Genomic DNA, 57671 nt, shown 5'->3' with positions numbered 1-57671 from the left:
TTCCCCAGCAAGCCGACCCCTGCAGATTGAGCCGGGGCGTCACTCCAGCGTCGATCAGGTTATGGCGCCTCCTGAACCCGATACGCCTTCATGAACAACGCCACCACTTCCCGCACATGCTGTTCGCCGGTCTGCTCATCGGGAGTCTCGCCCGCGCCGATGAGTAGCCGGAAGTTGCAGACGCCTTTGATCAAACTCAAAAAATGCCCGGCGGCGCTGGCCGGCGAGTCAAAGTGCAGGCCGTGTGTGCCGTTCAGTTTGGTCAGAAACCGCTCCATCTCTTGCAGGATGCGCTGTGGGCCCGCCTCGAAAAACACCTGCGACAGCGAAGACCCTTGCGTCCCCAGGGTGATCATCAGCCGGTGTAGATCAATCGACTCGGGGCTGTTGATCAGCGTCTGAAACCCTCTGGCAATACCCAGCAATACTTTCTCGACAGGCGCATCCATTGGCACGTCGACGAACAGCTCGGGCACTTGCTCTTCGCAGCGGGCGACTACCGCGCAGGAAAATAACGTGTCTTTGTCGGTGAAGTGACTGTAAACGGTGAGCTTGGAGACCCCGGCTTCAGCCGCAACGGCGTCCATGCTGGTATTGGCGTAGCCGTGACGCACAAACAGGTTTTTGGCGGCGTCAAGAATCGCCTGGCGCTTGGCCAGATCCTTGGGCCGGCCGGGCCCACTGGGGGATGTGGAGTCGTTCATGGAGTCTTTAGGCATCTTGATCTATTAGTGGACTGTTCAGTTCGGTAATTTTAAATATACTCGCCAGTACAATTATTCCAAGCTCTCTGCCCAAGGTGCCTCACCATGCTGCGCGATGCCCTGTTTCTTGCTCGGCTCTTTGCCCTGCCGGTCTGTTTGATCGCGGCGCTGTCCGGTTGCGGGCCGCAAGCACCGGCTGCCACCACGGTGCGGCCTGCCATGGTGGTGCAACCGCTGCCATCTGCCCAGTCCATGGACAGCTACCCCGGCGAAGTTCGCGCCCGCCTCGAACCCGAGCTCGCCTTTCGCATTCCCGGCAAGGTCAGCAAACGCCTGGTCGAGGAAGGCGAGCGGGTCAAGCTCAATCAGCCGCTGGCCGAGCTCGACGCGCAGGATGTGCGCCTGCAACAGGATGCCATCCGGGCGCAGGTGGCGGCAGCCGACACCAATCTGCAGACGGTCCGCTCCGAGCGTGACCGCTACAAGACGCTGATGGACCGCCAGATGGTGAGCAAGTCTCTATACGACAACGCCGAGAATCTTTACCGCGCCGCAGACGCCCGTCTTAGACAGCTCAAGGCGGAATTGACCGTCGCCGATAATCAGACCGGCTACGCGGTGCTTCGCGCACCTCAAGAGGGTGTGATTGCCAGAAGGCTGGTGGAGGTCGGGCAAGTGGTGGCGGCCGGGCAGACGGTCTTTACCCTTGCCGCCGATGGCGAACGGGAAGTCTCGATCAGTCTGCCGGAGCAGAACTACGGCCGTTTCAAGATTGGCGATCCGGTGTCCGTCGAGCTGTGGACCCAGCGCGAGCAGCGCTTCCCCGGCCGCATCCGCGAGCTGTCTCCGGCCGCTGATCCGCGTTCGCGCACCTTCGCCGCACGCATAGCGTTTGCCGGCGGGAAGGTACCGGCTGAGCTGGGCCAGAGCGCTCGGGTGTACATCCAGTCCGAACACGCCGCACCGTTGTCTGTGCCGCTGTCGGCGCTCACCGCGGAAAACGGCGCGACCTACGTCTGGCGCTTGCAGAACGACTCCACGCTTAAACGCACGCCGGTGCAGGTCGGTGCGTACGGGCAGGAATCGGTGCCGGTGCTCAGTGGCCTGCAGGCCAGCGACTGGGTGGTCGCGGCCGGCGTACACGTGCTCCACGAAGGCGAACAGGTGCGACCGGTCGATCGCAGCAACCGGGCGGTCAGACTGGCGGCAAAGGAGTAGCAAGGGATGCGGTTCAATCTTTCCGAATGGGCCCTGCGAAACCGGCAGATGGTCCTGTACCTGATGATATTGCTGGCCGTCGTTGGCGCGCTCTCCTATACCAAGCTTGGCCAGAGTGAAGACCCGCCATTCACCTTCAAGGCCATGGTCATCCGCACCCTTTGGCCTGGCGCCAGCGCGCAGGAAGTGTCTCGGCAGGTCACCGACCGGATCGAGAAGAAGCTCATGGAAACCGGGGATTACGAGCGCATTGTCTCGTTTTCGCGTCCCGGTGAATCCCAGGTCACCTTCATCGCTCGGGACTCACTGGTGTCGGCCCGGCTACCGGAGCTGTGGTACCAGATCCGTAAAAAGATCGGCGACATACGGCAGAACCTTCCGGCCGGCGTACAGGGCCCGTTTTTCAACGACGAGTTCGGCACCACCTTTGGCAATCTGTACGCGCTGACGGGCGAAGGCTTCGACTACGCCGTGCTCAAGGACTATGCCGACCGCATTCAGATCCAGCTTCAACGCATCAAGGACGTGGGCAAGGTCGAGCTGTTGGGGCTGCAGGACGAGAAGATCTGGATCGAGCTGTCGAACGTCAAGCTCGCCACCCTGGGGCTGCCGATGCAGTCGGTGCAGCAGGCGCTGGAAGCACAGAATGCCGTGGTCGCAGCGAGCTTTTTCGAGACGCCAAGCGAGCGCGTTCAGCTGCGTGTCACCGGGCGCTTTGAGACCGTCGATGAAATCCGCGATTTCCCCATTCGCGTGGGCGACCGCACGTTCCGTATCAGCGATCTGGCGGATGTTCGGCGCGGCTTCAACGACCCGCCTGCACCGCAAATGCGCTTTATGGGGCAGGACGCCATTGGGCTTGCTGTCGCCATGAAAGACGGCGGCGACATCCTTGTGCTGGGGCGCGCGCTGGAGGCTCAGTTTGCGCGCCTGCAAGATAACCTCCCCGCCGGGATGCAACTGCGCAAGGTGTCCGATCAGCCCGCGGCGGTGAAGACCAGTGTCGGCGAGTTCGTTCAGGTGCTCGCCGAAGCCCTAGGCATCGTGCTGCTGGTGAGCTTCTTCTCCCTCGGCGTGCGCACCGGCATGGTGGTGGCATTGGCGATCCCGCTGGTGCTGGCGATGACTTTCGCCTGTATGTACTACCTGGGCATCGGTTTGCACAAGATCTCTCTCGGCGCGCTGGTGCTGGCGTTGGGCTTGCTGGTGGACGACGCGATCATTGCCGTGGAAATGATGGCGATCAAGATGGAGCAGGGGTATGACCGGTTGAAGGCCGCCAGCTTTGCCTGGACCAGCACGGCCTTCCCGATGCTGACCGGCACGCTGATCACCGCCGCAGGCTTCTTGCCCATCGCCACCGCGCAATCGAGTACCGGCGAATACACCCGGTCGATCTTCCAGGTGGTGACCATCGCGTTGATCGCATCGTGGATTGCCGCCGTCGTGTTTGTGCCGTATCTGGGCGCCCGGCTGTTGCCGGATCTGGCAAAAATTCACGCGGCCAGGCATGGCTCCGGAGCCAGCGCGCCCGATCCCTATGCCACGCCGTTCTACCGACGCGTGCGCGGTTTGGTGGGGTGGTGCGTGCGTCGCCGCAAAACGGTAATCGTACTGACGATCGCGTTGTTTGCGTTGTCGATTTTCATGTTTCGTTTCGTGCCCCAGCAGTTCTTCCCGGCATCCGGTCGGCTGGAACTGATGGTCGACCTGAAACTCGCCGAAGGCGCGTCGCTGAGCAGCACTGCCGAGCAGGTCAAGCGGCTGGAAGCAATGCTCAGGGAGCATGAGGGTGTGGAAAATTATGTCGCTTACGTTGGCACCGGATCGCCGCGCTTTTACCTGCCGCTGGACCAGCAGTTGCCAGCTGCAAGTTTCGCCCAGTTCGTTGTGCTGGCGAAGACCATCGAGGAGCGTGAGGCGCTGCGCACCTGGCTGATCCAGACGCTGGATGAGCACTTTCCAACGCTGCGGCCGCGAGTAACGCGTCTGGAAAACGGACCGCCCGTGGGCTACCCCGTGCAGTTTCGCGTGACAGGCGAGCACATCGACGAGGTGCGAGCGCTGGCGCGTAAAGTGGCGGCGAAGGTGCGAGAGAACCCTCATGTGGTCAACGTTCACCTGGATTGGGAAGAGCCCAGCAAAGTCGTGCATCTCAATGTGGATCAGGACCGGGCCAGGGCGCTGGGTATCACGACGGGTGACGTGTCGCGCTTTTTGCAGAGCCAGCTGACCGGCTCGAGCGTGAGTCAGTACCGTGAGGACGACGAGCTGATCGAAATCCTGGTCCGCGGCACAGAGCAGGAGCGCCATGAGTTGGGGAGTCTTGCCAGTCTTTCGGTGCCGACCAGCAACGGCGGCAGCGTTGCTCTGTCCCAGGTCGCGACCTTGGAGTACGGCTTCGAGGAGGGCATCATCTGGCACCGTAACCGCTTGCCCAACGTGACGGTGCGCGCCGATATCTATGGCAAAGAGCAACCGGCGACGCTGGTGAAACAAATTTCGCCGACGCTGGACGATGTGCGCGCTCAGTTGCCTGACGGCTATTTGCTGGAGGTCGGAGGCACGGTGGAGGATTCGGCGCGCGGGCAGAATTCGGTGAATGCCGGGGTGCCGCTGTTTATCGTGGTCGTGCTGACATTGCTGATGGTTCAGCTGCGCAGTTTCTCACGCACCTTCATGGTGTTTCTCACAGCGCCGCTGGGGCTGATCGGCGTGACGCTGTTCCTGCTGCTGTTTAACCAGCCGTTCGGCTTTGTCGCCATGCTGGGCACCATCGCGCTGTCGGGGATGATCATGCGCAACTCGGTGATACTCGTTGACCAGATCGAGCAGGACATTGCATCTGGAGTGGGGCGCTGGCAAGCAATCATCGAGGCCACGGTTCGGCGCTTCCGCCCGATCGTGCTCACCGCGCTGGCGGCCGTGCTGGCCATGATTCCGTTGTCACGCAGTGTATTCTTCGGGCCGATGGCAGTCGCCATCATGGGCGGTCTGATCGTCGCCACGGCGCTGACGTTGTTGTTCCTGCCGGCACTGTATGCGGCCTGGTTCAGGGTGAAGAAGGATGAGGGATTGCCCTGAACCAGATGGCGCCTGCGCTCTGAATCAACTGTGGGGGTGAGCTTGCTCGCAGATGGGCAGGTACATTCGCTGACTATCCAGTGAGTGAAACGCCGTCTTCGTGAGCAAGCTCACTCCCACATGGACCGTGTCAGGTGCCGGATCACTCGGCACGGTGGACGGAACCGTTCCCGTTAAACGGTCAAACTCGGTGGCCGCCTCGCACCTCGGCGCCTGTCACAACGCGCCAAATGCCTTTTTCGCCAGTCCGGTGGCAGCCGCTGCCGGGTTGGCGCGAATGGTTTCTTCCTGTTTGGCGATCATTTCAAACAGCCCGTTCAGTGCCTTCTCCGTCACATAGCCTTCGATATTCGCGCTTTTCGTGTCCAGCACACCCAGGGTTGCGGCTTGGCCGGCGAACGCGTTGTATTTCTGCGCCAGTCCCACTTTGTCAGTGGCCTGTTTCACAATCGGCAAGAACTTGGCGCGAATCTGTTCGCGGCTGGATTTGCTCAGGTATTCGGTGGCCGAGTCCTTGCCGCCGCTTAGAATCCCTTTGGCGTCTGCCACGCTCATCTTCTTGACGGCGTCGACCAGCAGCGTCTGTGCCTGAGGCATCGCGGCTTCTGCCGCCTGGTTCATGCTGGTTTCCAACTGGTCAACCTGTGCGCCCATGCCGAACTGTTTCATCTTCTTGGCGACTTTGCCGAGGCTGCCGGGGAGTTCGATGCGTACGTCTTTGTTGTTATTGAAGCCTCCTGGCGCGCCCAGTTGCTTGACGGCGACTTGCGCGCCTTGGGTGAGGGCATCCTTCAGGCCGCCGGTGGCGTCCGATTGGGACAGGTCACCGAGCGACAACGCGAAGGCACTGGCCGACAACAGCAGGCCGGCGCAGACGCCAGTAAACGAGAGGGAGCGACGCAACATGGGTAATGTCCTTTTCAACGGTCTGTGAGTCGGCACGATCAATGCGCCGGGCTCAAACGAATTTTGACGGGGGGCTTTTCGTCCAGCGTCAGGTCCACGGTGTAGCGCTCGGTGCTGATCAGCAGCAGCTTGCCGTCCACTTCAATGCGCGCACTGACGGCGTAAGTATGCCCCGGCTGGACCTGCTTCTGATCGTAGGTCAAATGGAACGGCAGCGGCACCTGACCCTTGATCGGGCCGCTCTGGCTGGCGAGGACCTGTGCGGGTGCATCGGCCAGGCTGACGTCTTGCAGGGACACTTTCAGCGTGGCCGCAGGAGGCAGCGCCATGCGCTGGAGATAGAAGACTTCGCCATCTACCGTCCCCGGTACGTTGTCCGGCACATGAGCACAGGCGGCCAGTGCGGTGGTCATTAACGCGAGCAGAATGCCTTTCATGTGATGCTCCTTTTCAACCAAAAAACCGAATGGCTCGGAGAGCGAGATTACTGTAGATGCCGGGTTGCTGGCGAATGCGGTGGGTCAGGCACACTTGTGGGGGCTGACACCCCCGGTTCGCCAGCAAGCCGGCTCCTACAGTTTGGTGCGTTCGCCTGTTATTTCGGGTTGTTGAGGGGATTGCTGCGGCTGCCCGTGATTTCGGTTTGTTGCGGGCATTGCTGCGTTTGACCGTGATTTTGGGTTGATGCGGGGATTGCCGCGTTTGCCCGTCATTTTGGGTTGATGCGGGGATTGCCGCGTTTGCCCGAGATTTCGGGTTGTTGCGGGGATTGCTGCGTTTGACCGTGATTTTGGGTTGTTGCGGGGATTGCCGCGTTTGCCCGTGATTTCGGTGATTACGGAGATTACTGTAGGAGCCGGCTTGCTGGCGAATGCGGTGGGTCAGACACCTCAATGGTGACTGACACGACCAGGTTCGCCAACAATCCGGTTCCTACAGGGGCATTCGCTCATGCAATCGGGGCGGGGCCGACGACGTCATCGTTGCGATGCAGCGCGACCTGGCGGATCGACAGCCTGATTTCCGCCGGCAGTACACGCTTGGCTGCGCCTTCTGCCAGATCGCCCAACATGTCGTGATAACTCAATTTGCCGGCCTCGTCGGTGCGCAGCACGCCCTGGTCCAGTAGCGTCTGAATGAAATGCCGGAACAGGCTTTTGTCGAAGAACTCCGGCGCATTCAAACCGTGAAGGATCGATAAGCGCTGTGCCATCGTCGTACACAGCTCCTCGAGTCCTTCGGCCGTCAACGTGTGCTGGCCGCTGTTGAGCAGCAGGGAAATCGCCATGTAGAAGCGCTGGAGTGTCTGAGCAATGGCCCTCGACAGCAGCGTCAGCAGCACGAAATGCCGCGAGCTGGGTGCTGGGCGCAGGTACACGCCTTTCTCGACACGCAACAGCCCTTGCTCGACGAACGCCGTCAGCCACTGATCGATAACCTCATCCAGCTCGTCGAGTGACCAGCGGATGAACAACTCCGATTGCAGGTACGGATAAAGCGCCCGTGTGAAGCGCAGAATCTGTTCACGGCTCATGCGCGACGAGCTCTGAAAGAAGCACGCCAGTAGCGACGGCAGCGCGAAGATGTGCAGCACATTGTTGCGGTAATAGGTCATCAGGACGGCATTCTGCTCGTCCAGGTACAGAATCTTGCCCAGCGCATCGCTGAGTTCCGAGAGCAGATCCATCCCCTTGACGTGCTCTATCAGCGCCCGGCCATCGCCGTCGGGCAGCGTTGTGTGGGGCGAGTAGGGCACGGAGCGCAATAGAGTCAGGTACAAGTCCAGCACGCGCGCCAGGGCTTGATCATCCAGCGCATGTTTGGCGGTTGACAACAATGCCAGCGCCACCAGATTGACCGGATTGATTGCCGCTGCTTCGTTCAAGTGTCGGGCCACCCGCTCGCCGAGGCGGTGCGTGGTCTCGTTGAGCCAGGCCGGTTTGAACAATGGCGCCAGCGACTGGGTGCGCCAGTCGGGCTGCTCGTGGTCGAGAAATTCCGTCAGCTTGATCGGCTCGCCGAAGTTGACCGAGACCTGGCCAAAGCGTTGTTTCAGTGCGCCGATGACTTTGAAGATGTCGAAGATCGACTCTTTCTTCTTCGCTGCACCGCGCAATTCGCCGAGGTAGGTCCGGCCTTCAAGCACGCGCTCATAACCGATGTACACCGGCACAAAGACAATGGGCATGCGCGAGTTGCGCAAGAAGCTGCGCAGGGTGATGGCGAGCATGCCGGTTTTTGGTTGCAGCATGCGCCCAGTGCGCGAGCGCCCGCCCTCGACGAAGTACTCGACCGGGAAGCCTTTGGTAAACAGAGTGTGCAGGTACTCGTTGAACACCGCGGTATAGAGCGGATTGCCCTTGAACGTGCGACGCATGAAAAAGGCGCCGCCGCGTCGCAGCAAGCTGCCGATCACCGGCATGTTGAGGTTGATCCCGGCAGCGATGTGCGGCGGGGTCAGGCCGTTGCGAAACAGCAGATACGACAGCAGCAGATAGTCGATATGACTGCGATGGCAAGGGACGTAGATAATCTCATTGCCTTGGGCGACGTTCTGCACGCCTTCGAGATGACTGACTTTGATGCCGTCGTAGATTTTGTTCCAGAACCAGCTCAGCACCACTTCCAGAAAACGGATGGCAGTGTAGGTGTAGTCCGAGGCGATCTCGTTGCCATAGTGCAGGGCTTTGTCGCGCGCCTTGGCTTCGGTGATCTTCTCCCGCGCGGCCTCGTCCAGAATGGCTTGCCTGACCAGCGGGTCGGCAACCAGGCCTTTCACCAGATGGCGACGGTGGGAAAGGTCCGGCCCGATCACTGAGGTCTTCAGGTTGCGAAAGTGAACGCGCAGCAGGCGTTGAGCCATGCGCACAGTGCGCTCGTAACCTTTGTTCTCGTCGACCAGTTCACGCACATGAACCGGCGCCGAGAACTGCACCCGCGTTTTGCGGCCCAGGATCAGAATGGTCACGAGGCGACGCAGGCGTCCGGTCACCGCCCAGCTGTCGGCGAACAGCAACTTCCACGGGCTGTCTTCCTTGTCCGGAGACTGACCCCAGAACACGCTGACCGGAATGATTTGCGCATCTTCCGTGGCGTTATGAGTCACCGCGCCGACCAGACGTTCAAGGGTTGGGGGCGCGCCGCGCTTGTCGTGCCGGCCCAGCCAGTCCGGCGCGGGCGTCAGATAAAAGAACGCCGCCGGTTCTATCAGGTTGCCCACCGCCACGGACAGCACCGGGCGCGGCAGGCCAGCCTTGCGGCACTCCGTGTCGAGGACCGGCAGATCACTCATCGAGGGGTTTTGCAGCGCGTAGAAAACCGGACGGCTGCGGTCAAGATTAAGGGTGAAGGACGACTGATTGATCGTCTCGGAGCGCACCCACAGATAAAGCAGGCGGCGCACGGTGCCGAACACAAGACGGCGAAACGGGGAACGGGTCATAGAATTCTGCTGAGAGGGGCAATGCCCGCGAGGCCGCCAGTTTGCCGTATCTGACAAACGTGGGCAAAGAGGCGGGGCCGGACAGCCCCGCGGCCCGATACGTTACGACGTGCGCCAGGTAATTTCTTCTTCACCGTCGTCACTGATGCGGATCCACTGGTCGGCCTCCGCGTCGTTTTCTTCCTCGACCCAAGTGCCCGGGGCGCAGCGGACTTCAACGTGCAGGGCGGCGAAAGCGGCGCGGCCGCAGGCGACGTCGTCGTCCCACGGCGTCTTGTCGCTGTCCAGGCACAGGCTGTTCCATTTGCCCACGGCTTTGGGAATCCAGGTCACGGGCACGTCGCCCGCCTGGCATTTCCAGGTCTGGCCTTTCTGCGTCCATTCGGTGCAGGGGCCAATCGCTTGAGTCAGCCAGGCGGTGATTGCCTTGTGGTCGACGTCAGCGTCTTTCAGGTAAATCTCGATATCGGGTTGGCGCATGGATGCCTCGTGGTTGTTCTGGAAATCCACTCGCGGATTCAGTCGGTTCAGTTACTGCAAACGGTCAATGGAGCACGAAATAATCGTAGCGCATGGACACCGTCACCTCGAAGGGTTCTACCTGCTCGATGACCTTTGCCCGGCGCTCGGCACTGGCGCGCCAGCCGTGCGGGGTCATCGCCAGCAGGTTGGCGCGCGCCTGGCCATCGACCAGTTTCAACGTGAAGCGCAGGGTTTCGCTGTGCTGCAGGCTCATGCCTTCGGGCACCAGAGCGAGGTGTTTGTCGTCGCTGTAATCACGCACTTCGTCGTACAGACGTTGGCGCAGTTCCATCAGGTGGTCGTTGGTCGGGCCCACACGCATCAAGCCGCCCCCCGGCGACAGCAGGCGCCTGGCCTCGGCCCAGTCCAGGGGGCTAAAGACGCTGGCGATGAACTGCATGCTGGCATCCGGCAACGGCACGCGCGCCATGCTGGCGATCAACCAGGTGATAGCCGGATCGCGCTTGCAGGCGCGCTTCACGGCTTCACGGGAAATGTCCAGCGCATAACCGTCAGCCTCGGGCAGGGCTTGAGCGATTTGTGCGGTGTAATAACCCTCGCCGCAACCGATGTCGACCCAGTGCGCCGGCGCGCGCTCGGCTGCGAGTTCAGCCAGGCGTTTCGCCACTGGCGCATAGTGCCCGGCATTGAGGAAGTCGCGGCGGGCCTCGACCATCGCCTGATTATCCCCAGGGTCGCGGCTGTTTTTGTGTTGCACGGGCAACAGGTTCAGGTAGCCCTGACGGGCACGGTCGAAGCGGTGCCCGGCCGGGCACACGACACCGTTATCCGCTGAATCGAGCGGGGCGGAGCAGATCGGACAGGTCAGCATCAGGCGAGCAACTTGACCAGGGTCTGGTAGTAGATTTCAGTCAGCACGTCGAGGTCGCTGGCAAGGATACGCTCGTTGACCTGATGGATCGTCGCGTTGACCGGGCCCAGCTCGACCACTTGGGTGCCCAGGGTTGCGATAAAGCGACCGTCGGAAGTGCCGCCACTGGTCGACGCGCGGGTGTCGCGACCGGTGACGTGTTTGATGCTCGCCGACACCGCGTCCAGTAGCGCACCCGGTTCGGTGAGGAATGGCAGGCCGGACAGCGCCCACTCCACGTGCCAGTCCAGTTCGTGCCTGTCGAGGATGGCGGCCACGCGTTGTTTCAGCCCCTCAACGGTGGACTCGGTGGAGAAACGGAAATTGAACACCGCCACCAGATCCCCCGGGATCACATTGGTGGCGCCGGTGCCGGAATTCAGATTGGAAATCTGGAAGCTGGTCGGCGGGAAGAAATCATTGCCGTGGTCCCAGTGCTCGGCGGCCAGCTCGGCCAGCGCAGGCGCGGCCAGGTGAATCGGGTTTTTTGCCAGGTGCGGGTAGGCGACATGGCCCTGGATGCCTTTGACGGTGAGCGTCGCACCCAGCGAGCCGCGACGGCCATTTTTGACCACGTCGCCGACCAGTGTGGTGCTCGAAGGCTCGCCAACGATGCACCAGTCCAGTCGTTCCTGGCGCGCCGCCAGACGCTCGACCACGGCCTTGGTGCCGTGATGGGCCGGCCCTTCTTCGTCGCTGGTGATCAGGTAGGCGACCTTGCCCTTGTGGTTCGGATGGTCGGCCACAAAACGCTCGGTGGCCACGATCATCGACGCCAGACTGCCTTTCATGTCGGCGGCGCCGCGGCCGCACAGCATGCCGTCCTGGTCGATCAGCGCACTGAAAGGGTCGTTTTGCCAGGCCTGAACCGGGCCGGTCGGTACTACATCCGTGTGGCCGGCGAAGCACAGCACCGGACCGTCCTGCGTGCCGTGGGTCGCCCAGAAGTTGTCGACATCCTGGATGCGCATCGGCTCCAGCGCAAAACCGGCAGCGCTCAGGCGTTTCATCATCACAGCCTGGCAGTCGGCATCCAGTGGCGTAACGGATGGGCGACGGATCAGGTCGCAGGCGAGTTGCAGCGTGGGCGAGAGGTCGGCTGGGGCTGTCATGAGGGGTCCGCAGGTATTGAGTTGATCACCTGCAGGCATGCGTTTGCCCGCGAATACGAGGCGCGTCAGCTCAGGTCTTGCTGACACGCTCGCTGCAATCACGGACACCTGCGGGCCTACAGGCAGGGCGATAAACGGCAGATATCTTAAAGCAAAACGGCGACCCTAAGGCCGCCGTTTAGTACAGCGCTCAATTGTTTCAGGCAGTAGCGGGTTCTTCCGCCGATTTCGGTTTTGGCAGCGAGGACAGGAACGCCATGATCAATGCCGCCAGATATGGCAGCGACTGCACTAACAGCATCGTTACCCAAAAGCGCATGTCGTTGCTCGGTAAACCCTGAACCAGGCAGATGCCCAGCGCAGCGCCCCACAGCAGCAGCATGATGAACAGCTCCTCGCGGGCCTCGGAAATCGCCACCAGCAAGCCATGGCTGTCGGCGTTTTTCGGGGTGCGGAAGAACGGGATGCTGGTGGTGAAGAAGCCGTACAGCACCGCTTTGGCGATGGTGTGCGACAGCGCCAGCCCCGCGAGCGCGGCGTAGAACGCATCGGTGAGGTTAACGCCCACGGCGCGACGGTACAGAAAGATGATCTTGCCGACCTTGAAGAAGAACAGCGCCAGTGGCGGGATTGCAAAGATCAGCAGCGGCGGGTCGACCCGGTTGGGCACGATGATCATCGCCGACGACCAGAGCAGTGCGCCCACCGTAAAGAAGATATTCATGCCGTCGGCGACCCACGGCAGCCAGCCCGCGAGGAAGTGATAGCGTTGGCCGCGGGTCAGCTCGGTGTCTTTGCCCCGCAGCAGGCTGGCCGCATGACGCTTGATGATCTGGATCGCGCCATACGCCCAGCGGAAACGCTGCTTCTTGAAGTCGATGAACGTGTCGGGCATCAGCCCCTTGCCGAAGCTGTGGTGCGCATAGGCTGCCGAATAGCCCTTCTCGAACACGCGCAAGCCCAGCTCGGCGTCCTCGCAAATGCACCAGTCCGCCCAGCCGAGTTCTTCCAGCACGGAGCGACGGGTCATCGTCATGGTGCCGTGCTGAATGATCGCGTCGCGGTCGTTGCGTGTGACCATGCCGATGTAAAAGAAGCCTTTGTATTCCGAATAGCACAGCTTCTTGAACGCGCTTTCATGCTGATCACGGTAGTCCTGGGGCGACTGCACCACGGCGATCTTCGGGTCGGCGAAGTGCGGAACCATGTGCTTGAGCCAGTTGCGGTCGACGCAGTAGTCCGAGTCGATCACGGCGATGACTTCAGCATCCGCTGCCGTGTGCGGGATCAGGTAATTCAGCGCGCCGCCCTTGAAACCAGCCAGCGGTGCGACGTGGAAGAACTTGAAACGCGGGCCCAGCATCTCGCAATGGGCCTTGACCGGCTCCCACACGGCCGGGTCCTTGGTGTTGTTGTCGATCAACAGCACCTCGAAGTCCGGGTAGTCCAGCGCAGCCAGCGCGTTGAGGGTCTGTTTGACCATCTCCGGCGGCTCGTTATAGCAGGGCACGTGGATCGAGACTTTCGGTCGGTAGGCCGAATCCCCTTCGACAGGCAGGAATTCGCGACGGCGCTTGTGCGTCCATACCGCTTCGGCCAGTTCGTGCGCCTCGGTCAACAGCACGATGAACACGCCAAACGCGCCCAGCGCCAATAAGAATCCGACCAACAGGCTGAACCAGGTGCTGTATTGCTGACTGTAGTCGTAGCCGATCCAGACCAGAACCGAGCCACACAGAAAGGCGATGAAGGTCAGGAATGTGCGGCCGCGCTGTCGCAAGGCCGAGCCATCAATCAGCAGCAGCGCGAGGGCGAGCATCGCCAGCACTGCCGAACCGATGGCCAGTACGCGCCACTGCGGAATGGCGACAACCGGGCCTTCGAAGTTGAATTTTTGCTGCCTTGCGGCGTTGTAGACGCCCCAATAGGCACCGACCGAACCTTCGTCGCTGGCTTTCCAGGGCTGATCGAAGGCCTCGATCACGAAATAGTTGAAGCCCTGACGGTTGAGCTTGTTCACCAGCGTACGCAGGTACACCGCCTGGTCTGCCTGGGTCGCGTCCGCGCCGCCACGCATGTGACCGTTGCTCGGCCAGCCAACTTCAGAGAGCAGCAGCGGCTTTTTCGGGAACATGCGTTTCAGCTCCCGGGCCCGGTCCAGTACGTACTGACCGGCCTTATCCATCGGGATGTATTCCCAATACGGCAAGATGTGCGCGGCGATCAGGTCAACATGCTTGGCCAGCTCCGGGTACTTCTCCCAGATGTGCCATTGCTCGGACGTCGTCACCGGGACTTTCACGGCAGCCCGGACCCGGTCCAGAGCAGCCATCAGGTCCTTGGGTTTGATTTCTTCCCGATACAGCGCCTCGTTGCCGACGACCACCCGGACCACACTGCGCGTCGTGTTGGCCAGCTCGATGGCTGTGGTGATTTCGCGCTCGTTGCGTTCAAGGTCAGGGCTGATCCAGATGCCGAGGGTCACACGCAGGCCGAACTCCTCAGCGAGTTTGGGAATGTCCTTGAGCGTGCCGTCCACGGAGTAGATGCGGATGTTGTCCGTCTGCTTGCTCATCAACTCCAGGTCCTGACGCATTTCTTCGTCGGACGGGTAGAGGTCTTTCTGCGGGTTTTGTCCCAGCCGGAAAGGCGAGTAGGAGAAGCCGGAGATCTGTTCGGGCCAGTTGGGGGCAGTCACGGGGCGATTGATCAACGCCCAGAATCCGGTGAACAGCGCGGCGATGGCCACGACGACCACAAGGTTGAGTCCAAATTTACGCGATGGCATAGGTACTTCAGGTTCCAAGAGGGGAACGGGGGAGGTGGACAGGGTACAGGGGGCCGAAAGTTTGGCAACTGACCTGTGTCGAAGTTCTTGGCCATGAGGAGGGTTGAGGTGTTGGGTTCAGCGATGGGTTTACCCGCTCATCAGCGACTTTCAGACCAGCTGCCTGCAACTCACCGCTGTCCCGATCGCTCGCAAGCCCTATAATGCGCGCCGGTTTTTTGGGGTATTGGTCATGAGCACAGAAGATCCGCGTTTTGCCGGTGTCGCCCGCCTTTATGGTATCGAGGGCCTGGAGCGCTTGCGCGCGGCCCACGTGGCGGTGGTCGGCATTGGCGGTGTGGGTTCATGGGCCGCTGAAGCCATGGCGCGTTGTGGCGTGGGTGAGATTTCGCTGTTCGATCTGGACGATGTCTGCGTCAGCAACAGCAACCGTCAGTTGCATGCCCTGAGCAGCACGGTCGGCCGCCCGAAAGTGGAGGTCATGGCCGACCGCCTCAGGGAGATCAATCCCGATTGTGTCGTGCACGCGGTCGCGGACTTCGTTACGCGTGAAACCATGGCCGAATACATCACCCCCGATATCGACTGCGTGCTCGACTGCATTGACAGCGTCAACGCCAAAGCGGCACTGATCGCCTGGTGCAAACGCCGCAAGATCCAGATCATCACCACCGGCGGCGCGGGAGGGCAGATCGACCCGACGCTGATTCAGGTCTGCGATCTCAACCGCACGTACAACGATCCACTGGCGTCCAAGGTCCGCTCGACACTGCGCCGCGACTACGGATTTTCCCGTACCGTGACTCGCCACTACAGCGTGCCGTGCGTGTTCTCGACCGAGCAACTGCGTTACCCGAAACCGGATGGCAGCATTTGCCTGCAAAAAAGCTTCGTGGGCGATGGTGTGAAGCTGGACTGCGCGGGTGGCTTCGGCGCGGTGATGATGGTCACCGCGACCTTCGGCATGGTCGCCGCCACCAAGGCTGTGGACAAAATCGTCGCTGGCGTGCGGCGGCCCTCCGAGCGGACCAAGGCGCTGCCTGCGGTCTGAAGCGAAGCAACGGCCGAAACAGTCTGCGTCTGCAGAGGCCGTTCAACCGCGCTCCCCTTACTGAAGCCTCTTGTCAGCGATGCTCGGGCATAGGCTTGCGCTCGAGAGTTTCCCCGATCGCGCCATAGATTTCCTCTTTGCCATCGTCACTGCAGCAGCGGATCTGGTGGAGGATTTCCCCCTCCCTCGGCGACAGCGCAATGTAATTCCATTCGCATGCCTGACGCATGAACACGTCGCGGTCGTTGACTGGCATGACGTCGTCGGCGGCCTCATGCAGCGCCGCTACAACAGGCGAAAGCAGCGCCATAAGCTGATCTGGCTCAGGCTTGCCATCGGTGGCCTGCACCAGACGCTGTAGATGATTCAGCGCGCTGCGTGCGTCGATCAGCTTCATGTGTCCTTCGATGCTCATTTCATATCGGTCGATCAAGTGCATGGCACTACCTCCTGGTGGGGTCGTTCATTCCGTTCCGGTTGGACCGGGCTGGCTCGTCAAAGGCGCGAACGTTAGCCGCAGGGGAGGCGGTGGAAAAGTTGAAAGTTGTAACGGTTACAAATTGGCTGGGGTTGAACTGTTTCGTTTGGTTACTGTATAACGTATTACATGATTGCTTACATTCTGGAGAACAGCGATGAAACCCGATATCCATCCCGACTACCGTCAAGTCCTGTTTCACGACACCGCTGCCGATGTGTTTTTCCTGATCGGCTCCACCGTTGATACTGACCGTACGCACACCCATTCCGACGGTAATACTTACCCCTACGTCGCCCTGGACGTGTCCAGCGCGTCGCACCCGATGTACACCGGTCAGCAGCGCAAGACCACCACCGAAGGCCGAATCGCCGGGTTCAACAAGCGCTTCGCCACGTTTGGCTCCGGCGCCAAAAAGGACTGATGACCGCAGCAGCTCCCGCATTCCGGGTATCGACAGTCGATCACCCGGGTGCGGGATTTTTTTTGCCGTTTTTTCCTGCATTCCGTCTCGCGAGCGTCCGTGGCACTGGACTATCGGGTCAAATTGCTTTTAGCTCTGCGACCTGAAATTCAGGAGCCTCCCCCTTTGAAAAAGTCAGTCGCCATCGTTTTCGGTGGGCAATCCTCCGAGCATGAAGTGTCGTTGCAATCGGCGCGCAACGTGATCAACGCGATTGATCGCAACAACTACGACATCACCCTGATTGGCGTCGACAAGCAAGGCCACTGGCTGCGCTTTGACGAGCACGATTACCTGCACAACCCGACCGACCCGGCGCACATCAAGCTCAGTGACTCCGGGCGTCTGCTGTCGTTGATGCCGGGTGCCAGCGGGCCGCAATTTATGGAAGTGCATACGGGGCGCGAGGTGCCGCGCATTGACGTGGTGTTCCCGCTGATTCATGGCAGCTTCGGCGAAGACGGCTGCCTGCAAGGCATGCTGCGCCTGCTGGATATCGCTTTCGTGGGTCCGGACGTACTCGGTTCCGCCGCCTGTATGGACAAGGACGTGACCAAGCGCCTGCTGCGTGATGCGGGCATTTCGGTAGCGCCGTTTGTGGTGCTTCACCGCGGCGAAGCGGTGGATTTCGTCAGCATCTCTGCCCAACTGGGCCTGCCGCTGTTCGTCAAACCCGCTTGCCAGGGCTCCTCGGTCGGGGTGAGTAAAGTCACCGACGAGGCCGGATACGCTGCTGCGCTGAAGCTGGCGTTCGACTATGACAACAAGGTGCTGATCGAGCAGGGCATCGTCGGACGTGAGGTCGAATGCGCCGTGCTCGGCAACCATCAGCCTCAGGTCAGCGTGTGCGGCGAAGTGGTGGCCAATGATGACTTTTACGCCTACGACACCAAATACCTGAACGACGGCCAGGCGCGCATCGCCATCCCTGCGCAAATACCCGAGGACTTGAGCGAAGCGGTGCGTGAAGTGGCGTTGCAGGCGTATCGCGTGTTGGGCTGTGCGGGTCTGTCGCGTGTGGATTTCTTCGTGACCGAGGCGCGGGAAATCATCATCAACGAGGTCAATACCATCCCGGGTTTCACCTCCATCAGCATGTACCCCAAGCTCTGGCAAGCCAGCGGCTTGAGCTACCCCGAATTGATTGATCGCTTGATCACCCTCGCACTTGAGCGTGCCGAAGAAACCCGCGCGCTGAAAACCGAGGTGGTGCTGTGAAGACCCTGCGTATCGCCGCCGCGCTGCTGACGCGCGCCGACGGCAAAACCTTGCTGGTGCGCAAGCGCGGAACGCTGGCGTTCATGCAGCCGGGCGGCAAGATCGACGCCGGGGAATCGGCCGTTCAGGCGCTGGCTCGTGAGTTGAGCGAGGAGTTGGGCCTGACGATCGTGCCGGATGAAGCGCGGTTTCTGGGGGAGTTTGCGGCCGTCGCGGCAAACGAGCCGGGCTTTGAAGTCAACTGCCAGCTGTATGGCGTCCACGCCGACCAGCCAGTCACCCCGGCGGCCGAGATCGAAGAAGCGATTTGGGTCGATGACGGGAATATCGATGAACTGCACCTGGCGCCGTTGACCCGGGATTCAATATTGCCGCTGTACCGAAGTCTGCAAATAGACTGGTTAACCAGCGGGCGCTGATTGACCGGCGTTCTTGCTACCCATTGAGCGGTTTGCTATTCAGATCTGTAGAAGACGGCTTGCTGGCGAACGCGGTAAGTCTGGTATGTAGATGGCGTCTGGGCGCGTGCATTCGCCAGCAAGCCGGCTTCTACGGATGTCACTGGTCGCAAAGGCCTCCCCAGACAGCACTCACCCGATCCAGCTTTTCGCTGCTTCACCTGAACGAATCGCTATTCGGAGCTGTAGGAGCCGGCTTGCTGGCGAACCCTGCGGGCCAGACGACATTGCAGCGTCTGGAACGATGCATTCGCCAGCAAGCCGGCTCCTACGGATGTCATTGGTCGCAAAGGCCTCACCAGACAGCACTCACCCGATCCAGCTTTTCGCTGCTTCACCTGAACGAACCGCTATTCGGATCTGTAGGAGCCGGCTTGCTGGCGAACTGTGCGGGTCAGGCGACATTGCAGCGTCTGGACACATGGATTCGCCAGCAAGCCGGCTCCTTCAGGTTTTATGGGTCACCCGGCCCTCATCGAACAGCACTCACCCCATCCAGCGTCGAAAATGACGTGTCCTTCGCCGTCAGGAGGAAATCCCTCATGTAGGGCGCGTCCAGCATGTCTGCGCGAATCGCGGCGTAGAGCGTGGCGAAGAGTCCTTTTTCCCCAAGGCGCTTGGCCTTCACATAGCCGCGCGAGCTGTATTCATGCAGCGCCCAGTGCGGCATGCCACACACGCCACGGCCGCTGGCAACCAGTTGCATCATCATCACGCTCAGCTCGGAGGTGCGCACTTGCGCCGGTTCTATGTCGGCTGGTTCGAGAAAACGCGTGAAGATATCCAGTCGGTCACGCTCGACCGGGTAGGTGATCAGGGTTTCAGTGAGCAGGTCTTCCGGGACGACAAAGGGCTTACTGGCCAGCGGGTGCTGATTGGCGACGGCCAGCATGGCCTCATAGGTAAACAGCGGCACGTAGGTAATGCCTGCCAGTTCCAGAGGATCCGACGTCACCACCAAGTCCAGGTCGCCACGGGCGAGGGCAGGCAGAGGCGCAAACGCGAAACCCGAGGCCAGATCCAGCTCGACTTCAGGCCATGCGTCGCGGAACTGATCGATGGTGGGCATCAGCCACTGAAAGCAGCTGTGGCATTCGATCGCCATGTGCAGGCGCCCCGCGACACCGCCCGCCAGCCGCGAGATGTCACGTTCAGCGTGACGTAATTGCGGGAGGACAGAATCAGCCAGCTGCAACAGCCGCAGCCCTGCACTGGTGAACCGCACGGGCTTGGTTTTTCGCACGAACAGCGGCATGCCCATGCGTTCTTCCAGCTCTTTGAACTGATGCGACAGCGCCGACTGCGTCAAATGCAAACGGTCAGCGGCATCAACGAGGCTGTCTGCCTCGCGCAGCGCATGCAGGGTTTTGAGGTGACGAATTTCCAGCACCGACGGCGCTCCATGAGTAAATTTTGTGATCAACACGAAAACAATGAGTTTGTCTCATGCACCCTGCGGTGTCGACAATGGCGCCATCTTTTATGGAGCAGTCAGCATGGCCCTGGACAATCACTCGGTTTTTCCTCATATCGGCGTCGCACTCGGCTTCCAGCGGACGCTCGTTACGCTCGGCGAAGGCATTGGTGAGGGTTCGGTACCCACTTTTACCGCCGATCAGCAGTTCAAGCTTAGTTGGGCGACATTATTTGACGAGGTCGACGAAGCCCGTGCGCAGGGGCATACCGTGCGTCCCGCTATCATTGGCCCGCTGACCTACCTGTGGCTGGGGCAAGTCGACAAGGAAACACCGGACTTCGACAAGCTTGATTTGCTGGATCGACTGCTGCCGGTCTATGGCGAGATTCTCGGTCGGCTGGCGGGGAAGGGCGTGGAGTGGGTGCAGATCGACGAACCGATTCTAACCCTCGACCTGCCGCAGGATTGGAAGAACGCATTCGAGCGTGCGTACCACGCACTGCAATATTCGCCGCTGAAAAAGCTGCTGGCCGTGTCGTGCGGTGGGCTGGGGCTGGGCAGCAACCTGGGCCTGGTGGTGGGCCTGCCGGTGCAGGGGCTGCATGTCGACGTGCTCAGCGCGCCGGAACAAATGCCATTGGTGCTGGACCGCTTGCCCGTCTACAAGGTGTTGTCCCTGGGTGCAGCGCGTGAGCTGGAACCGAGCGGTGCCGGCGCACATGCCGCGCTTGAAGTGGTGAAGGAGGCCCAGCTTCGCTTTGCCGACAATCTCTGGCTTGCAGAAGCCATCGCCGATTCGGCGCTGACGGCAGCAGCGTAAACGGAGGGCCCGGATGACGGTTCTGCTACCGCTCGGCCCTCTTCATCAAACTGTCATGCAACTGTGGCAGCGCGCTTGAGAAAACTTCATCAGACTCGCGGCCTACTGGGGTTCTGTGTGTCGGTGTTTTTCCATGCGGGTTTTACTTTTTCTGGCTGCGCTCCTGTGCAGCCTGCCATCTTTTGCGGCCTCTCGATGCGACGTTGACGTTCCCACGCAGGTGGCCGAGCTCAATGAAGTCCATTTGGCTTATCAAAGCATCGGGCGCGAGTCCGACCCTGCCTTGCTGCTGGTGATGGGGCTTGGCGGACAATTGATCCATTGGCCGGACGAGGTTGTCGTCGCCCTCTGCCAGCAAGGCTTCAGGGTCATTCGCTACGACAACCGGGACGTCGGGCTGTCGACCTGGGTGCAGGCACCTCCCGGCGCCAATCTCACCTACGAGGTGCTGCGCTACAAGATTGGTCTGCCAGTGTCGGCGCCGTATTCGCTCACGGACATGGCGCAGGATGCGCTCGGCCTCATGGACGCACTGCACGTTCAACAATTTCACGTGTTGGGGGCAAGCATGGGCGGCATGATCGCCCAGCATCTGGCCGACATGGCACCCAGGCGCGTTGAGAGCCTGACGCTGATCATGACCAGCTCCGGCGCACCCGGTCTGCCGATGCCCAGCCCGGCTTTGCTGCAACTGCTCGCACGTCGCGGCGCGCCGGACCGTCAAACCGCGCTCGAGCAACAGGCCGACCTGCTGGCCGCTCTGGGCAGCCCCGAGATCAAGGACGACCGGCAAAATCTCTTGAAGCAAGCCGCAGTTTCCTACGACCGCGCATTCAATCCTGAAGGTGTGAAACGGCAAATTCTCGCCATCCTGTCTGAGCCCAGTCGGGTCGAGTTGCTTAACCGCCTGCGGGTGCCGACGCTGGTGGTTCACGGCACGGCCGATCCATTGCTCCCGGTGATGCACGGCATTCATGTCGCAGCGCACATTCAAGGCAGTCAGTTGAAGCTGATACCCGGGCTGGCGCACCGTTTTCAGGAAGCGTTCAAAGCGCCGTTGCTGGCGGCGGTGCTGCCCTATCTGCGTGAGCATCGCGAGGACGCTACCCACGTTGCACAGTTGTAACCGCCAGTCAGCTTCTACCGCAGGTCTGCCGGGCGCGCTCGACACGGCGGTCCTGCAGGCGCTGACAGGCGACGGGGACGACGGGTTTGTGCCGCGTCTCGATCAGCGTATCGTGCACGTTTCCTCTCTTGCACGAGGCTGCCATGAGCATTCCGCTGAAAATCGACTTCATCTCCGACGTTTCCTGCCCCTGGTGCATCGTCGGGCTGCGCGCCCTTGATCAGGCGCTTGAGCATCTGGGCGATGAAGTCGCCGCCGATATCCACTTCCAGCCCTTCGAGCTCAACCCGCAGATGCCGCCTGAAGGGCAGGACATCTTCGAGCACATCGCCGAAAAGTATGGCTCGACCCGCGAGCAGTTTCAGGCCAACGCAGAACATATCCGCGAGCGCGGCGCGGAGCTGGGGTTCGTCTTCAAGCAAGGCGAGCGCCGCATTTTCAATACGTTCGATGCCCATCGGTTGCTGCACTGGGCCGAGCTGGAAGGCAAGCAGCACGCGCTTAAAGAAGCATTGTTCACCGCGTATTTCAGCCAGCACGCCAACGTGTCCAGCCATCAGGTGCTGGCGGATGTGGCCCAGAAAGCCGGGCTTGACCGGGTGCGCGCCGAGGCCGTACTGAGCAGCGATCAGTACGCCAGTGAAGTACGCGAACTGGAGCAGCTATGGGTGTCGCGCGGTGTGAGCTCGGTGCCGACAATTGTGTTCAACGATCAATACGCCGTGTCCGGCGGGCAGCCGGTCGACGTATTCGTCAGTGCCATTCGTCAGATCATCGGCGAGGAATCGAGCGTCGTTAATCCTGTTTGACCGGATGCGTAGTTGGCCGATTGCATGATGTGCAGCTGCACCGTGCGGGACCTCCGACACGTTGCGGCTGCGCCGGCACACTCAATTTGCGCCGTCGTAACGTGTAACGTATTCGCGATTGCAATTAAAAATTCCTTGATCCCATCACCCCTTTTCGGATATCAATTTGTACATGATTAGACAGGTTCGGTTCGACAAGAAAAAGCGCGTCGTGGATGAGCTGGCCCGGCGTATCGAGAGCGGCCAGATGGGCTCGGGCGAGTTGTTGCCCGGCGAGAATCTGCTGGCGCAGGAATTCAACGTCAGCCGCGGCACGTTGCGCGAGGCGTTATCGGAGCTCAAAAGACGCAACTACATCGCCACGCAAACCGGCGTCGGCTCAATTGTGACGTATGACGGCATCTCGCTGGATCAACGTGCAGGCTGGGCGCAGGCTTTGGCCGATACAGGTGCGATGGTCACGACCGAGATCCTGCGCCTGGTCGCCGTACAGCGCCCCGATCTGGCAGGTCGCTTCGGCACGGCCGGGTTCATTGCGCTGGATCGCCGACGCACGGCGGCCGATGGCAGCGTGGTGTCACTTGAACGGGTGCTCATTCCGGCCTCCGACGGCCTGGAAAACTTGCCTCGCGACGGGTTGATCGACGACTCGCTGACCGTGACGCTGGCCGCTCACGGTTTCGTCGGTGACCGCGGTGATCAGTGGATCGGTGCCGAGCCTCTGAGCAACGACGACGCGGCGCTGATGCTGCGTCAGCCGGGCTCGGTGTTTCTCAAAGCGACCCGAACCACGTTTGACCGCCGCGAACGTTTTATGGAGCACGTGGAAAGCCTGTTGGACCCCGTGCATTTTCGTCTTCATCTGGCTTTTGGATCGTCCACATGACTGCACTGATCGACACCCGCGACCGGGGGCTGGGCGCTTTTTACGGGCTCGCACTGGGTGATGCTCTCGGCATGCCGACACAGTCGCTGAGCCGCGAGCAAATCAAGCAGCGGTTCGGCCACATCGCCACGCTGCAGGCAGCAGGTGTCGATCAGCCCATTGCCCCGAACATGCCCGCCGGGTCGATCACCGATGACACCGAACAAGCCGTACTGGTCGCTGAATTACTGGTCGCCGGGGCAGGGCGCATCGAGCCTTCGGACCTGGCGCAACACCTGATCGATTGGGAAGCGGTGATGCAGGCCAAGGGTTCTCAAGACTTGCTGGGCCCTTCGACCAAGCGGGCCATCGAAATGATCCTCGCCGGGCACAGTCCGGAAGAGGCCGGGCGGTTCGGCACCACCAACGGCGCCGCCATGCGCATTACGCCGGTCGGCATTGCTTTCGATGTGCAGGATGAGGCGCGCTTCGTCGAGGCGGTCAAACAGGCCTGTCAGGTCACTCACAACACCAATCTTGGCATCTCAAGCGCAGCGGCGGTGGCGGCGGTTGTCTCCTCGGGCATCACGGGGGCCACTCTCGACGAAGCGCTTGACGTTGGCGCGCGCATCGCCCATCAGGCCGAGAGCTACGGTTACTGGATTGCCGGGGGCCGCATTGCCGCCCGAATCGGGTGGGCTAAACAGCTGTGCGCCGGCTGCAGCAATGAACAACTGCCCGAATTGATTTACGACGTGATCGGTACGTCGGTTGCTTCCCAGGAATCGGTCGTTGCCGCGTTCGCCCTGGCGCATCAAGTGGCTGTCGGGGAGTTGTCGGCGTTCGAAGCGCTGTGCATGGCTGCAAGCCTGGGCGGCGATACTGACACCATCGCCGCCATTCTCGGGGCAATGCTCGGTGCGTGCGAAGGCATGGCCGCCTGGCCCGAGGCTCTGATCCAACGGGTCCAGACAGTCAACGGCCTCGACCTGCATCCCGTCGTCGAGCAGTTGCTGGATCTGCGCGCGGTCTGACGCCGACCGACGCCAGCCCGTTTCACTAACAAGACCCACCTCGCAGCGTTTTTAAAAACGGCGAGTCAGGACTTTTGCGACCTGCAAAAGCCCTCCCTGACAGGGATGTCGTTTGCTTTGCGTACTGCCCACAACCAGAACAAATGGCACAGGAGCATTCACATGACGTCATCGAACGCCGTTCAAGGCGCCGGTCAACTTGAAACACGCGGTATCGAACCCGTCCCCGAAAACGAGTGCAACGGCCACCCGCTGCAGCTCTTCTGGGTCTGGTTTGCGGCCAATATCAGCATCCTGGGCCTGCCGCTGGGGGCGACGCTTGTGGCTTTCCGTGGGTTGTCGATCGGGCAGGCCATCATCGTCGCGATTCTGGGCGCGGCGGGTTCGTTCGCTGTGGTCGGGGTCATCTCCATCGCTGGCCGACGGGGGAGAGCGCCGAGTCTTACGCTGTCGCGGGCCATCTTCGGCGTGCGCGGCAACATCGGGCCTACCATCGTTTCACTGATGTCACGCTTGGGTTGGGAAACGGTAAACACCACGACAGCTGCGTTCGTGTTGCTGTCGCTGTGCTCAATCCTTTTCTCCACCCCGGTAGAAGCCAAGAGTGCGCCAGGTCTGACGCTGCTGTTCATCGCCATTTTTGTGCTGATGACGCTGACGGTTTCCGGTCTCGGCCACGCGACCCTGCTGGTCATCCAGAAATGGGCGACGTACATTTTTGGCGCCTTGAACGTCGTGGTCGGCGGGTTTCTCATCGCGCACATCGACTGGGCTGCTGTGTTCAATGCCGCACCTGCACCGATGAGCGCGATGATCATCGGCATCGGCACCATGGCGGCCGGCACCGGCATCGGTTGGGCCAATGCGGGCGCCGACATGTCGCGCTATCAGCACCGCAGTGTCACGGCAGGACGTCTGGTGGCGTCGGCGGCCTTCGGCGCGGGCATTCCGCTGGTACTGCTCATCACCCTGGGCGGGCTGCTGTCCGTGGGCAATGATCACCTGGCCTCGGCCACTGACCCGATCATCGCCATCCGCGAGTTGCTGCCGACCTGGATGGCCGTTCCCTACCTGATCACGGCGTTTGGTGGCCTGCTGCTGTCCAACAATCTATCGGTCTACTCCGCAGGGCTGACCACGTTGACGCTGGGGCTGAAGATCAAGCGCGTGCATGCAGTGATTGTCGACATCGTGGCGATATTCGCCGGCTCGATTTACTTCATGTTGATCGCTGACAGTTTTTACGGCCCATTCATCACCTTCATCTCGATGCTCGCCGTGCCGATCACCGCTTGGGTCGGGATCTTCATCGTTGACTTGCTGCACCGTCATTACTACTCAGCACCCGACCTGATGGACGTCTCGCCGCGCAGCGCCTATTGGTATCGCGGGGGCATAGAGTGGCGTGCGCTGGGTGCGTGGGCGCTGGCCATCGTGCTCGGTTACAGTTTCACGACCGTCGCGACCACGCCGGAGAATGTGCTGTTTAAAGGATTCCTGGCTGACTCATGGTTCGGTCATAACGGTCTGGGCTGGATCGTCACCTTCGTGGTGGCGGGCGGACTGTACGCCGTACTGGGAGGCGCCCGAGATCGTCGTCCCGCTGCCCAAGAGGTCGTTCATGCCCGCTAGATTGCTCTATACCGGCCAGGTCGTGATCGACCTGGTCATGGCCCTTGATGCCTTGCCCCGCTCCGGCGGCGACGTGCTTGCCCACTCGGCTGCGTTCGAGGCCGGGGGCGGATTCAATGTGATGGCCGCTGCCCGGCGCAGCGGCATGCCCACGGTCTACCTCGGCAGGCACGGCAACGGACGTTTTGGCGAGCTGGCGCGTCAGGCCATGGCGGCAGAGGGCGTTGAAATCGCCCACCCGGCTACCGAGGTGGGGGACACCGGGCTTTCAGTCGCCCTGATCGAGCCTTCGGCCGAGCGCTCATTCATCTCGTATGTCGGTGCCGAGGGCGGCTTGTCGGCAGAGGATTTGCACAGCGTAGCGGTGCGGCCAGAGGATTATGTATTCGTCAGCGGCTACAGCCTGCTGCACAAGGGCAAGGTCGCAACGCTGCTGGAGTGGCTTGCGCAGTTACCGGCACAGGCGGGCGTGGTGTTCGACCCGGGGCCGCTGGTTGATTCGCCTGAGGCGTCCGGCATGCAGACGGTTTTGCCGATGATCACGCTGTGGACCAGCAATGCCGAAGAAGCGCTGCGCTTCACGGCTTGCCAGACGATTGATGCGGCGCTCGACAAGCTGGCGCACTGGTTGCGCCCTGAGGCGCTGATTGTGGTGCGTGACGGGCCAGACGGTTGCTGGATTCGTCAGGGTTCGGAGACTGCACACGTGCCCGGCTTCCCGGTCACAGCCATCGACACCAATGGGGCCGGAGACGCCCATGCAGGAGTCTTGCTGGCTGGGTTGGCGTCTGGGCTGTCAGCCGCGCAGGCAGCCTTGCGTGCCAACGCAGCGGCGGCCATCGCCGTGACGCGCCGGGGCCCGGCGACTGCGCCGACTGCTGCGGAGATTGATGCGTTGGTTGCCGGTAGCGAGTTCTAGGATTTGCGATCGTCCAGGCGCTGGAGAATGGGTGAATGTTCGCGGAGTCTGTAGGAGTGAGCTTGCTCGCGAAGGCGTTATTTCGGCCGCTGAAAACTCAGCGGGTGCCCCGGCCTCTTCGCGAGCAAGCTCGCTCCCACAATTCATGTGATGGCAGATAGATTTGCGACGTTCTCATGATTGACGCGGAGCTGTCGGAGTGAGCCCACGCGCTCACCCCAGGCCGTATTTTTTCACCTTGTCGAACAACGTGGTCTTGGCCATGCCCAGTTCCTGACTGGCCTGGCTCAGATTGCCGCCGCTGCGGCGCAAGGCCTCGCCGAGCAGGTTTTTCTCGAACGCTTCCACGGCTTCGGCAAAGTCCAGGCTGGGGGTAGCGGCTTGTGTACCCGCCGTTTTGAACGCGGGCAGGCCCAAGGCGTAGCGCTCGGCGACGTTACGCAGTTCGCGCACATTGCCGGGCCAGTCATGGGCCAGCAAGGCCGAACGAGTCTGCGAATCCAGCGACGGCGGTTCGCGGTCAAATCGAAGCGATGACTGCTGCAGGAAGTGCTCGAACAGCTGCAGAATGTCTTCGCGGCGGTCACGCAGAGGGGGCAATTCCAGCGTCACCACGTTGAGCCGGTAATACAAGTCGCTGCGGAACTGGCCGGTCTTGCTCAGCGCGTTGAGCTCCGATTTGGTCGCGGCGATCACCCGGCAATCCACCGCCACGCTTTGATTGGAGCCCAGCCGCTCAAGCGTGCGTTCCTGCAACACCCGCAGCAGCTTGATCTGCAGATTGATCGGCATGCTTTCGACTTCATCGAGAAACAGCGTGCCGTTGTGGGCATGCTCAATCTTGCCGATACGGCGTTTGCCCGCGCCCGTAAACGCATTGGCCTCGTGGCCGAAGATTTCGCTCTCAAACAGGCTCTCAGGCAATCCACCGCAGTTCAGCGCGACGAATTGATGATCATGGCGACGGCTGAAGTCGTGCAGGCAGCGTGCGATGAGCTCTTTGCCCGTGCCGGTTTCGCCTTCGATCAGCACATTCGCGGAGGTATCGGCGACATTGGCGATCAACGCGCGCAGGGCCTGCATCGCTTGAGACCGACCGATGATCTTGCCTTCCAGCGAATCGCGCTCGGCCAGTTGCCGGCGCAGCGACCAGACCTCTCGCGCCAGCCCGCGTTGCTCAAGCGCCCGGCGGGCGACATCGACGAGGCGTTCCGGGGAAAAGGGTTTCTCCATGAAATCGTAGGCACCGTCACGCATCGCGCCGACGGCCATCGAGACATCGCCGTGGCCGGTAATCAGCACAACGGGCAAGGTTCGATCGCGCTCCTTCAGGCGCTTGAGCAGTTCCAGCCCGTCGATCCCTGGCAGACGAATGTCGCTGATGACGATGCCAGCGAAATGTTCGCCGACCAGTGCCAGGGCTTCTTCCGCGCTGGCCACCCCCTGGCTGTGAATGTCTTCCAGCGCCAGCGCCTGCTGGCAGCCGAGCAGGACGTGCGGGTCGTCTTCTACGATGAGGACCGTCAGGTCAGTGTTCATTGTCTATTCCAATACGACAGCGATGCGTTCATGGCGAGGGTGCCCTGCGATCAACCATTGGCAACACCAGCACGAACATTGTGCCGCCCTCGGCCGGGTCTTCGGCATTGAGCGTACCGCCGGCCGCAGCCGCGAGGCTGGCCGACAAGGTCAATCCCAATCCGAGTCCCTGTTCGCCAGGCTTGGTGGTAAAAAACGGCTCGAACAGGTGCTTGCGTGCCTCGGCGTCGATGCCATGTCCGTTGTCCCGAACGCGCAACCGATAGCGGCCGTCGAGCATGTCCCCCTCCAGCCACAGGATTGGCATCGGCTGGGCGCTCATGGCATCCAGCGCGTTGCCGATCAGGTTGACCAGGATCTGCTCCAGACGGGTCTGATCAATCGCCAGCTCCACGTCGTCAATCTGTTGATGCAGTGCCAGTGAAGCGTTGTCCAGCCGGGCACCGAGCAGTTGCAGCGCGGCCTCAACCGCCTTGCCCAACGAGGCCTGGCCTTTGTCTTCTCCACGGCGGGCGAAGGCGCGCAGGCTGGCGGTGATGCGGCCCATGCGGTCGACCAGATCATTGATGGTGCGCAGGTTGGCACTGGCCGTGTCCAGCGCGCCCCGTTCAAGGAAACGCACCGTGTTGCCCGACAACGTGCGCAGCGCGGCCAGCGGCTGGTTGAGTTCGTGGGCGATGCTGGTGGACATCTGGCCGATCGCCGCCAGCTTGCCGGCCTGGATCAATTCATCCTGCGCCTGGCGCAAGGTTTCCTCGGCCTGCCGGCGTTCACGAATCTGCCCTTTGAGGCGCTCGTTGCTGGCCCGCAGGTCAGCGGTGCGGTCGGTGATGCGCCGTTCCAGTTCGTTATTGGCCTGCTCCAGCGCTTCACGCGCGGCCAGCCGGGTGGAGATCACCTTGCGGCGCTCGTTCCAGGCGATCAGCAAAAACGCCACCAGCGCGCAGGCGACGGCAACGAGCATGCCCTGATTGGCGGCTTCCCTGCGCAGGTCTTCCAACGGGGTGAGCAGTGTCAGGTGCCACGGCGTGTCAGCCAGTTCGCGCGTCTGCGCCAGATAACTCACCACCGTGTGTTCGTGATCAACGCTGGTATTGGCGGGAAAGGTCAGCTTTTCCACGCCGTCGGCAATCGACTCGCGCTCCAGCGGGACCAGCTCATTGAGCGGCCACCAGTAATACTGAAGGCTGCGGGCCAGTCGCTCCTTGATCTCGGCGGTCAGCGGCCGTACTGATTTGAGGCGTCGAGCAGGATCGCTGGACAGAATGATGATGCCGTTTTCATCGCTGACAAATGCTTCCAGACGTGCCCGCTGCCAGCGTTCTTCCAGCGCTTCCAGCCTGACCTTGATGACCGCGACGCCGATGATTTTGCCTTTTTCTTCCAGCCCGTGGGCCAGGTAGTAACCCGGTTCCCCGGTGGTACTGCCGATGCCGTAAAAACGCCCCGGCAGACCGCGGATCGCATCCTGATAATAAGCGCGGAAGGACAAGTCCTCGCCCAGGTAGCTGTCAGTGTCGCGCCAGTTGCTGGTCGCCAGCACCCGCCCGGTGGTGTCCAGCACATAAATGGCCCGGCTGCGGCTGCGCCGGTTCAGGCCTTCGAGGTAGTCGTTGACACTGGAGCGCAACTCCACCGTGGGGTTGTTCAGCAGGTCGGACACATTGGATTCGAGCTCCAGCACGCTGGGCAGATAGTTGTACTTGTTGATCTCGCTCTCGACCGTGCGCGCGTGCAGCTCCAATTGACGCTGACCGTTTTCACCCAGCGCCTTGATGGCGTTTTTTTCGCTGTACAGGTACGTGACGTAGCCCAGCGCAATCATCAGCAGGATGATCAGCGGCGGCACAAAAAGATGGCGAATCAGTCGGGGTTTCACGGCGAGTGATGGCGGCGCGGCGCGATAGAGAGGGGGGTCGCATTTCATCACAGTCATCCTGGGCCGACCAGCCGCGCGTCCCATCGAACGATGGACGTGCGGCCGGCGGTTTTTGCGCCCTTGCGGGCTAATGCTTTTTAGTGCTGCAGGATTTTGTTGAGGAACTGCTGCGCCCGCTCGGAGCGCGCGTTGACGTCGCCGAAGAACTCTTCCTTCTCGCAGTCTTCAACGATCTGGCCTTTGTCCATGAAGATCACCCGATCCGCCACTTTGCGGGCGAAGCCCATTTCATGGGTCACGCACATCATGGTCATGCCTTCGTGGGCCAGTTGCACCATCACGTCCAGCACTTCGTTAACCATCTCAGGGTCGAGCGCGGAGGTCGGTTCGTCGAACAGCATGACCACCGGGTCCATCGCCAGTGCGCGAGCAATCGCCACGCGCTGCTGCTGACCGCCTGAAAGCTGCCCCGGGTGCTTGTGGGCGTGCGCCGACAGACCGACGCGCTCCAGCAGCTGCAGGCCTTTTTTAGTGGCCTCTTCCTTGCTGCGGCCCAGCACTTTGATCTGCGCGATGGTCAGGTTTTCAGTGATGGTCAGGTGCGGGAACAGCTCGAAGTGCTGAAACACCATGCCGACCCGCGAACGCAGTTTCGGCAGGTTGGTCTTCGGGTCGGCAATCGATGTGCCGTCTACCACGATGTCGCCTTTCTGAAACGGCTCCAGCGCGTTGACGCACTTGATCAGCGTCGACTTGCCCGAACCCGACGGGCCGCAGACTACAATCACTTCGCCTTTTTTGACCTCGGTGCTGCAATCGGTCAGTACCTGGAAGTCCCCATACCACTTGTTGATATTTTTGATGGAAATCATACGGCTAACCTTTTTTGCATGAACTTGACCAGGCGCGACGCGGCGAAGCTGATCGTGAAGTACACCAGACCGGCGACAATCAGGAACTCGTTGGAGCGACCGATGATGTCGCCGCTGGAGCGTGCCGAGTTGAGGAAGTCGACCAGACCGACCGTGTAAACCAGGGAGGTGTCCTGAAACAGGATGATGCTCTGCTGTAACAGCAACGGCGTCATCTTGCGGAACGCCTGCGGCAGAATGATCAGTCGCATCATCTGGCCGTAGGTCATGCCCAGCGCTTGAGCTGCGCCCATCTGGCCGCGGGAAATCGACTGCACGCCGGCACGCACGATTTCGCAGAAGTAGGCGGCCTCGAACATCATGAACGCCACGACGCAGGAGGTGAACGCGCCAATCGGCGTGTCTTCACCAGTGATCCAGCGCAGCACGAACGGCACCGCCAGGTAGAACCAGGTAATCACCAGCAGCAGCGGGATCGAGCGGAAATAGTTGACGTAGGCGCCCGCCACCCGCGACGCCAGCTTGTTTGAGGACAATCGCATCAGCGCCAGCAGCGTGCCGATGATGATGCCTCCCACAACGCCCATGGCCATCAATTTCAGCGTCATGACCATGCCGTTCCACATGCCCGGGATGGCGGGAATCACTCCAGAGAAGTCCATCATTTACCTCCCACGGAGATCAGGCCCGGCACCGCGACTTTCTTCTCGACCACACGCATGAGCAGCATCAGGCTCATGTTCAGGGTGAAGTAGATCAGCGTGGCCAGGGTGAAGGCTTCAAACAGGTTTGCAGAAAACTCGGCGGTCTGTTTGGTCTGCGCGAGCAATTCCATCAGGCCGATCAGCGACGCCACGGACGAGTTCTTGAACACGTTGAGAAATTCGGAGGTGAGCGGCGGAATGATGATGCGGTAAGCCTGCGGCAGCAGCACGTTCCAGTAAATCTGTGGCAGTTTGAAGCCCATGGCGCGCGCGGCGGACTCCTGGCCCACGGGCAGCGCCTGAATACCGGTGCGCACTTGCTCACACACACGTGCGGCGGTGAACAGGCCCAGGCACACGACGACGCTCAGGAATGCCGAGGTGGTCGGGTTAAGGTCTTGCTTGTACCACTCCTGCAGGTTCTCGGGCAGCAGGTCCGGTACCAGGAAGTACCAGATGAACAACTGCACCAGCAGTGGCACATTACGGAAAATTTCCACGTAAATCGCGGCAATCGAAGAAACGATGCGGTTGGGCACCGTACGCATCACCCCGAGCACCGAGCCCAGGAATAACGCAATGATCCAGGCGGCGACGGCAATCGCGATGGTCCAGCCCAGCCCGGTAATGTACCAGTCCAGATAGGTCTCGCTGCCAACGCCCGTGGACTTGAAGAATACGCTCCAGTCCCAGTTGTAATTCATCAGGGTCTCCCCGCTGATCGATCGTTATGCACGCATGCGCTTTGCAGCGGCTCCCGGGAAACCACGCGGCTTTCCCGGGAATCAGGCTTGTTTCTTTTTAGAGTGTGGTGCGAAGGGCTCAGGCCTTCTTGTCCGGCGCTGGCTTGTCGTTCGGGTTGGCAATCAGCGCTTTGAGCTGTTCGCTCATCGGGAACATCAGGTTCAGGCCTTTAGGCGGGATTGGCTGGGTGAACCACTTGTCGTAGATCTTGTTGATCTCGCCTGATTTGTAGGTTGCAACGATGGCGTCATCGACGGCTTTCTTGAACGCAGGGTCTTCCTTGCGGACCATGCAGCCGTAGATTTCGTAGGACTGAGGAGTGCCGGTAACGGCCCAGTCGGTCGGCTTCTTGGCCTTAGCCATTTCGCCAGCGAGCAGGGCGTCGTCCATCATGAAGGCCACGGCGCGGCCCGATTCCAGCATCTGGAACGACTCGCCGTGGTCCTTGGCGGAAATGACGTTCATGCCCATCTGCTTGTCGGCGTTCATCGCCTTGAGGATGCGCTCAGACGTGGTGCCCGCCGTGGTTACGACGTTCTTGCCTTTGAGGTCATCGAAGTCTTTGTAGGAAGAGTCAGCCTTGCTCAGCAGACGGGTACCGATTTCAAAGATGCCGACAGAGAAGTCGACTTGTTGCGCGCGCTCGGCGTTGTTGGTGGTCGAGCCACATTCAACGTCGACGGTGCCGTTCTGGACCAACGGGATTCGGGTTTGCGAGGTGACCAGGTTGTACTTGACCTTGAGATCAGGCATGTCCAGGTCTTTCTTGATCGCTTCGACGATTTTCAGCTGGATGTCAGCCGAGTAGCCAACTGGCACGCCGGAAGCGTCAGCGATGTAGGAAAACGGAATGGAAGAGTCGCGGTGACCCAGGGTGATCGTGCCGGACTCTTTGATTTTCTTCAGAGTACCGGTCAGTTCGGCGGCAAAAACGGGTGTGGTGATCAAAGCGGCAGCAATGGCTGCGCCCAGGAGTTGGGGAACGATGCGCATCTGTTTTTCCTCGACATTGTTTTTTTTATTGGACCGGTGTTGGACGGCCCTATCGTTTCAGAGCGCTTCAACGGCGGCCCAGTCAGGCGACACGCTACATCGAAGCAATCGTGCAAGAGTGTAGAGCATGAGTCATGCCAGAGCCGTGACAGAGGCTAATCTGCTGAAACTGAAAGAGATTAACGGCGGGGGTGAGCGGAGAGATGGATGCGTGTGTCCGGGATTCCGAATTGGCGATCGTGCCGCGTTCGGAAATCCGAATGGTATTGGTTGGATAGGGAGACAGGAACTGTAGTTTTTCGGTGCGCTGTATGCCGCTTTCCCGGCTGAAGCCGGTCCCACGGGGTCGCGGTCATTCCGTGGGACCGGCTTCAGCCGGGAAGGGTATCTGTCAGATTACGCGTGAATCTTTGGCGCGGGCATGGGCCAGTCAAGACGCTCAACAGCCCCGTTGCTGTATGCCACCTTGTTCAGATAGGCCTGAACCTTCTGGTGCTCTTCATCGGTGGTGAACAGCCCCAGTTTGGTCCGGCGCCACAGAATGTCTTCGGCCTGGGTGGCCCATTCTTCGCTGCACAGGTAATCAACCTCTCGGCTGTACAGCCCGCCGCCCAGGTCTTCGCCCATTTCGCCAATGTTCTGCACGCCTTCCACAATGCGCCAGCTGCGCGAACCGTAGGTGATTGCCCATCGCTTGGCGATCTCCGCTGGCAGCCAGCTGCAACGCTGTTGCAGTTGTGCTGCGAGCAGTTGCGGAGTGGTCATTTCCTCGCCACCCGGCAGGCTCGCCTTGGCGGTCCAGCTCGGCTTCATCTGCGGAAAGAACGGCGCCAGCTGCTGCATGGCCGACTCGGCCAGCTTGCGGTATGTGGTCAGCTTGCCGCCGAACACTGAAAGAATGGGTGCTTCGTCAGCGCTGCCGGACAGCGACAACGTGTAGTCACGTGTGATCGCCGACGGGTTATCCGACTCGTCGTTGCACAGCGGACGCACACCCGACCAGGTGCGCAGAATATCCGCGCGGCTGAGTTGCTTCTTGAAATGGTCGTTGACGATCTTCAGCAGGTAATCGGTCTCGCCTTCGGTGATCGCTACTTTGCCCGGATCCCCGCTGTACTCGCGGTCAGTCGTACCGATGATGGTGAAGCGCTCCAGATACGGAATGGCGAAGACGATGCGTTTGTCCTCATTCTGCAGAATGAATGCGTTTTCACCTTCATACAGCTTCGGCACGATCAGGTGGCTGCCCTGAATCAGACGAATGCCGTACTGCGACTCCAGCTTGAGGTCTTCACGAATGAACTTGGCGACCCATGGGCCTGCAGCATTGACCAGTGCTTTTGCGCGAATCGAGAACACGCTGCCATCGGTGCGCTGCATGTCCATGTGCCAGACACCGCCCTCACGACGGGCGCTGAGGCAGCGGGTCTGGGTGTGGATGTGCGCACCCTTTTCACGAGCGGCCATCGCGTTGATGACCACCAGGCGTGCATCGTCGACCCAGCAGTCGGAGTATTCGAAACCCTTGGTGATCGTGCTGTTGAGCGGGCTGTTGGCACCAAAGCGCAGCGTTCTGGACGCCGGCAGCTTTTCACGCTTGCCCAGGTGGTCGTACAGGAACAAGCCGGCGCGGATCATCCAGCCCGGGCGCAGATGCGGCCGGTGAGGCAGCACAAAGCGCATGGGTTTAACGATATGGGGAGCTTTATCCAGCAGCACTTCACGTTCAGCCAGCGCTTCACGCACCAGTCGGAACTCGTAGTGTTCGAGGTAGCGCAGGCCGCCGTGAATCAACTTGCTGCTGGCAGAGGATGTATGACTGGCCAGGTCATCCTTTTCGCAGAGGAAAACCGAAAGGCCGCGGCCGGCTGCGTCCGCTGCGATGCCGACGCCGTTGATGCCGCCACCGATCACGGCGACGTCGTAGACCTCGGAAAGGGGTGGGGTCGGCAAGCTGGACTGGGCCATCGGGGCCTCCTGGGGCGTTCGATCAGGTCGATATTCCGCCCTTCTGACAAGGCGAATTCGAACATTAATGTTCATTTCCGAAAATAGTAACGCAATAAGACGAACGCAGCCACTCGGTATTGATTGAAAATACTGATGGAAGAGGCGGGAAAGGAACAAAAGTGAACATCGGGGGGGCAGCGAGCGTAACGGACGCCCGCTTGTGGACTGGCTGCTTAAACGACTTCCAGGCGAATCTTGTTCTGCGTCAGCAATTGCGCCAACGCCGGGACAGGCGCCTGATCGGTCACCAGGCAATCGATCAGCGTGATCGGGCCCAGACGAACCATGGCGTTGCGCCCGAACTTGCTGGAGTCTGCCGCAAGAATGACTTGCCGCGCGTTGGCGATGATCGCTTGGGAAACTCGCACTTCCTGATAGTCAAAATCCAGCAGACTGCCGTCTTCGTCTATCCCGCTGATACCGACCAGCGCGAAATCAACCTTGAACTGCGTGATGAAATCCACGCTCGCCTGACCCACTACGCCACCATCTCGCCGCACATTTCCGCCAGCCAGCAGGACCTCAAAATCATCCTTGCCGCTCAGGATCGACGCGACATGAAGGTTGTTGGTGATGATTTTCAGGTGGTTGTGATTGAGCAGCGCGCGAGCGATGGATTCGGTCGTCGTGCCGATGTTGATGAACAGTGATGCGTGATCGGGGATCTGCGCAGCGATCGCTTCAGCGATACGCTGCTTCTCGTCGCGCATCTGATCGGCACGCATGGCGTAGGCGGTGTTTTCAATGCTTGAGTCGTAGGCCGCGCCGCCGTGGTAGCGACGCAGGAGATTCATTTCCGCCAGTTGGTTGATATCACGGCGGATGGTCTGAGGGGTCACGACGAACAGCTGCGCCATTTCCTCGATGCTGACGTAGCCGCGCTCACGGACCAGCTCGAGGATCTGCTGTTGACGGGGTGGCAGATTCATTTTTTATCCTTCGGGCACGGGCGCCCATGATGCCGCAGGCAGCCATTACCTGTCAGCCGGAAAAAATGCCTCTACCGTGATGCCGATGCCCGACCTTATTCGGCGTTCTCGTGCGGTTCCCAGTCGCGCGTGCGGTCCACGGCCTTGCGCCAGCCGGCGTAAAGTTTTTCCTTCTCGGCGTCATCGCATTGCGGCTCGAACTTGCGCTCGATGACCGCCTTGCCCTTCAGCTCGTCAAGCCCGCTCCAGAAACCGATCGCCAGACCGGCAAGGTACGCAGCGCCCAGCGCAGTGGTTTCGCGCATTTTAGGGCGCTCCACCGGCGTGCCGAGGATGTCGGCCTGGAATTGCATGAGGAAGTTGTTGGCCACCGCGCCGCCGTCAACCCGCAGCGCCTTGAGCGGCTCGCCGGCGTCCTGTTGCATGGCGTCGAGCACGTCGCGGGTCTGATAGGCAATGGATTCCAGCGCCGCGCGAATGATGTGGTCGACCTTCACGCCTCGGGTCAGCCCGAACAGGGCTCCGCGTGCATACGGGTCCCAATAGGGCGCGCCCAGGCCAGTGAACGCAGGAACCAGATACACGCCGTTGCTGTTTTTGACTTTGGTCGCGAAGTACTCGGTGTCCATCGAGTCGTTGACGATTTTCAGCTCGTCCCGCAGCCACTGCACGGTCGAGCCACCGTTGAAGACGGCACCCTCCAGCGCGTACGCCACTTCACCGCGCGGCCCGCAGCCGATGGTCGTGAGCATGCCGTGGCTGGATTTCACCGCTTTCTTGCCCGTATTCATCAGCAGGAAGCAACCGGTGCCGTAGGTATTCTTGGCCTGCCCCGGTTCAACGCACATCTGACCGAACAGCGCCGATTGCTGGTCGCCCGCAATCCCGGCGATGGGGATGCCGCTTTTGCTGTGGCCATAAACTTCGGAGGACGACTTGACCTCGGGAAGCATCTCGCGAGGTACGCCGAGAACGTCGAGCATGCGCTGATCCCATTCCAGCGTATGGATGTTGAACAACATCGTTCGCGACGCATTGGTGTAATCGGTGACGTGAACCTTGCCGCCGGTAAACTTCCAGATCAGCCAGCTATCGACCGTGCCGAACAGCAACTCGCCGCGGCGGGCGCGTTCGCGGCTGCCTTCGACGTGATCCAGAATCCACTTGAGTTTGCTGCCGGAAAAGTACGGGTCGATGACCAGGCCGGTGGTGTCGCGAATGTAATCTTCCAGACCGTCGCGCTTGAGCTGCTCGCAGATCTCGGTGCTGCGTCGGCACTGCCAGACCACTGCGTTGTAGATCGGCCGGCCGGTTTCCTTCTCCCATACCACCGTGGTTTCACGCTGGTTGGTGATGCCGATGGCGGCGATCTGGTTGTGGTGCAGGTTGGCCTGCGCCAGCACTTTGGTCATGCACGCGGTCTGGGTCGCGAAGATCTCCATGGGGTCGTGCTCGACCCAACCCGGCTGGGGGTAATGCTGAACGAACTCGCTCTGAGCGCTGCTCACCACATTGGCGTCGCGGTCAAAAATGATGGCGCGCGAACTGGTGGTGCCTTGGTCCAGCGCGATGATGTAATTCTTATTTTCGGTGTCAGTCATGTCGATGGCCTGGTGATGGAGCGAGTGTCCGGGAAACTGCCGTCCGTAGTGCCCGTGCGCACTGAATACCGGGATGACATCCAGGAAGCAAGCGGATATTCGTATTCGAAAAAATATAGACGTAAACGAACCTTGTCAAAGGTCGAAAATGAACGCTGCCGAGTCATGCTTCCAGCCGCCGATATTAGTGGATAACGCCTTCAGGAATGCAGGCATTTCGATAACCGATGGCCTAAAGTGTGGGCAGCTAACAAGAAAGTGTCTGGTCGTCTGGAGTGCTGCATGACCCCTGCATTGGATTTACTGAAAAAGGTTCGCGCCGAACATCGCGTGCACAGTTATGAGCACGACCCCAAAGCTGCGTCATATGGGCTGGAGGCGGCGGAAAAGCTCGGTCTGGCCCCTGCCCAAGTGTTCAAAACGCTCCTGGCCAGCACGGAAAAAGGTGAGCTGCTGGTCGCCGTGGTGCCGGTCGTGGGCTCGCTGGATCTGAAAGCGCTGGCCCATGCTGCGGGTGCAAAAAAGGCAGAGATGGCCGACCCGGCCGCCGCGCAGCGAGCAACAGGCTATTTACTGGGCGGTATCAGCCCGCTGGGGCAGAAGAAACGGTTGCGTACCTTTATTGATGAGTCTGCCCAACCGTTCGCTACCATTTATGTCAGCGCTGGTCGACGCGGCCTTGAAGTCGAGCTGCCGGCCGCAGTACTTGCAGAGCACACCGGTGCGAGCTTTGCCCGGATTGGTCGCGAATGATCAGCAGGGCTTGCCAGAAATGTCTGGCCTTTACATGCGGCACTGTTCGTCGCCTTTCTGCGGCAACCGCATCGGGTTGCCGCTTTCCTTCACTCGGGGATGCCTTCCATGCAGCTTGAATTCCACCAGGTCGACGCGTTCACCGACCGTTCCTTCGCGGGCAACCCGGCGATGGTCTACCGCCTCGACGCCTGGCTTTCCGACCAGTTGATGCAGCAGATTGCTGCCGAGCACAATTTGTCTGAAACCGCGTTTCTGGTTCGCGAGGCACAGGGCTGGCACATTCGCTGGTTCACCCCGACCCATGAAGTGCCGCTGTGCGGGCACGCGACGTTGGCCAGCGCCTTTGTGCTGTTCGAAAAGTACGGAGAGAAGGCCGAGGTCATCCAGTTCATCGGCAAGTCCGGCCCCCTGAGCGTAAGCCGCGATCACAACCGGCTGATTCTGGACTTTCCCTCCATGCCGCCCAGTGAACTCGGTGTGACGGTGGAGATAGAGCGTGCTCTGGGCATTGAAGTGGTGGACGTGCTTGGCGCTGCGGAGCTGCTGGTTGTGCTGGAGTCCGAGCAGGCGGTCCGTGACTGCAAGCCGGACTTCGCCGCCATTGCCCGTCTGCCCTGGCCCGGCGTGATCGTCACCGCCAAGGGTGATGGTGTGCGTTACGACTTCGTCTCACGCTATTTTGCGCCAGCCATCGGCATCAATGAGGACCCTGTCACCGGGTCGACGCACTGCAGCCTGATCCCTTACTGGTCTGCACGTTTGAACAAGTTCAGTCTGACCGGTTATCAGGCGTCTGCGAGGGGCGGGGAGTTGTTCTGCCGGCTGGAGGGCGACCGCGTCAAAATCGGCGGCCATGCAACTCTGGTCGCCAGCGGCACGTTGATGCTGGGATGACGTGAGGCCGCTGCGGATGGTGCCGGGGTTCTGATCGCTCTCAATTTGATCCGAGAGGACGTTCAGGTCGCTTTCAAGCTGCTTTCAGACCGCTACATCGTGATGCAACGGCACGCTGCCCGAGGCCGGAAACAGGACCAGGTGTTCGGCTGAGACTTGGAAGCCGACCTGATCGCCGGGGCGCAAGTCTACGTGGCTGGGGAATAACGCCTCCAGCTGCGTGCCGGTCGGCAGTTGCAAGCGGTAGAGGGTGGCTGCGCCTTGGAATGTCAGGCTCGCCACGCGGGCTCTGATCGGGCTGTCTGGCGCATAGACGATGTCGTCAGGGCGTAACAGTACGTCCATCGGCGTCCCGCGCGCGCCTGCATAGGCCCGATTACCCCTCAGCACGCCCAATTCGGTTTGCACCGATTCGGCGTCGATCATCTGGCCGCGGATGAAGTAGCCCTGGCCTACGAAACTGGCGACGTAAGGCGTGGCCGGCTCGTGATAAAGGTTGTAAGGCGTGTCCCATTGTTCCAGCCGACCGTTTTTGAAGACCCCGACGTGGTCGCTCACCGCGAACGCTTCTTCCTGATCATGGGTCACCAGAATCGCGCTGGTGCCCCGGGCCTTGAGGATGTCTCGAACCTCGTGGCTCAGACGACGGCGCAACTCGCCATCCAGATTGGAGAAAGGCTCGTCGAGCAGTAACAGCTGCGGCTCGGGTGCCAGCGCTCGGGCCAGCGCCACCCGCTGTTGTTGACCGCCAGAGAGCTCATGGGGATGACGTTTGCCCAGCGCGCCCAGATTGACCAGTTCGAGCATCTCCTCAACCACCTGCTTCTGGCGCGGGTGATTACGGATGCCGAAGGCAATGTTGTCGGCGACAGTGAGGTGCGGAAACAGGGCGTAGTCCTGAAACACCATGCCGATCCGGCGCTTCTCCGGTGCGAGCGTAAACCCGGCCCTGGAAATGACTTCACCCGCCAATGTGATCTGCCCCTCATGCACTGGCTCGAATCCGGCGATGGCGCGCAGGGTAGTGGTCTTGCCGCAGCCCGAGGACCCCAGCAGGCAGCCGATGTCGCCGGCATTCAAGTGCAGATTGAGATTCTGCACCACCCGTTGGTCCTCATAGCCACAGGCCAGATGATGCAATGTCAGGAGCAGGGGATGACTCATGCCGGGGTGTAGGCCGGAGCCACCAGGAATTCGAGCAAAGCCTTCTGCGCATGCAGGCGGTTCTCTGCCTGATCCCAGGCAACCGAGCGTGGGTCATCGAGCAGGTCAACGCTGATCTCTTCACCACGGTGGGCTGGCAGGCAATGCATGAAAAGCACGTCAGTGGCGGCCCGGTCGAGCATTTCACGGTTAACCTGAAACGGCTTGAACAACGCCAGACGCTTGGCGGCTTCTTCTTCCTGTCCCATGGAGGTCCATACATCGGTGCTGATCAGATGCGCACCTTTGACGGCTTCGTAGGGATCGCGGGTCAAGGTCACGCGGTCACCGGCCAGGGCGAGGAACTGCGCGCTGGGTTCGTAGCCCTCGGGGCACGCGACGCGCAGCTGAAAGTCGAACTGGATCGCCGCTTCTATATAGCTGTTGCACATGTTGTTGCCGTCACCGATCCACGCCACGGTTTTGCCCTGGATAGAGCCCCGGTGTTCGAGGAACGTTTGCATGTCCGCCAGCAGTTGACACGGGTGAAGGTCATCGGACAGGCCGTTGATTACGGGCACGCGCGAATGGGTGGCGAACTCGATGAGGTTGCTGTGAGCGAAGGTTCTGATCATCACCGCATCGACCATCCGCGACATGACGCGCGCGCCGTCGGCAATGGGTTCGCCACGGCCAAGCTGGGTGTCTCGGGGCGAGAGAAAAATGGCCTGCCCGCCCAGTTGGATCATCCCGGTTTCGAACGAGACCCGTGTGCGCGTCGAGGATTTCTCGAAAATCATCGCCAGGATGCGGCCGCGCAAGGGCTCGAACAGAACGCCTCGGTTTCGCAGGTCCTTCAGCTCAACGCCGCGACGAATCACCCCGACCAGCTCAGCGGGGGTGTAGTCCATCATCGAGAGAAAGTGCCTTGCGCTCATTATTAACTACCTTGTCTGCAACAGACCGCAGATCCTCAAAGCCGGGTTTTTTCAGAAAAACGGGCGAGACCTGCGGCGTAAGCCGCACGGGGCGACGAATAGGGAAGGCGCGAGGGTATAAGAAAATGTCGCCTGATGCCAAGGGGCGCCTGGACGGAATTGAGTGTTCGGACGTTCGGTAGCCTGAAACCGGCGTTCTCAGGACGCTTTTCATGTAACGAAGTGCTACAGTTCCATGTCATCGACGGCCATTCGCCATCGCATGTATCCTGCTCGGCCAGCCTTCCTTCACGCCAATTGGCGCTGTCGGGATTGCTGCCCGATCCGTAATAGTCGCAAACCACTGCGCAGCCTTATGCGACACGCTTCACGCCGCGGAAACCCGGACGTTTCCTAAACCATCGGCGTGGGTTATAAAGGCCGCTTATGTCCTCCAAAAGAGGTGGGGAATGGATTCAAAAGAGCAGCAATTGACGGAACTTCTCGGCCTTACGGCTCGAACCCTTACGCACCTCACGGCTTCGATGACCTCGATGTCGTTCGAACTGATGCGCAGCGAAGATGAAGTCACACGTTCTGCGGGGCGCCGCATGATCGACCGCATGGCAACCATCAGCGCCGGCCTTGACGAGCATTGGCGGCTGATTGGCGAACTCACGGGGGTCCAGCTCTCGCAAGAGCAGATCGAGACAGTCCATGAGGTACAGATGCAGCGCAAAGTGGTCACCCCTATCGGCGGCTCCGCTTCCTGAATAACGCTTCATAATCAGGCGGGCTATCGGCTCGCCTGATGCCGCTCGATTCACGGCAGTGACACCTCTGGCGCATCCGCATGACGAGTCTCATAGTTTTGTATCCGCGATCACGCTGATCGCCCTATAAAAACTCGAGACTGGCGATGACCAAGACTCTCCACCACCGTGCCTGCCATCTGTGCGAGGCGATTTGCGGCCTCACCCTCGAAACCACCGTGCAAGACGATGCCACCACCCTGATCACCTCGATCAAGGGCGATGCGCAGGACACCTTCAGTCGCGGGCACATCTGCCCCAAAGCCGTAGCGCTGCAAGATATTCAGAACGACCCCGACCGCCTTCGCCAGCCCATGCTGCGCAACGGCAATGACTGGGAACCGATCGAATGGCAGGCCGCGTTCGATCTGATCGCCCGGCGGCTTTCCGAGATTCAGGCGCTTCATGGCCAAAACGCGGTGGCGGTGTATCAGGGCAATCCCAGCGTGCATAACTATGGGCTAATGACCCACAGCAACTATTTCCTCGGGTTGCTGAAAACGCGCAATCGATACTCCGCCACTTCCGTGGACCAACTACCCCACCACTTGACCAGCCACCTTATGTACGGCCACGGCCTGCTATTGCCGATTGCCGATTGCCGACATCGACCATACCGATTTCATGCTCATCCTTGGCGGTAATCCGCTGGCATCCAACGGCAGCATCATGACTGTCCCGGACGTTGAAAAACGGCTCAAAGCAATCCAGGCGCGCGGCGGCAAGGTGGTGGTTGTTGATCCGCGCCGCAGTGAGACCGCAGCCATCGCCGATCAGCACCTGTTCATCCGCCCCGGCGGCGACGCAGCGTTTTTGTTTGGCGTGTTGCACACCCTGTTTGCCGAACGCCTAACCCGAGAAGGCCACTTGCCCGTCGATGGCCTGGACATCGTGCGCCAGGCTGTCGGCGCGATGAATGCAGAGAGCATGAGCCCACGCTGCGGCGTACCCGCCGAGCAAATCCGGCAAGTGGCGCGCGACTTTGCAGCCGCTGAACGCGCAGTGTGTTACGGACGCATGGGCATCTCCACCCAGGCGTTCGGCACGCTGTGCCACTGGCTGGTGCAACTGATCAACCTGGTGACCGGCAATCTCGATCGCGTTGGTGGTGCCCTGTGCACCGAACCCGCGCTGGATCTGGTGGCCTCCACTTCCGGCGGCAGTTTCAACCGCTGGCAGAGCCGCGTCTCGCAGCTGCCCGAGTATGGCGGCGAACTCCCTGTGTCGGCGCTGGCCGAGGAAATGCTCACGCCAGGCGAGGGGCAGGTGAGGGCGCTGATTACAGTCGCCGGCAACCCGGTGCTGTCGACACCCAACGGCCGTCAGCTTGATACCGCGCTGGCGTCGCTGGAATTCATGGTTTGCGTGGATTTGTATATCAACGAGACCACCCGACACGCGGATCTCATCCTGCCCTCGACGTCGGCGCTTGAGAACGACCACTACGACACCACCTTCAACATGTTCGCCGTGCGCAACGTGACCCGCTTCAACCGCGCCATTCTCGCCAAGCCGCAGGGTGCGCTGCACGACTGGGAGATTTTCGTCGGACTTGCCGAAGCGTTCGCGCGCATCACCGGGCGCGAGCTAAAGCCTACGATACCTCCGGCGCAGATGGTGGACAGGGGGTTGCGTGCCGGGTTCTACGGCGATGGGTCGCCGCTGAAGTTGTCCCTTGCCACACTGGCGAACCACCCCCACGGCCTGGACCTCGGCGCGCTCAAACCGAATCTCGCCGCACGCCTCAAGACCGTCAACGGGCGCATACAGGCAGCACCGCCCGTGATCCTCGCCGATCTCGCCCGTTTCGCTGTGCAGCCGTTGCCCAAGGTCGACGAGCTGGTGCTCATTGGCCGGCGACATGTGCGCAGCAACAATTCATGGATGCACAATTATCATCGTCTCGTGAAAGGCAAGCCGCGGCATCAATTGCTGATGCACCCTGACGATATGGCAAGTCGCGGTTTGATCGACGGACAGCAAGCCAGAGTCAGCTCAAGGGTGGGGGCGATTAAGGTTCAGGTAATGAGCAGCGCGGAGATGATGCGCGGTGTCGTCAGCTTGCCTCACGGCTGGGGTCATGGCCGTCCCGGGGTGAAAATGGACATCGCCGCTGCCCAGCCGGGGCAAAGTGCCAATGACCTGACCGACGAGCGAGCCCTGGATGCGGTCTCGGGAAACGCTGTACTGAACGGCGTCCCGGTCACTGTCGCAGCGGCATGACGCCCATCATATTTGTCAGGGCGATTATGGCCAGGTCCGAGCGTTATGCCGGGGAATCGTTTAGAATGCGCCACCGTGTCGACATATACAGTCGTAAAGTTTAGCCGAGGTGCTCCATGGATATTATCGAAACGATCAAAGATCAGATTGCCAGCAACACCGTTCTGCTTTACATGAAAGGCGCTCCGAATGCCCCGCAGTGCGGCTTCTCGGCCAAGGCTTCTCAGGCGCTGATGGCGTGCGGCGAAAAGTTCGCATACGTCGATATCCTGCAGAACCCGGAAATCCGCGCCAATCTGCCGAAGTACGCCAACTGGCCGACTTTCCCGCAACTGTGGGTAGACGGTGAGCTGGTCGGCGGTAGCGACATCATCACTGAAATGCAGGCTGACGGTTCGCTGCAGAAGCTGGTGAAAGACGCTGTTGCGAAGAACACCACTGCCTGATTAGGGCAGTCGTAAAAAAGCCCCGCTCTCTGCCGAGAAGCGGGGCTTTTTATTGGGTAAGGGGCTGAAATCAGCCTTCCTCGCCCATCTGCGACTGCAGGTAATTTTCGATGCCGACCTTGTCGATCAAACCCAGCTGGGTTTCGAGCCAGTCGATGTGCTCTTCCTCGGATTCGAGGATATCTTCCAGCATCTCGCGGCTGCCGAAGTCGCCCACGGTTTCGCAATGCGCGATAGCGGCCTTCAAGTCAGCATGACCCTTGCGCTCGATCCGCAGGTCGCACTCCAGCATCTCTTTGGTGTGCTCGCCGATCAGGATCTTGCCCAGGTCTTGCAGGTTGGGCAGGCCTTCCAGGAACAGGATGCGCTTGATCAGCTTGTCAGCGTGTTTCATTTCGTCGATGGATTCGTGGTACTCGTGCTTGCCCAGCTTGTTCAGGCCCCAGTCTTCGTACATGCGTGCATGCAGGAAGTACTGATTGATCGCGACCAGCTCGTTACCGAGGATCTTGTTGAGATGCTGGATGACTGTGATGTCGCCTTTCATGATCGGGTCCTGTCGAAGGTATAGGTAATACAGACGGCAAGTCTGAGCCCCGTCTATAAGTCTGTCAAACCTAAGTTATTGAATAATAAGTGAAAATAAATAGGAATAAGAATGTTTGTGTTCCGCATCTTGTCGCTAAGCAATTGAATTAAAGGCATAAAAAAACCGGACAGGGTCCGGTTTTGTAGAAAACTCTTGGATCAAGCGGCTGAAAATTCTGCGGGATAGGCAAGGTGAGCGTGACTGCTTTGCAGCTCGGTCAGGGTTTCCCGGACGACTTCTTTCGCCAGGCAGGCGCATTTCCCGCATTTACTGGCGACACCCAGGGTCTCGCGAACGTCACGATAGCTGCAGCATCCGTCCATGATTGCTTCACGGATTTGTCCGTCGGTCACACCTTGGCAGAGGCAAACATACATATAAGAAACCGTCGCTGAGTGATTGGCTCAATGCGACGGATACTAATGTTAATGAGAATGCTTGTCAAAACTACTCAGCGTTGTTCATGTGACGGCCGATGAGTGGTCGGCTGCGGCAGTGAGGAGTTCTGCCTAACGGCAGAACTGTTTCGCCTTCGGCGAGTTACTTGGAAAAGCACCCCAAGTAACCAAGGGTGCCTGCTCCCGGTTGGGCCCTTCCTTCGTCAGGGTTCCTTCACTTCGGTCTCGCTCCGTGGGCCCGCGCCGAACGGACATCCATGTCCTGACGGCGCTCTCGCCGCATCCATGCGGCTCGACCCACTCCGCGAGAACTGCGTTCAGCCTGCACCCAAGTCGCGTTCTGCGGTGACTGAGCCTTTTGCGTAAGAAGATCAAGAGCGGATCAAGAGGAGATCAAGAGCAGATCAAGAGCAGATCAGAAGCAGTACAAGAGCTTCCCGGCTGAAGCCGGTCCCACGGGTTATACGCGACGTGCTTTTTAGTGGGACCGGCTTCAGCCGGGAAGGGCCAGTCGGGACGCTGAACGTCGTTTGATCGTTCCCGCGCTCTGCGTGGGCATGCATCCTGTGACGCTCCGCGTCACCCGTAGCCGGTCTCGCTGAATGCACGCGCTGCTTTTAGTGGGACCGGCTTTAGCCGGGAAGGGGCCGGTCCGGGCACTGACGGAGTTTGAGCCGATCACTGCCTTTCGATCTCCGTCCCATAAAAAAACCGGCCACTTAGGCCGGTTCATTCATTCATTGCACAGCGACATCGACTCAGTCGTTGAAGTCGTGCCAGCCGCCCATTTCTTTCCAGCGGTTGACGATGCCGCAGAACAGTTCGGCGGTCTTCTCTGTGTCATACCGGGCGGAATGCGCTTCCCGGCCGTCGAAGTCGATGTCTGCCGACTGGCACGCTTTTGCCAGGACAGTCTGGCCATACGCCAGGCCCGCCAGAGTAGCTGTGTCGAAGCTGGAGAACGGGTGAAACGGATTACGCTTCATGTCCAGCCGCGCAACCGCTGCGTTGAGAAAGCCCAGATCGAAGCTGGCATTGTGACCGACCAGAATCGCGCGCTTGCAACCGTTAGCCTTCAGCGCCTTGCGGATGCCACGAAAGATATCCGTCAGCGCCGTTTCTTCACTCACCGCCATGCGCAGCGGGTGATCCAGCTTGATGCCGGTGAACTCAAGAGCCGCCGCTTCGATGTTGGCGCCTACAAAAGGCTCTACGCGGAAAAAATAGGTATGGTCCGGGAACACAAAGCCTTTCTCGTCCATGCCGATCGTCGTAGCAGCGATTTCGAGCAACGCGTCGGTGGCGCAGTTGAAACCGCCTGTTTCAACGTCGACTACAACAGGCAGGTAGCCGCGGAAGCGGGCCGCCATAGGGTGCCGGGAGCCTGTACCGCCGCCGGAGCCTTCCTGCTCGTCTTCGTAATGTTCTTCACTCACGCGTGTTCCTCCAGCAGACGCCAGCGCAGTGTTTCACCGGCGCGCAGCGGGATAACGGAAAGCTCGCCAAACGGCAGGCTGGCGGGTGCCGTCCACTCGTCACGAACCAGGGTAATGGTGTCGGTGTTGGTCGGCAGGCCATAGAAAGCCGGGCCGTGCAGACTGGCGAAACCTTCGAGCTTGTCCAGCGCATTGCGCGACTCGAACGCCTCGGCGTAGAGCTCGATGGCGGCATACGCGGTGTAACAGCCGGCGCAGCCGCAGGCCGCTTCTTTGGCGTGCTGCGCATGCGGTGCGGAATCGGTCCCCAGGAAGAACTTGCTGCTGCCGCTGGTGGCAGCATCGAGCAGGGCAACCTGATGAGTGTTGCGCTTGAGAATCGGCAGGCAGTAGAAGTGCGGTCGAATCCCGCCCACCAGCATGTGGTTACGGTTGTACAGCAAATGATGGGCTGTAATGGTAGCGCCCACATTAGCCGACGCCTCATTAACGAACTGCACGGCGTCAGCGGTGGTGATGTGTTCGAACACCACTTTCAACGTCGGAAAACGCTCGACGACACGACGCATGTGCTCATCGATGAAAATCTTTTCGCGGTCGAACACGTCGATGTCACCGCGGGTGACCTCACCGTGAATGAGCAGCGGCAAGCCGGCTTCAGCCATGGCTTCCAGGACCGGGAAGATCTTGCCGACGCTGGTCACCCCGGAATCGGAGTTGGTGGTAGCGCCTGCCGGATACAGCTTGGCGGCATACACAAACCCGCTGGCCTTGGCGGCATGAATTTCTTCGGGCTGCGTCAGGTCGGTCAGGTAAAGCACCATCAGTGGCTCGAAGCGGCTGCCTTGCGGGCGAGCGGCAAGGATACGCTGGCGATAGGCATCCGCTTGCTCTGCGTTGCGTACCGGGGGCACCAGGTTCGGCATGATGATCGCGCGGCCAAAAGTGCGCGCTACGTCCGCGACGGTGTGAGGCAAAACAGCGCCATCTCGAAGATGGATATGCCAGTCGTCGGGGCGCAGAAGGGTCAGGCGTTCGGACATTGGGAATTCCAGGCGGGTCAAACTCGCGGGAATGCTACCGGAAAAGACTCTTCCAGGCACCCGCTATCAAGTTTTGCAGGAACTAACCGATAGCCACGTGTAAGTCATAAATCTTGTTATGCGTGAATTTAGTGGAGCCTCCCGTGCGCCAGCGATATCTAGCCCTGCTCAGCGCGTTTGCCAGCCTGCCGGCCATGGCGCTCACTTTCCAGACCCGTCTGGAGAATATTGAGTGGAAGGTGGAAGGCGACCTGTTCGAATGCAGACTGACGCAGCCCATCACCGACTTCGGTGCAGGTGAGTTCGTGCGGCGCGCGGGCGAGCAGTCGACATTCCGGCTGAAGGCAAATGGTTACAGTCTGGCGTCCGGGTCCGCAACCTTGATTGCTGCTGCGGCGCCATGGCAGCCGGGGCGCAGTGATCTCAACCTTGGCGCGGTAAAGGTCGGCAACGGCGAGATTCCGTTCAACACCAATCAGGCCCAGGCCTCACGTTTGATTGCAGGACTGATGGAAGGCCGCAGCCCGGTCATTCGTCACGCATTGCGTGATGGTGGCGGCGCGATGGAAGTTCGCCTTCTGCCAGTCAAATTCAGCAAGGCTTACGGCGACTTTCAAGCGTGTACGGCCAAGTTGCTGCCGATGAATTTCGATCAGGTGCGGCAATCAGAGATCGGCTTTCCGGGTGGCGGCATCGAGCTGGACGCGTCCGCCAAACGCAAGCTGGATACCGTCCTCGCTTATATGAAGGCGGACCCGACGGTTAATCACATCGAACTCGACGGCCACTCCGATAACAGCGGCAACCGGCTGACCAACCGCGATCTGTCACGACGTCGCGCGTTGTCGGTCATGGACTATCTGAAAGCCCAGGGCGTGCCCGAGGAGCAGATCACCCTGCGCTTCCACGGCGAGCAATACCCATTGGCGCCGAACACCAACAATGCCAATCGGGCGCGCAATCGGCGGGTCAATATTCACCTGGACCGAGTGGCGCAGCAGCCTGTTGCGGTGCCGCCAGCCGCTGCGCCTGCCACACCTGCACCTGTCCCCGTGCCGGCGCCATCGCCCGCACCCGCTGCCAACTCAGGCCCGGCGACAGCGCCGGTTACGGCCGCGAACGCCACGCCAGTAAAACCCCTGTGATGACGGTTGCCCAGGTCGTTTGACTGACAGAATCTGTCGCTTTGGCATCAGAAGCTGTCGCGACACTGTAAATTCCCCTGCGTGAACGGTAGACTCGTCGGTTTTCCGTACAACGCGTTGGAGTGATGGCATGGCGGACGTAAACAAGGTAGTTCTCGCGTATTCCGGTGGCCTGGATACATCGGTAATCCTCAAGTGGCTACAAGATACGTACAACTGCGAAGTGGTGACGTTCACCGCTGACCTGGGTCAGGGCGAAGAGGTCGAGCCTGCGCGCGCCAAGGCTCAGGCCATGGGCGTCAAGGAAATCTACATCGACGACCTGCGCGAAGAGTTCGTACGCGACTTCGTCTTCCCGATGTTCCGCGCCAATACCGTCTACGAAGGCGAATACCTGCTGGGGACTTCGATTGCCCGTCCTCTCATCGCCAAACGCCTCATCGAAATCGCCAACGAAACAGGTGCCGATGCGATCTCCCACGGTGCCACCGGCAAGGGGAACGACCAGGTGCGTTTCGAACTGGGTGCATACGCGCTCAAGCCTGGCGTGAAAGTCATCGCACCGTGGCGCGAGTGGGACCTGCTGTCACGCGAGAAGCTGATGGACTACGCCGAGAAACACGCGATTCCAATCGAGCGCCACGGTAAAAAGAAATCTCCGTACTCGATGGACGCCAACCTGCTGCACATCTCGTATGAAGGCGGCGTGCTGGAAGATACCTGGACCGAGCACGAAGAAGACATGTGGCGGTGGACCGTTTCGCCGGAAAACGCGCCGGATAAAGCGCAGTACCTTGAGCTTACCTACCGCAACGGCGATATCGTGGCGCTGGACGGCGTCGAGATGACCCCTGCCACTGTACTTGCGACGCTCAACCGCATCGGCGGCGAGCATGGCATCGGTCGCCTGGATATCGTCGAGAACCGCTACGTCGGCATGAAGTCGCGCGGTTGCTACGAAACCCCGGGCGGCACCATTATGCTCAGGGCTCACCGGGCGATCGAGTCGATCACTCTGGACCGCGAAGTGGCTCACCTCAAGGATGAGCTGATGCCCAAGTACGCCAGCCTGATCTACACCGGGTACTGGTGGAGTCCGGAGCGCCTTATGCTGCAGCAAATGATCGATGCTTCTCAGGCGCATGTAAACGGCGTTGTGCGCCTGAAGCTCTATAAAGGCAACGTGATCGTCACCGGCCGCAAGTCCGACGATTCACTGTTCGATGCCAACATTGCGACGTTTGAAGAAGACGGCGGCGCTTACAACCAGGCCGACGCAGCGGGCTTCATCAAGCTCAACGCATTGCGCATGCGCATCGCCGCAAACAAGAACCGCAAGTTGTTCTGACTGCCGGTCTGAACACGTGCGGCCCCTTTGCGGCCGCACGTGTTACTCGCGCCTCCCAGCGCTATCAATTGCTCCTGCCAGCTGCCCCAGCTGGACTAACGACCGCCAGCCTCCTGGCTTGCGAAAGCAAACGTCTCTTTCATCCGAATCCCTCTCATACGATCACGTTGGCTGATTGTCCTCTTGGCTGGCGTTACCCGAGTCTTTTTGCAAAGTTGTTTTAAACTCGAATCGATAGGCTTTGCCGATGTCCCATACATCGCGCACGCTCAGCCCTAACAGTTGCGCGATTTCAGGCACGGTATAGCCCAGCGCCGAATAATGCATGGCATGCCCGGCCGTGGCATCGTTCAGGGTCGCCACACCTCTCGTTCGATTAGGGCGAGCCCGCCGAACAGGCTGGCAACACCGTATCTTGAGGCCGTTTTCGCTCGCCAGTCGCTTGATCTCCCTCTGGTTCATCCGCAGCGAATACTGCAGCGCAGCAACGCCGGCGCCCTTTGCCACCAGACCTCTGAGCAGATCGACCTTTGCGCATAGCTCGGCTTCGGGATCAGCCTCTCTGGCAGTTCTTGATGCCTCGGCCTCCCGCGACTCTCCTTCGGCGATCACCTTGATGACGCCACCTTGAGACACGTAGTGCTCGACCGCCTCGGCGAGCTTTTCAGGGGCACTGCTGACGTCGATGGAATATTTTATTTTCTTGGTCATGGTGGGTTCCTTTGAATGCACCGATCTAAACAAATCTGCAGGCGGGCACAGCGTGGCCCGCAAGAGCGTTTAAACGTTGGATGATGTCTTCATGCGGATAAAATGTGCGCGCACATCGCTGCTTCAAGTACGCCTGCCTTATATCCGCATATAGGGTTATTGCGATGAGCGTCAGGAACTAATAAGGGTTGCGCTATATGGATGCCCAAAAAGCAACGACTGGTAATAGGTTTGGCAAGTAAAAAGCCAAAAAATAACGAGTTTGTTTTTTTATATCTGTCCGAAAACTATTGGGCGGTAATATCAGTCCGTTAGTTATGTAGTATTTTTCTGGAAACGCAAAAAAATGCTGGATGTTATTGTCGGGTTGCTATTACGTGAGTGGCGGACCCGCCCTGTATTTAAACTTCATACGTTATGAGGCCTTGGTTGTTCTTCGGCTGGTGTTCTGCTGGACGGATCCCGGAAGATGGTCATTCGAGATAGAGAGGGGTATTCAATTCACGGAGAGTGTTGAAAGTTGCGTTTGTGTGTTGGGAAATTTCTGAGGCCTCTGTAGGTTATTTCGAGTGCTCGATATGTAATAGAACACGTCCACAGGGCCAGTCTATTTGTACCAAGTGTGTGCGTGTCACAGTTACAGGCCTGCTCTGCAATACTTTCTGATTTTTGTTTGCTGGCGGCCCGCCGAGATGGGCATATGCTGAGGCGCTACCACACACACACACACACACACACACAGCGCCGATGCGCCGTGGCAGAACGCGTCATGCCCTTCCTCAAAAAGGCGGCCGCGTCTTTCATGAGAAAGGGCGCCAGGGACGCTTTGCACTGTCACGGGTTTTCCATCAGAGGTACCCAGGACTGACCAGCTTCCGACACGCCTCATATACTCGGACATGTATGGCGTCTTCAGGCTTTAAAACAAATTACCACTTGCGATCTCAGGAATAATGCTGTCAGGTACTGAGGAACAATTGATCATCGTCATAAATAGCGCGGATAGGGCAGGTTTTGTAGGATTTTTCTGTTGGTTGAGTGAGAAAGGTCTTTGCCTGCCAGTCTGCAGGGAGGAGCGCCATGCAAAGCACTAAACGACTAAGCTATTGTGCGGGCTCTGAAAATTCGAACAGCGAAGAATGGACTGCTCATGAATAAAGTGTTGATCGTGGATGATCACCCTGTCATTAGGCTCGCCGTACGCATGTTGATGGAACGTCATGGCTACGAAGTCATTGCCGAGACGGATAACGGCGTGGATGCGCTGCAGTTGGCGCGCGAGCATTTGCCGGATATTGTCATTCTGGACATCGGCATTCCCAAACTCGACGGTCTTGAGGTCATCGCCCGATTGTCGGCAATGACACTGGCGTTCAAGGTGCTGATACTCACCTCACAGGCGCCCGGGCATTTTTCAATGCGCTGCATGCAGGCCGGTGCCGCAGGCTACGTCTGCAAACAGCAGGATCTCACCGAGTTGCTCAGCGCCATCAAGGCCGTGCTCTCGGGCTACAGCTATTTTCCGAATCAGGCGCTGCATACCGTGCGCTCCAGTCTTGGCAACGCCAGTGAAGCGGAGATGGTCGATCGCTTGTCGGGCCGCGAGATGATGGTGTTACAGCAGCTGGCGCGTGGAAAGACCAATAAGGAAATCGCCGACGGGATGTTTCTGAGCAACAAGACCGTCAGCACCTACAAAACGCGTTTGTTGCTGAAGCTCAATGCCCACTCTCTGGTCGACCTCATCGAGCTTGCTCAACGCAACGGGCTGGTGTGATGACAGGGGCGCGCGACAGGTTGCGCAGCGGTCCAATCGGTCTGCGCCTGCAACGCCGGCCTCTTCGGGTTGAGAGGCCGTCAGGCAAGCCGTCGCAGACGTCACTCAGAGGTCGAAATCGTAATCCGCCAACTGCCGTTGCAAGCGGCGTTCTTCCAGCAGGTTATCAATGGTTCGGCGCTTGCTGAGGTTGGTTTTGGCGGTTTCAACCGGGACGGGCGGCGTTTCATCCGGTTCCTCTACGACGAAGTCGTCGTCAACCTCGATTGTGTCTTTTTCATCGCTCATGAATCTGCCCCAGGCGTGAACGGTCGTTGGCGCCTCTTATAGCGACAAACCCGGAGCGGGTAAAAAAGATTTTTTTAATCGATCACGGGCCTATGGCGCTATTGATCAATCGTCCGAGGTCTTTGCCTTGTACTCGCACAAGTCTTCGATACGGCAGCTGCCACACCTTGGCTTGCGCGCTATACAGACGTAACGGCCGTGCAGAATCAGCCAGTGATGCGCATCAAGCAGGTAATCTTTGGGCACGAATTTCATCAATTTGTGCTCCACTTCCACCACGTTCTTCCCCGGTGCGATCCCGGTGCGGTTGCTGACTCGGAAGATGTGCGTATCGACGGCCATTGCCAACTGGCGAAACGCCGTATTCAACACGACGTTTGCGGTCTTGCGGCCCACGCCGGGCAGGGCTTCGAGCGCTTCGCGGGTCTGCGGCACCTCACCCCCGTGCAATTCAACCAACAGGCGGCACGTCTCAATCACGTTGCGTGCCTTGCTGTTGTAAAGACCGATCGTCCTTATGTAGGAAGACAGCCCTTCAACCCCCAGCGCATAGATGGCCTGAGGCGTATTGGCGACCGGGTACAGCCGGGCCGTAGCCTTGTTGACGCTGACGTCAGTGGCCTGGGCTGAGAGAATGACAGCGATCAGCAACTCGAAAGGCGTGGTATAGGCCAGTTCGGTTTTGGGGTCGGGGTTGTCTTCGTGCAGGCGGCGGAAGATCTCAAGGCGTTTTGTTGCATTCATGGAGTAGGCGGTTCCTGAGCCGGCACAGCGGTCTGGCTTTGCAGTTGCGCCAAGGCGTATTCCGCTTCTTCAAGTCCGCGTTGCAGTTGCACGAGCTGTGCGGCTTGTTCGGCGATGGGTGGATGACCGAAAGCTTTCAGCGACTTCAGCAATTGAGCCCTGCTCATGGCGACCTGCGCGCGAGCCTGTTTCAGAGCAGCATCGCCGCCCGTCTTTGGCTTCGCGCGTATGCGCTCAAGGGCCGCCTGTGCAGGTCCCGGTTGCGTAGCGACAGGCACTGCGGTCCTTTGCAGTCGCGCCTGACGCTCGGCCTGGCGATGCTGATCCTGGCGATGCAGGCGAGCGGTACGAGCCTCGTAGCGCTGTCGCGCGCGATTTCGTCTGACGTCCCTGGCGGCACGTTGCCCGTGACCTTCGGCACTGTCGCCAGTGAGCGACACGGAGGTTGCCGACAATGGCAGCAGATCAATGCAATCGACCGGGCAGGGGGCTACGCACAGGTCACAGCCGGTGCATTCCTGAACGATGACAGTATGCATCAGCTTGGCGGCACCCATGATGGCGTCCACCGGACAGGCCTGTATGCACTTGGTGCACCCGATACATTCCGCTTCGCGAATGAACGCGACCTGCGACGGTGCGCTGCCACGTGCCAGATCCAGCTGCAGCACAGGCACATCCAGCAGGCGAGCCAGTGCGGCGATGGTCTCGTGGCCACCGGGCGGACATTTGTTGATGGCTTCGCCTTGGGCAATGCCTTCGGCGTACGGCTTGCAGCCTGGGTGGCCGCATTTCCCGCATTGGGTTTGCGGGAGCAGGGCGTCGATGCGCTGAATCAGGCTCATGCTCGGACCAGGTCGACGACCCCAGCGGGCCGTCGACTACGTTCAGGGGTAACCAAAGACAGGATTATTTGATGCGCTGACCGGGTTTGGCACCGCTGTCGGGGCTCAGCAGGTAGATTTCTTCGCCGCCGGGGCCTGCCGCCATGACCATGCCTTCGGAAATGCCGAAGCGCATTTTCCGCGGTTTCAGGTTGGCGATCATCATCGTCATACGCCCTTCCAGCTCGGCTGGGTTGGGGTAGGCGCTCTTGATACCGGAGAACACGTTGCGCTTCTCGTCACCGATATCCAGAGTCAGACGCAGCAACTTGTCGGCTCCCTCTACATGCTCGGCCTTCTCGATCAGCGCGACGCGCAGGTCGATGGCTGCAAAGGCGTCGAAATCGATCTCCGGGGAGAGCGGATCTTTCGCAAGTTCTCCATTGCCCTGTGGGGCGGCGCCCGTGTCAGTGGCGCTGGCGGCGAGGTCTTCCTTCGATGCGTCGGTCATGGCTTCCACCTTGGCAGGGTCTATACGTGTCATCAACGGCTGGAACGGGTTGAGCTGATGATCGCTCAACAGGGTCTGGTGATCGTCCCAGTTCAATGGCGCCACGTTAAGAAACAGCTCGGCGTCGGCTGCAAGGTTCGGCAGTACCGGCTTGAGGAAGATCACCAACTGACGGAACAGGTTGATGCCCAGAGCGCAGATCGCCTGAACCTCGTCATGTTTGCCTTCCTGCTTGGCGAGCGACCACGGCGCCTTGTCGGCGATCCAGGCGTTTGCGCGGTCGGCCAGCGCCATGATTTCCCGCATTGCCCGGGCGAAGTCGCGGGCCTCGTAGGCTTCGGCAATGCTCGGCGCTGCTGCATGGAAAGCGTCGGTCAATTCGGGCGCTGCATTTCCGGCTACCAGCAGCCCGGCGTTGCCTTTCTGGATGAAGCCCGCGCAGCGGCTGGCGATATTCACCACTTTGCCGATCAGGTCGGAGTTGACCTTCTGCACGAAGTCTTCAAGGTTCAGGTCCAGATCGTCGACGCCACGGCCCAGTTTGGCTGCGTAGTAGTAGCGCAGGTATTCCGGGGACAGATGCTCAAGGTACGTGCGCGCCTTGATGAAGGTGCCCCTCGATTTCGACATCTTCTGACCGTTGACTGTCAGGTAGCCGTGGACGTTGATGCCGGTCGGCTTGCGGAACCCTGAGCCTTCGAGCATGGCCGGCCAGAACAGCGCGTGAAAATTGACGATGTCCTTGCCGATGAAGTGATAGAGCTCGGTGGTCGAGTCCTTGCGCCAGAATGCGTCGAAATCCAGCTCCGGTCGGCGCGCGCAGAGGTTCTTGAAGCTCGCCATGTAGCCAATTGGAGCATCCAGCCATACATAGAAATACTTGCCTGGCTCATCGGGTATTTCGAAGCCAAAGTAAGGCGCATCGCGTGAGATGTCCCACTGCTGTAGGCCTGAGTCCAGCCATTCGGACAGTTTGTTGGCCACGGCGTCCTGCAGTGTGCCGCTGCGCGTCCAGCTCTTGAGCATGGCGTCAAAGGCAGGCAAGTCGAAGAAGAAATGCTTCGAGTCGCGTAGCACTGGGGTCGCACCGGAAATCGCAGACTTGGGGTCTTTAAGGTCAGTCGGGGCGTAGGTGGCGCCGCATTTTTCGCAGTTGTCGCCGTACTGGTCTTCCGTGCCGCATTTGGGGCAGGTGCCTTTAATGAAGCGGTCGGCCAGGAACATTTTCTTTTCCGGGTCGAAATATTGGGTTACCGAACGGGTGGCGATGTGGCCGGCGTCGCGCAGACGGGTGTAGATCAGGCTCGACAGTTCACGGTTTTCATCAGCGTGGGTCGAATGGAAATTGTCGAAGTCCACCAGGAAGTCGGCAAAGTCGGCACTGTGTTCGGCCTGCACGTTGGCGATCAGTTGCTCTGGCGTGATGCCTTCTTTTTCGGCGCGCAGCATGATGGCCGA

48 protein-coding genes and 3 pseudogenes (1 of these 51 only partly in view) are annotated in these 57671 nt (G+C 60.1%); 21 read left to right on the top strand and 30 right to left on the bottom strand.

All coding sequences use genetic code 11. The features are described 5' to 3' along the window. Positions 1 to 59: 59 nt before the first annotated feature. A complete protein-coding gene (locus LT42_RS11090) occupies positions 60 to 704 on the bottom strand; it encodes a TetR/AcrR family transcriptional regulator (protein ID WP_037012353.1) in 645 nt (214 codons plus the stop codon). Between the two features lie 105 nt (positions 705 to 809). Here LT42_RS11090 and LT42_RS11085 point away from each other — a divergent pair, with 105 nt between their 5' ends. Together LT42_RS11085 and LT42_RS11080 are read left to right on the top strand one after the other, a co-directional pair. Further along, entirely contained in the window at positions 810 to 1922 is a 1113-nt protein-coding gene (locus LT42_RS11085; protein ID WP_037012351.1) for an efflux RND transporter periplasmic adaptor subunit, read from the top strand. A 6-nt stretch (positions 1923 to 1928) separates the two neighbouring features. Continuing rightward, positions 1929 to 5006 carry an efflux RND transporter permease subunit gene (locus LT42_RS11080; protein ID WP_037012348.1) on the top strand — a complete coding sequence of 1026 codons (3078 nt, stop codon included), beginning with the start codon at positions 1929 to 1931 and terminating at the stop codon, positions 5004 to 5006. A 216-nt stretch (positions 5007 to 5222) separates the two neighbouring features. On the opposite strand, the gene LT42_RS11075 is transcribed toward LT42_RS11080, so the two are convergent. From LT42_RS11075 to LT42_RS11045, 7 genes are all read right to left on the bottom strand, one after another. Then, positions 5223 to 5912 carry a DUF4197 domain-containing protein gene (locus LT42_RS11075; RefSeq protein ID WP_037012347.1) on the bottom strand — a complete coding sequence of 230 codons (690 nt, stop codon included), beginning with the start codon at positions 5910 to 5912 and terminating at the stop codon, positions 5223 to 5225. A 38-nt stretch (positions 5913 to 5950) separates the two neighbouring features. After that, on the bottom strand, positions 5951 to 6349 hold the full coding sequence (locus LT42_RS11070) for a YbaY family lipoprotein (protein ID WP_037012346.1): 399 nt from the start codon (positions 6347 to 6349) through the stop codon (positions 5951 to 5953). Between the two features lie 512 nt (positions 6350 to 6861). Further along, positions 6862 to 9354 (bottom strand): glycerol-3-phosphate 1-O-acyltransferase PlsB, encoded by a 2493-nt coding sequence (plsB, locus tag LT42_RS11065; RefSeq protein WP_037012345.1) that lies wholly within the window; start codon positions 9352 to 9354, stop codon positions 6862 to 6864. Between the two features lie 102 nt (positions 9355 to 9456). Further along, on the bottom strand, positions 9457 to 9834 hold the full coding sequence (locus LT42_RS11060; RefSeq protein ID WP_037013250.1) for a hypothetical protein: 378 nt from the start codon (positions 9832 to 9834) through the stop codon (positions 9457 to 9459). Positions 9835 to 9898: 64 nt separating this feature from the next. Beyond that, positions 9899 to 10708: a putative RNA methyltransferase gene (locus LT42_RS11055; protein ID WP_037012342.1), complete on the bottom strand. Its 810-nt coding sequence runs from the start codon at positions 10706 to 10708 to the stop codon at positions 9899 to 9901. Beyond that, complete coding sequence (gene dapE / locus LT42_RS11050) at positions 10708 to 11859, bottom strand: succinyl-diaminopimelate desuccinylase (RefSeq protein WP_037012340.1); 1152 nt, start codon at positions 11857 to 11859, stop codon at positions 10708 to 10710. The genes LT42_RS11055 and dapE overlap by 1 nt, the downstream gene beginning before the upstream one ends. Positions 11860 to 12058: 199 nt before the next feature. Continuing rightward, on the bottom strand, positions 12059 to 14647 hold the full coding sequence (locus LT42_RS11045; RefSeq protein ID WP_037012339.1) for a glycosyltransferase: 2589 nt from the start codon (positions 14645 to 14647) through the stop codon (positions 12059 to 12061). Positions 14648 to 14879: 232 nt separating this feature from the next. Here LT42_RS11045 and tcdA point away from each other — a divergent pair, with 232 nt between their 5' ends. After that, positions 14880 to 15698, top strand: coding sequence for a tRNA cyclic N6-threonylcarbamoyladenosine(37) synthase TcdA (gene tcdA / locus LT42_RS11040; RefSeq protein ID WP_037013249.1), 819 nt, complete (start codon positions 14880 to 14882; stop codon positions 15696 to 15698). A 73-nt stretch (positions 15699 to 15771) separates the two neighbouring features. Here tcdA and LT42_RS11035 read toward each other — a convergent pair whose 3' ends face one another. Continuing rightward, a complete protein-coding gene (locus tag LT42_RS11035; RefSeq protein ID WP_037012338.1) occupies positions 15772 to 16137 on the bottom strand; it encodes a hypothetical protein in 366 nt (121 codons plus the stop codon). 196 nt (positions 16138 to 16333) lie between these two features. Here LT42_RS11035 and LT42_RS11030 point away from each other — a divergent pair, with 196 nt between their 5' ends. The 3 genes from LT42_RS11030 to LT42_RS11020 all read left to right on the top strand — a co-directional run bounded on the left by LT42_RS11030 (position 16334) and on the right by LT42_RS11020 (position 18276). Further along, a complete protein-coding gene (locus tag LT42_RS11030) occupies positions 16334 to 16600 on the top strand; it encodes a type B 50S ribosomal protein L31 (RefSeq protein ID WP_037012337.1) in 267 nt (88 codons plus the stop codon). A gap of 165 nt (positions 16601 to 16765) precedes the next feature. Continuing rightward, on the top strand, positions 16766 to 17857 hold the full coding sequence (ddlA, locus tag LT42_RS11025; protein ID WP_037012336.1) for a D-alanine--D-alanine ligase: 1092 nt from the start codon (positions 16766 to 16768) through the stop codon (positions 17855 to 17857). Beyond that, positions 17854 to 18276, top strand: coding sequence for an NUDIX hydrolase (locus LT42_RS11020; protein WP_037012334.1), 423 nt, complete (start codon positions 17854 to 17856; stop codon positions 18274 to 18276). The genes ddlA and LT42_RS11020 overlap by 4 nt, the downstream gene beginning before the upstream one ends. A 511-nt stretch (positions 18277 to 18787) precedes the next feature. Here the strand turns inward: LT42_RS11020 and metR are convergent. Continuing rightward, a complete protein-coding gene (gene metR, locus LT42_RS11015) occupies positions 18788 to 19705 on the bottom strand; it encodes a transcriptional regulator MetR (RefSeq protein WP_037012332.1) in 918 nt (305 codons plus the stop codon). A gap of 205 nt (positions 19706 to 19910) precedes the next feature. On the opposite strand from metR, the pseudogene LT42_RS11010 reads away from it, so the two are divergent. From LT42_RS11010 to LT42_RS10980, 7 genes and pseudogenes are all read left to right on the top strand, one after another. Next, positions 19911 to 20519: pseudogene (locus LT42_RS11010) on the top strand (5-methyltetrahydropteroyltriglutamate--homocysteine S-methyltransferase); the annotation flags it as partial. A gap of 166 nt (positions 20520 to 20685) precedes the next feature. Beyond that, positions 20686 to 21678 carry an alpha/beta fold hydrolase gene (locus LT42_RS11005; protein ID WP_037012328.1) on the top strand — a complete coding sequence of 331 codons (993 nt, stop codon included), beginning with the start codon at positions 20686 to 20688 and terminating at the stop codon, positions 21676 to 21678. 143 nt (positions 21679 to 21821) lie between these two features. Continuing rightward, a complete protein-coding gene (locus tag LT42_RS11000) occupies positions 21822 to 22487 on the top strand; it encodes a DsbA family oxidoreductase (RefSeq protein ID WP_037012326.1) in 666 nt (221 codons plus the stop codon). A 172-nt stretch (positions 22488 to 22659) separates the two neighbouring features. Beyond that, positions 22660 to 23373 carry a GntR family transcriptional regulator gene (locus LT42_RS10995; protein ID WP_037012324.1) on the top strand — a complete coding sequence of 238 codons (714 nt, stop codon included), beginning with the start codon at positions 22660 to 22662 and terminating at the stop codon, positions 23371 to 23373. Continuing rightward, complete coding sequence (locus LT42_RS10990) at positions 23370 to 24386, top strand: ADP-ribosylglycohydrolase family protein (RefSeq protein ID WP_037012323.1); 1017 nt, start codon at positions 23370 to 23372, stop codon at positions 24384 to 24386. Before LT42_RS10995 ends, LT42_RS10990 begins: the two co-directional genes overlap by 4 nt. Positions 24387 to 24548: 162 nt before the next feature. Further along, on the top strand, positions 24549 to 26018 hold the full coding sequence (locus LT42_RS10985) for a purine-cytosine permease family protein (protein ID WP_037012321.1): 1470 nt from the start codon (positions 24549 to 24551) through the stop codon (positions 26016 to 26018). Continuing rightward, positions 26008 to 26937 (top strand): PfkB family carbohydrate kinase, encoded by a 930-nt coding sequence (locus LT42_RS10980; RefSeq protein ID WP_037012319.1) that lies wholly within the window; start codon positions 26008 to 26010, stop codon positions 26935 to 26937. Before LT42_RS10985 ends, LT42_RS10980 begins: the two co-directional genes overlap by 11 nt. A 213-nt stretch (positions 26938 to 27150) precedes the next feature. Here the strand turns inward: LT42_RS10980 and aauR are convergent, their stop codons facing one another. The 9 genes from aauR to glpK all read right to left on the bottom strand — a co-directional run bounded on the left by aauR (position 27151) and on the right by glpK (position 38208). Further along, positions 27151 to 28476 carry a two-component response regulator AauR gene (gene aauR, locus LT42_RS10975; protein WP_037012317.1) on the bottom strand — a complete coding sequence of 442 codons (1326 nt, stop codon included), beginning with the start codon at positions 28474 to 28476 and terminating at the stop codon, positions 27151 to 27153. Between the two features lie 28 nt (positions 28477 to 28504). Then, complete coding sequence (aauS, locus tag LT42_RS10970; RefSeq protein ID WP_037012315.1) at positions 28505 to 30403, bottom strand: two-component sensor histidine kinase AauS; 1899 nt, start codon at positions 30401 to 30403, stop codon at positions 28505 to 28507. 89 nt (positions 30404 to 30492) lie between these two features. Then, the gene (locus LT42_RS10965) at positions 30493 to 31227 is read right to left on the bottom strand and encodes an amino acid ABC transporter ATP-binding protein (RefSeq protein WP_037012313.1); all 735 of its coding nucleotides are present in this window, start codon (positions 31225 to 31227) and stop codon (positions 30493 to 30495) included. After that, a complete protein-coding gene (locus LT42_RS10960) occupies positions 31224 to 31892 on the bottom strand; it encodes an amino acid ABC transporter permease (protein WP_037012311.1) in 669 nt (222 codons plus the stop codon). Before LT42_RS10960 ends, LT42_RS10965 begins: the two co-directional genes overlap by 4 nt. Further along, positions 31889 to 32635, bottom strand: a complete 747-nt coding sequence (locus tag LT42_RS10955; RefSeq protein WP_037012309.1) for an amino acid ABC transporter permease — start codon at positions 32633 to 32635, stop codon at positions 31889 to 31891. The genes LT42_RS10960 and LT42_RS10955 overlap by 4 nt, the downstream gene beginning before the upstream one ends. 118 nt (positions 32636 to 32753) lie before the next feature. After that, positions 32754 to 33668 (bottom strand): glutamate/aspartate ABC transporter substrate-binding protein, encoded by a 915-nt coding sequence (locus LT42_RS10950; RefSeq protein ID WP_037012307.1) that lies wholly within the window; start codon positions 33666 to 33668, stop codon positions 32754 to 32756. Positions 33669 to 34064: 396 nt separating this feature from the next. Next, the gene (glpD, locus tag LT42_RS10945) at positions 34065 to 35636 is read right to left on the bottom strand and encodes a glycerol-3-phosphate dehydrogenase (protein ID WP_052075228.1); all 1572 of its coding nucleotides are present in this window, start codon (positions 35634 to 35636) and stop codon (positions 34065 to 34067) included. Between the two features lie 215 nt (positions 35637 to 35851). Further along, positions 35852 to 36607, bottom strand: a complete 756-nt coding sequence (locus tag LT42_RS10940; protein WP_037012305.1) for a DeoR/GlpR family transcriptional regulator — start codon at positions 36605 to 36607, stop codon at positions 35852 to 35854. A gap of 95 nt (positions 36608 to 36702) precedes the next feature. Then, positions 36703 to 38208 carry a glycerol kinase GlpK gene (glpK, locus tag LT42_RS10935; RefSeq protein WP_037012304.1) on the bottom strand — a complete coding sequence of 502 codons (1506 nt, stop codon included), beginning with the start codon at positions 38206 to 38208 and terminating at the stop codon, positions 36703 to 36705. 282 nt (positions 38209 to 38490) lie between these two features. Between glpK and ybaK the strand changes: the two genes are divergently transcribed. Then, the gene (gene ybaK / locus LT42_RS10930) at positions 38491 to 38961 is read left to right on the top strand and encodes a Cys-tRNA(Pro) deacylase (protein WP_037012302.1); all 471 of its coding nucleotides are present in this window, start codon (positions 38491 to 38493) and stop codon (positions 38959 to 38961) included. 108 nt (positions 38962 to 39069) lie between these two features. Beyond that, a complete protein-coding gene (locus tag LT42_RS10925; RefSeq protein ID WP_037012300.1) occupies positions 39070 to 39858 on the top strand; it encodes a PhzF family phenazine biosynthesis protein in 789 nt (262 codons plus the stop codon). Between the two features lie 84 nt (positions 39859 to 39942). Here the strand turns inward: LT42_RS10925 and LT42_RS10920 are convergent, their stop codons facing one another. Both LT42_RS10920 and argF read right to left on the bottom strand, forming a co-directional pair. Then, positions 39943 to 41022: an ABC transporter ATP-binding protein gene (locus tag LT42_RS10920; RefSeq protein ID WP_037012298.1), complete on the bottom strand. Its 1080-nt coding sequence runs from the start codon at positions 41020 to 41022 to the stop codon at positions 39943 to 39945. After that, positions 41019 to 41939 carry an ornithine carbamoyltransferase gene (gene argF, locus LT42_RS10915; protein ID WP_037012296.1) on the bottom strand — a complete coding sequence of 307 codons (921 nt, stop codon included), beginning with the start codon at positions 41937 to 41939 and terminating at the stop codon, positions 41019 to 41021. The genes LT42_RS10920 and argF overlap by 4 nt, the downstream gene beginning before the upstream one ends. A 449-nt stretch (positions 41940 to 42388) precedes the next feature. Between argF and LT42_RS10910 the strand changes: the two genes are divergently transcribed. The 3 genes and pseudogenes from LT42_RS10910 to grxD all read left to right on the top strand — a co-directional run bounded on the left by LT42_RS10910 (position 42389) and on the right by grxD (position 45399). Next, a complete protein-coding gene (locus LT42_RS10910) occupies positions 42389 to 42691 on the top strand; it encodes a hypothetical protein (RefSeq protein WP_037012294.1) in 303 nt (100 codons plus the stop codon). Between the two features lie 146 nt (positions 42692 to 42837). Further along, positions 42838 to 44953, top strand: a pseudogene (locus LT42_RS10905) (molybdopterin oxidoreductase family protein). Positions 44954 to 45069: 116 nt separating this feature from the next. Beyond that, the gene (gene grxD / locus LT42_RS10900; protein WP_037012293.1) at positions 45070 to 45399 is read left to right on the top strand and encodes a Grx4 family monothiol glutaredoxin; all 330 of its coding nucleotides are present in this window, start codon (positions 45070 to 45072) and stop codon (positions 45397 to 45399) included. A 70-nt stretch (positions 45400 to 45469) separates the two neighbouring features. Here the strand turns inward: grxD and bfr are convergent, their stop codons facing one another. From bfr to pyrC, 4 genes are all read right to left on the bottom strand, one after another. Further along, complete coding sequence (gene bfr, locus LT42_RS10895; protein ID WP_037012292.1) at positions 45470 to 45946, bottom strand: bacterioferritin; 477 nt, start codon at positions 45944 to 45946, stop codon at positions 45470 to 45472. Between the two features lie 200 nt (positions 45947 to 46146). After that, positions 46147 to 46365 carry a bacterioferritin-associated ferredoxin gene (locus LT42_RS25270; RefSeq protein WP_081955349.1) on the bottom strand — a complete coding sequence of 73 codons (219 nt, stop codon included), beginning with the start codon at positions 46363 to 46365 and terminating at the stop codon, positions 46147 to 46149. 779 nt (positions 46366 to 47144) lie between these two features. Beyond that, complete coding sequence (rnt, locus tag LT42_RS10890; RefSeq protein ID WP_037012290.1) at positions 47145 to 47822, bottom strand: ribonuclease T; 678 nt, start codon at positions 47820 to 47822, stop codon at positions 47145 to 47147. After that, entirely contained in the window at positions 47819 to 48865 is a 1047-nt protein-coding gene (pyrC, locus tag LT42_RS10885) for a dihydroorotase (RefSeq protein WP_037012289.1), read from the bottom strand. The genes rnt and pyrC overlap by 4 nt, the downstream gene beginning before the upstream one ends. A 143-nt stretch (positions 48866 to 49008) precedes the next feature. On the opposite strand from pyrC, the gene LT42_RS10880 reads away from it, so the two are divergent. Then, positions 49009 to 50010, top strand: a complete 1002-nt coding sequence (locus LT42_RS10880; protein ID WP_052075227.1) for a flagellar protein MotY — start codon at positions 49009 to 49011, stop codon at positions 50008 to 50010. Positions 50011 to 50140: 130 nt separating this feature from the next. After that, on the top strand, positions 50141 to 51358 hold the full coding sequence (locus LT42_RS10875; RefSeq protein WP_037012287.1) for an argininosuccinate synthase: 1218 nt from the start codon (positions 50141 to 50143) through the stop codon (positions 51356 to 51358). 162 nt (positions 51359 to 51520) lie between these two features. On the opposite strand, the gene LT42_RS10870 is transcribed toward LT42_RS10875, so the two are convergent. Beyond that, positions 51521 to 52069 (bottom strand): hypothetical protein, encoded by a 549-nt coding sequence (locus LT42_RS10870; RefSeq protein ID WP_052075226.1) that lies wholly within the window; start codon positions 52067 to 52069, stop codon positions 51521 to 51523. A gap of 1150 nt (positions 52070 to 53219) precedes the next feature. On the opposite strand from LT42_RS10870, the gene LT42_RS10865 reads away from it, so the two are divergent. Beyond that, entirely contained in the window at positions 53220 to 53846 is a 627-nt protein-coding gene (locus tag LT42_RS10865; protein ID WP_037012286.1) for a response regulator transcription factor, read from the top strand. Between the two features lie 105 nt (positions 53847 to 53951). Here LT42_RS10865 and LT42_RS10860 read toward each other — a convergent pair whose 3' ends face one another. From LT42_RS10860 to metG, 4 genes and pseudogenes are all read right to left on the bottom strand, one after another. After that, positions 53952 to 54134 (bottom strand): PA3496 family putative envelope integrity protein, encoded by a 183-nt coding sequence (locus tag LT42_RS10860; RefSeq protein WP_037012284.1) that lies wholly within the window; start codon positions 54132 to 54134, stop codon positions 53952 to 53954. Positions 54135 to 54239: 105 nt separating this feature from the next. Beyond that, positions 54240 to 54878 carry an endonuclease III gene (gene nth, locus LT42_RS10855; RefSeq protein ID WP_037012283.1) on the bottom strand — a complete coding sequence of 213 codons (639 nt, stop codon included), beginning with the start codon at positions 54876 to 54878 and terminating at the stop codon, positions 54240 to 54242. Further along, positions 54878 to 55723 (bottom strand): annotated as a pseudogene (gene rsxB / locus LT42_RS10850) (electron transport complex subunit RsxB); the annotation flags it as partial. The pseudogene rsxB and the gene nth, both read right to left, overlap by 1 nt. Positions 55724 to 55787: 64 nt before the next feature. After that, on the bottom strand, positions 55788 to 57671 hold the 3' portion of the coding sequence (gene metG / locus LT42_RS10845; protein WP_037012281.1) for a methionine--tRNA ligase. It continues 165 nt past the right edge of the window; only the last 1884 of its 2049 coding nucleotides appear in the window; its start codon lies beyond the right edge, outside the window; its stop codon occupies positions 55788 to 55790.

Origin of the sequence: Pseudomonas lutea (genome assembly GCF_000759445.1) — a bacterium.
Classification (GTDB): domain Bacteria; phylum Pseudomonadota; class Gammaproteobacteria; order Pseudomonadales; family Pseudomonadaceae; genus Aquipseudomonas; species Aquipseudomonas lutea.
Note: the sequence above shows the minus strand (reverse complement) of the source record. Positions and strands in the feature narration are given on the sequence as shown.

Excerpts from the sequence above, each read along its gene's own strand:
- LT42_RS11090 (WP_037012353.1), bottom strand. The coding sequence starts at position 704 with ATGAACGACTCCACATCCCCCAGTGGGCCCGGCCGGCCCAAGGATCTG.
- LT42_RS11085 (WP_037012351.1), top strand. The coding sequence starts at position 810 with ATGCTGCGCGATGCCCTGTTTCTTGCTCGGCTCTTTGCCCTGCCGGTC.
- LT42_RS11080 (WP_037012348.1), top strand. The coding sequence starts at position 1,929 with ATGCGGTTCAATCTTTCCGAATGGGCCCTGCGAAACCGGCAGATGGTC.
- LT42_RS11075 (WP_037012347.1), bottom strand. The coding sequence starts at position 5,912 with ATGTTGCGTCGCTCCCTCTCGTTTACTGGCGTCTGCGCCGGCCTGCTG.
- LT42_RS11070 (WP_037012346.1), bottom strand. The coding sequence starts at position 6,349 with ATGAAAGGCATTCTGCTCGCGTTAATGACCACCGCACTGGCCGCCTGT.
- plsB (WP_037012345.1), bottom strand. The coding sequence starts at position 9,354 with ATGACCCGTTCCCCGTTTCGCCGTCTTGTGTTCGGCACCGTGCGCCGC.
- LT42_RS11060 (WP_037013250.1), bottom strand. The coding sequence starts at position 9,834 with ATGCGCCAACCCGATATCGAGATTTACCTGAAAGACGCTGACGTCGAC.
- LT42_RS11055 (WP_037012342.1), bottom strand. The coding sequence starts at position 10,708 with ATGCTGACCTGTCCGATCTGCTCCGCCCCGCTCGATTCAGCGGATAAC.
- dapE (WP_037012340.1), bottom strand. The coding sequence starts at position 11,859 with ATGACAGCCCCAGCCGACCTCTCGCCCACGCTGCAACTCGCCTGCGAC.
- LT42_RS11045 (WP_037012339.1), bottom strand. The coding sequence starts at position 14,647 with ATGCCATCGCGTAAATTTGGACTCAACCTTGTGGTCGTCGTGGCCATC.
- tcdA (WP_037013249.1), top strand. The coding sequence starts at position 14,880 with ATGAGCACAGAAGATCCGCGTTTTGCCGGTGTCGCCCGCCTTTATGGT.
- LT42_RS11035 (WP_037012338.1), bottom strand. The coding sequence starts at position 16,137 with ATGCACTTGATCGACCGATATGAAATGAGCATCGAAGGACACATGAAG.
- LT42_RS11030 (WP_037012337.1), top strand. The coding sequence starts at position 16,334 with ATGAAACCCGATATCCATCCCGACTACCGTCAAGTCCTGTTTCACGAC.
- LT42_RS11005 (WP_037012328.1), top strand. The coding sequence starts at position 20,686 with ATGCGGGTTTTACTTTTTCTGGCTGCGCTCCTGTGCAGCCTGCCATCT.
- LT42_RS11000 (WP_037012326.1), top strand. The coding sequence starts at position 21,822 with ATGAGCATTCCGCTGAAAATCGACTTCATCTCCGACGTTTCCTGCCCC.
- LT42_RS10995 (WP_037012324.1), top strand. The coding sequence starts at position 22,660 with ATGATTAGACAGGTTCGGTTCGACAAGAAAAAGCGCGTCGTGGATGAG.
- LT42_RS10990 (WP_037012323.1), top strand. The coding sequence starts at position 23,370 with ATGACTGCACTGATCGACACCCGCGACCGGGGGCTGGGCGCTTTTTAC.
- LT42_RS10985 (WP_037012321.1), top strand. The coding sequence starts at position 24,549 with ATGACGTCATCGAACGCCGTTCAAGGCGCCGGTCAACTTGAAACACGC.
- LT42_RS10980 (WP_037012319.1), top strand. The coding sequence starts at position 26,008 with ATGCCCGCTAGATTGCTCTATACCGGCCAGGTCGTGATCGACCTGGTC.
- aauR (WP_037012317.1), bottom strand. The coding sequence starts at position 28,476 with ATGAACACTGACCTGACGGTCCTCATCGTAGAAGACGACCCGCACGTC.
- aauS (WP_037012315.1), bottom strand. The coding sequence starts at position 30,403 with ATGAAATGCGACCCCCCTCTCTATCGCGCCGCGCCGCCATCACTCGCC.
- LT42_RS10965 (WP_037012313.1), bottom strand. The coding sequence starts at position 31,227 with ATGATTTCCATCAAAAATATCAACAAGTGGTATGGGGACTTCCAGGTA.
- LT42_RS10960 (WP_037012311.1), bottom strand. The coding sequence starts at position 31,892 with ATGATGGACTTCTCTGGAGTGATTCCCGCCATCCCGGGCATGTGGAAC.
- LT42_RS10955 (WP_037012309.1), bottom strand. The coding sequence starts at position 32,635 with ATGAATTACAACTGGGACTGGAGCGTATTCTTCAAGTCCACGGGCGTT.
- LT42_RS10950 (WP_037012307.1), bottom strand. The coding sequence starts at position 33,668 with ATGCGCATCGTTCCCCAACTCCTGGGCGCAGCCATTGCTGCCGCTTTG.
- glpD (WP_052075228.1), bottom strand. The coding sequence starts at position 35,636 with ATGGCCCAGTCCAGCTTGCCGACCCCACCCCTTTCCGAGGTCTACGAC.
- LT42_RS10940 (WP_037012305.1), bottom strand. The coding sequence starts at position 36,607 with ATGAATCTGCCACCCCGTCAACAGCAGATCCTCGAGCTGGTCCGTGAG.
- glpK (WP_037012304.1), bottom strand. The coding sequence starts at position 38,208 with ATGACTGACACCGAAAATAAGAATTACATCATCGCGCTGGACCAAGGC.
- ybaK (WP_037012302.1), top strand. The coding sequence starts at position 38,491 with ATGACCCCTGCATTGGATTTACTGAAAAAGGTTCGCGCCGAACATCGC.
- LT42_RS10925 (WP_037012300.1), top strand. The coding sequence starts at position 39,070 with ATGCAGCTTGAATTCCACCAGGTCGACGCGTTCACCGACCGTTCCTTC.
- LT42_RS10920 (WP_037012298.1), bottom strand. The coding sequence starts at position 41,022 with ATGAGTCATCCCCTGCTCCTGACATTGCATCATCTGGCCTGTGGCTAT.
- argF (WP_037012296.1), bottom strand. The coding sequence starts at position 41,939 with ATGAGCGCAAGGCACTTTCTCTCGATGATGGACTACACCCCCGCTGAG.
- LT42_RS10910 (WP_037012294.1), top strand. The coding sequence starts at position 42,389 with ATGGATTCAAAAGAGCAGCAATTGACGGAACTTCTCGGCCTTACGGCT.
- grxD (WP_037012293.1), top strand. The coding sequence starts at position 45,070 with ATGGATATTATCGAAACGATCAAAGATCAGATTGCCAGCAACACCGTT.
- bfr (WP_037012292.1), bottom strand. The coding sequence starts at position 45,946 with ATGAAAGGCGACATCACAGTCATCCAGCATCTCAACAAGATCCTCGGT.
- LT42_RS25270 (WP_081955349.1), bottom strand. The coding sequence starts at position 46,365 with ATGTATGTTTGCCTCTGCCAAGGTGTGACCGACGGACAAATCCGTGAA.
- pyrC (WP_037012289.1), bottom strand. The coding sequence starts at position 48,865 with ATGTCCGAACGCCTGACCCTTCTGCGCCCCGACGACTGGCATATCCAT.
- LT42_RS10875 (WP_037012287.1), top strand. The coding sequence starts at position 50,141 with ATGGCGGACGTAAACAAGGTAGTTCTCGCGTATTCCGGTGGCCTGGAT.
- LT42_RS10870 (WP_052075226.1), bottom strand. The coding sequence starts at position 52,069 with ATGACCAAGAAAATAAAATATTCCATCGACGTCAGCAGTGCCCCTGAA.
- LT42_RS10865 (WP_037012286.1), top strand. The coding sequence starts at position 53,220 with ATGAATAAAGTGTTGATCGTGGATGATCACCCTGTCATTAGGCTCGCC.
- LT42_RS10860 (WP_037012284.1), bottom strand. The coding sequence starts at position 54,134 with ATGAGCGATGAAAAAGACACAATCGAGGTTGACGACGACTTCGTCGTA.
- nth (WP_037012283.1), bottom strand. The coding sequence starts at position 54,878 with ATGAATGCAACAAAACGCCTTGAGATCTTCCGCCGCCTGCACGAAGAC.